Raw genomic sequence first — 42,875 nt, 5'->3', positions numbered from 1 at the left:
TTCTCGCCGCCGAGGGGGGTGATGTCCGTGCCGGTCCCGCCGGTGGGCGCCCGTGCCGGTTCGTTGGCGGCGTTGCCGAGCAGGCCAGCCTCGCGGTAAAAGCGCTCCGCCCCCGGATGCAGGGGAACCGAGACGTTGGCGACCGCACGGGCGGGATCGAAGTTGCGGCCCTGCGGGTGGCCTTCGGCCAGGACGCGGCGGGTGTTCTCGTGCCACAGCGCGCGCACGATGCCATAGATCAGGTCGGGATCGCGGTCGGCGCGGGTCAGCAACTCCGCCCCCAGGCTGAGCGTCGGGGTGGGGGCGCTGCCGGGGTAGGCGTTGGCGGGGATCTCGTGCTCGATGTAGAAGCGCTGGGTCCGCAGCAGCCGGTCGGCGGGCTCGCCGTCCAGCGGCACCAGCCGGATCGGCACACGCGCCGCCACGTCGGCGACCGCCGCCACCGGATAGCCGCCGACCATGAAGAAGCCATCCAGTTCGCCCTTCGCCAGCCGGTCGGCCGCCATGCCGGGCTTCAGGTAGAGCGGCGTGATCGTGCTTTCCGACAAACCGTAGGCGTCCAGGATCAGCCGCGCCTCCACCAGCGTGCCGGAGCCCTCCTCGCCCAGCGAGATGCTGCGGCCCTTCAGGTCGGCCATGCGGTCGATGAAGCCGTCGGAGCGGACGACGACCTGGATCGCCTCCGCATAGAGCATGCCGAGCGAGCGCAGTTCGGCGAACGGGCGCTTGCCGGTGAAGCTGCCGGTGCCGCTGTAGGCCCAATAGGCGACGTCGGCCTGGGCGAATCCGGCCTCCACCGTGCCGGCGCGCAGCATCTCGACATTGTCGACCGAGCCGTTGCTGGCCTGCGCCACCACGATCAGGCCGGGAATGCCGCAGCTTCCCCCCTTGTCGCAGGGGCGGGAGCCCGGCGGGTTGGAGATGGCGTTGGCGATCAGCCCGCCGATCGGAAAATAGGTGCCGGCGGTGGTGCCGGTGCCGATGCGGAAATAGCGCAGATCCTGCGCGGCGGCAGGGTCACTCAGCAGCAGGCCGGCGGACGGCAGCAGCGGCGCCAGCGCCACCCCGCCCAGCAGGCGGCCCAGCAGACGGCGGCGGGTCAGGGTGGACGTCTGGGGGGCGGACATGTCGGGGCCGTCCCGAAGTCCCGGTGAGGGGAGCCCCGGCGGGGTAAGGCAGGCTTTGGCGACTGCGCGGGGCACCGGGGCGTTCCGTTCGTCTGGCCCGTTGGTCCCGGAAGGGAGGGGCGGGGCGGGAAGGAGGGGCGTGTCTTCAAAGATTTCCGCGCAACCCCGTCATTTCAAGGCGCAACCGGTCAAATCACGCCGACGAGGTCAAGAACGCCGGCGACTGCTACCGCACCGCCACACAGCCGCACCGCGCGCTCCGACTCGGCCTGCGTCACCGCGACCGACAGGCCTAGCCCGCCGCAGGCGACCAGCATCAGCCCGGCGGCGAAACCGGCCCAATAGAGCGGCGGTCCCTGGTGGGCATGGCCGTGGAACACGGCAGCGACCGCGGCGATCAGCACCGCCAGCACGGCGGGCGCCCGCACCCCCAGCGCCACCAGCGACCCGACCACCAGCAGCGAGGCGGCCAGTCCCGGCCCGGCATAGGGCAGCCGAACCCCCATCTGGGCGGCGAAGCCGGCCGCCAGCGCGGCGGTCACGGCGGCGGCCGGCACCTGCCACACCGCGGTGCCGCCGGTTTGCCCCGCCCACATGCCGATGCCGAGGATGCCCAGCAGATGCTGCAGCACCCACACCGGCGTGGTCAGCCCGGTGCCGAAGGCCCCCGTCAGCGTCGTCATGCGCCCGCATCCCCCATCCTGTATCGGTCCGGCAGCCGGTATGGCGGCTGAGGCGGGGCGGGGTCAAGCGGTCAGGCTCCAGGTCGGGGAGGGGAGAAGGCTACCGCGCCAGCGGGTCGCCCCACTGCCGCAGGTCGTTTTCGCGCTTCATCAGATCGCGCTGGCCCAGCGGGTCGAGCCGTCCCATGGCGTCGTCGGTGCGCATGCGGTCGACCTCCGGCCGGATCAGGTCGCGCTTGAAGGCGTCGGTGGCGCTCTGGGACGAGGGCGGCGGCGGCACCGGGATCGGACGCGGCGGCTGGGGCAGGACGGCCGGGTCGGGCGGGGGCGACGAACTGCCGCGGCGGCGCTTGGGTGGCGGCCGGTCGGTGTCTCCCGAGTCGCGGCGTGCCTGCGGCTCTTCGGCCTGCCGGGCCTGGGGAGCGGGCTTCGAGTCGGCGCGCGACTGCTCCGCCTGGATCTGGCTCCAGGTCCGCCGCTCCCCGCCGCCGGGAATCACCGTCTGCTCGTGGATCGGCGGAAAGGCCTGGGCACGGCCGGGCATGTCGTCGCGCAGGTCCGGCGGCGCGCAGGCGCCGGCCGCAAGCAGGAGAACGAGCGGAGCCAGACGATTGGCGAGGGACGGGAGAAGTGGGGTCATCGATTGAATGTCGGCATTGCTGATCGTTTCGGCAAGATGACCCCAAAGGAGGGACTCGCCTTGCAGCCAAGCCAGCGCTAGAGTGTTCTTTGTTTGTTCTGGATTGTTGGTTCTCGTATGACGCACTTGTCCTCACACCCCGGCGTTTCCCCCTCTCCCCCCCGGGGAGAGGGTCGGGGTGAGGGGGATGCATCTCAGGATTTCCCCAAAAGTCCCGCCACGCCACCCCCTCACCCTAACCCTCTCCCCGGGGGGGAGAGGGGAACGTGGAATGGTGGAGAGAGAAGCCGCCGCCGCATCCTCGCCCTGTGGCTGCCACGCCTATCTACCGACGCGCGGGAACGGCTCATGCCGCCGGAATTGCGCGCCCGTCCCCTTGCCCTGCTGCGGACGGAGCGTCAGCGGCGGATGGTGGTGGCGGTCAACCGGGCGGCGGCGGTGCTGGGCATCGCTCCCGGTCACACGCTCAGCGATGCCCGCGCGCTGGAACCGGCGCTGGAGGTGGCGGAGGCGACGCCGGAGGCTGATGCGGCTCTGCTCGGTCGCATCGCCGACTGGGCGCGTCGCTACAGCCCCTGGACCGCGGCGGACGAGCCGGACGGGGTGGTGATCGACATCACCGGCTGTGCCCACCTTTTCGGCGGCGAAGCGGCGCTGGCCGCGGATTTGACCGGGCGGCTGCGCACCGCCGGCTTCGCCGCCCGCGCCGCCATCGCCGACACCCCCGCCGCCGCTTGGGGGCTGGTGCGGTTCGGCAGCCCGGAAGAGCGGAAGCGCGAGGCGCTGGACGGTCTCCCGCTCGCCGCCCTGCGGCTGCCGGCGGAAACGGTGGAGGGGCTGCATGCGCTGGGCCTGCGCCGGATCGGCGACCTGCATGCCATGCCGCGGGCGGGGCTGGCCGCAAGGTTCGGGGGCAGGTTGCTGCAACGCTACGATCAGGCCTTCGGCCGGCTGGACGAGCCGATCTCGCCGCGACGGCCGGTGCCGGACCACCGCGAGCGCCTGACCTTCGCCGAACCGATTTCCACGCCCGAGTCGATCGCCGGGGCGCTGCGCCATCTGCTGGGCCGGCTGTGCAAGGGGCTGGAGGCGGCGGGGCAGGGGGCGCGCCGGCTGCGGCTGGACGCCCACCGCACCGACCAGCGGGTGGATGACGAGCCGCAGAGCCTGTCGCTCGGCACCAGCCGCCCGACCCGCGACCCGGCGGCGCTGGCCCGGCTGTTCACCCCGCTGCTGGAGCGGATCGAGCCGGGGCCGGGGCTGGAGACGCTGGTGCTGTCGGCGACGGAGACCGGGCCGCTGTCCGCCGTGCAGACCGGCATGGATGGGGAGGAGGTTGACGGTGGATTGGCAGAACTGGTGGACCGGCTGACTCTGCGGCTGGGGGAGCGGGCGGTGCTGCGGCTGGTGCCGCGGGAAAGCTGGCTGCCGGAACGCTGCGTGGCGCCGCATCCGCCGCTGGAGAGTTTGCCGCCGCCGAAGCCCTGGCCGGCGGGACAGCCGCGCCCGTTGCGCCTGCTGACCCCGCCCGAACCGGTGGAGGCCACCGCCCCGCTGCCCGACGATCCGCCGCTGCAATTCGTCTGGCGCGGCGTACGCCACCGCGTCAGCCGGGCCGAGGGGCCGGAGCGGATCGAATGCGAATGGTGGCGTGGGGAAGGATCGCTGGGGCTGGCCGTGCGCGATTACTACCGCGTGGAGGATGGCGACGGCCGCCGTTTCTGGCTGTTCAGGGCCGGGCTGTACCGGCCGGGGGAGACCCCGCGCTGGTTTCTGCACGGGTTTTTGGGGTGAGGGTGGTGGGGAATGGAGAAGTTAGACCCCCACCCTAACCTCCCCCGCTCTCAGCGGACCTTCGGTCCGCCTGCCGCGTCAGCACAAAGCGTAGCTTTGTGCGAGAGCTGGGCGGGGGAGGGGATAAGTGCTTAAGCGGGAAAGCAGCGGCAGTCCCTCCCCCGCCCAGCGGGGGAGGCTAGGTGGGGGCAACACGGACCAGGAACTTATCCCAGCCCCTTCTGCCCCATTTCCAGGAACTTCTCGCGGCGCTTGGCGCGCAGGGTGGCGCCGTCCAGGCCGTCCAGTTCGCCCAGCGACTCCTCGATGCAGTCGCCCAGCTTCTTGATCGTCTCGGCCGGGTCGCGGTGGGCGCCGCCGATCGGCTCGCTCACCACATGGTCGATGACGCCCAGTTCCTTCAGGTCCTGGCTGATCAGGCGCAGCGCGATGGCCGCCTCGCCCGCCATGTCGGAACTGCGCCACAGGATCGACGCGCAGCCTTCCGGCGAGATCACCGAGTAGATGGCGTGTTCCAGCATCAGCACGCGGTCGGCGGTGGCGATCGCGATGGCGCCGCCCGAGCCGCCCTCGCCGATCACCGAGGCGACCATCGGCACGTTCAGCCGCAGGCAGCGCTCGATGCTCTTGGCGATGGCCTCGGCCTGGCCGCGCTCCTCCGCCTGGACGCCGGGGAAGGCGCCGGCGGTGTCGACCAGCGAGACGACCGGCAGCTTGAAGCGGTCGGCCAGATCCATCAGGCGCTGGGCCTTGCGGTAGCCTTCCGGCTTCGCCATGCCGAAATTGTGGCGGACGCGCGATTCGGTGTCGTTGCCCTTTTCCTGGCCGATCACCACCACGGACCGGCCGCGGAAGCGACCCAGCCCGCCGATGACCGCGCGGTCCTCGGCGAAATGGCGGTCGCCGGCCAGCGGCGTGAAGTCCTCGATCAGGCCGTTCACATAGTCCAGGCAGTGCGGCCGATTGGGGTGGCGGGCCACCTGAACCTTCTGCGCGGGCGTGAGCTTGGCGTAGGTCTGCCGCAGGAGCTTGTCGACCTTGGCCTGCAGCTTGGCGACCTCGTCGGCGATGTTGATGTCGCCGGCGTTGGTCAGGTGCCGCAACTCCTCGATCTTGCCTTCAAGCTCGGCGATCGGCTTTTCGAATTCCAGGAAGGTCTGCATGCCGGACACGGGTGGTTGGCGAGGCGCACAAAAAAGCGCGCGCTTGGTAGCACGCCCGGCGCGCCTGCGCCACAGCGGAAAGATGCGGGACAGCCTGGGAAGGGTTCCGCGACGAACCCACAGGGTTTATCCTTAACCGCCGGGAAATTCCAAGCCTAATCGTTGCCCGGATCGTGCAAGGCGGATCGCTGCATGCCCTCATTCCCCCAATCCTTCCCCCAATCCTTCAAGGACCATTTTTCCGACCATGCCGGCGATTATCGCGCCTTTCGACCCACATATCCGCCCGGTCTGGCCGCCGCCCTGGCCGATGCGGCGCCGGCCCGCGAGCTGGCCTGGGATGTCGGTTGCGGCAACGGGCAGTTCTCCGTTTCGCTGGCCGACCACTTCGCGGCGGTCCACGCCACCGACGCCAGCGTGGAACAGATCGGGCAGGCGGAAGCGCATCCGCGGGTTCGCTATGCCGTCGCCCCGGCGGAGGACAGTGGATTGCCCGACGGCTGCTGCGACCTGATCGTCGCGGCGCAGGCGGCGCACTGGTTCGACTTGCCACGCTTCTATGCCGAGGTGCGGCGGGTGGCGAAGCCGGGGGCGGCGGTGGCGCTGGTCTGTTATGGCCGGCAATGGCTCGACCATCCCATGCTGGATCCGGTGGTGGAGCGGTTCCACAACGGCACGCTGGGACGGTATTGGCCGGCCGACCGCTGGAAGGTGATCGGGGGCTATCGCGGCATGGAGTTCCCGTTTCCGGAACTGCCGGTGCCGCCGCTGGCGATGGAGGCGGTTTGGACGCTGCCGCGGCTGCTCGGCTACATGAACACCTGGTCGGGGGTGAAGGCGGCGACCAAGGCGCTGGGGCGCAACCCGCTGGAGGACTTCGCGGAGCAGATCGCGCCGCTGTGGGGCGATGCGGAGACGGAGCGGCGGATCCGCTGGCCGCTGACGGTTCGGCTGGGAAGGGTGGAGTAGGCGTCGGCTTCGAATGCCCCCACCCTGACCCTCCCCCGCTGGGCGGGGGAGGGGACTGCCGCCGCTCTGCAAATCCTCCCTCCCCTGCCCAGCGGGGGAGGGAGGGGACCCATGCGCAGCATGGGGAGGGTGGGGGCAAACGGGCGAGGACCCTTACGCCCCCTCCGCCACCACGCGCTCGTAGGCCGGCAGGGTCAGGAAGTCGGTGAAGTCCTCGCGCGCGACCAGATCGCGGAACAGCGACGCGGCGTCGGCGTAGCGGCCCTTGGCGTAGGTGTCGGCGCCGACGCGGGCCTTCCAGGCCGACAGCTCCTCGGCAATCACGCGGTCGACGAGGTCCAGCGTCACGGCCTGCCCGTCGTCCAGCGCCGTGCCGGTGTGGAGCCACTGCCAGACCTGGGTGCGGCTGATCTCCGCCGTCGCGGCATCCTCCATCAGGTTGAACAGCGGGACGCAGCCCTGGCCGCGCAGCCACGCCTCGATATAGCCGATGCCGACCGCCACGTTGTTGCGCAAGCCCCCCTCCGTCTTCGGCCCGGCGGGGACCGCCAGCAGGTCGGCGGCGGTGACGGTCACGTCGGTGCGCTTGCGGGCGATCTGGTTCGGCGTCGGCATGTAGGCGTCGAACACCTCGCGCGCCACCGGCACCAGGGCGGGATGGGCGACCCAGGTGCCGTCATGGCCGTTGGACGCCTCGCGCTCCTTGTCGGCGCGCACGCGGGAGAAGGCGGCCTCGTTGGCTTCCGGGTTGTCCTTCACCGGGATGAAGGCGGCCATGCCACCGATGGCCGGCGCGCCGCGGCGGTGGCAGGTCTTGACCGCCAGCTGGCTGTAGGCCGATAGGAAGGGGGTGGCCATCGTCACCTCCGCCCGGTCGGGCATGACGGCGGCGGGGTCCTTCCGGAACTTCTTGATGAAGCTGAAGATATAGTCCCAGCGCCCGCAGTTCAGCCCGGCGGAATGCTCGCGCAGCTCATAGAGGATCTCGTCCATCTCGAAGGCGGCAAGGATGGTTTCGATCAGCACCGTCGCCTTGATCGAGCCCTGCGGCAGGTGGAGATACTCCTCCGCCACCAGGAAGACCTCGCGCCACAGCCGCGCCTCGAAATGGCTTTCCAGCTTGGGCAGGTAGAAGTAGGGACCGCTGCCGCGCGCCAGCAGCTCCTTGGCGTTGTGGAAGACATGCAGGCCGAAGTCGAACAGCGCACCGGAGATCGGCTCGCCATCCATCAGCACATGACGCTCCTCCAGATGCCAGCCGCGCGGCCGGACCTTCAGCACCGCCGGCTGGTCGTTGAGGCGGTATTTCTTTCCGCTGGCCGGGTCCTCGTACGAAATGGTCCGGCGCACGGCGTCGCGGATGTTGATCTGCCCCTCGACCAGATTGGTCCAGGTTGGGCAGGTCGCATCCTCGTAATCGGCCATGAACACCTTGGCGCCGCTGTTCAGCGCGTTGATGACCATCTTGCGGTCGACCGGGCCGGTGATCTCCACCCGGCGGTCGAGCAGGTCGACCGGCAGCGGGCTGATGGTCCACTCGGCCTCGCGGATCGCACGGGTTTCCGGCAGGAAATCGGGCTTGTGGCCCTGGTCGAGCAGCGCCTGCCGCTTGGTCCGCACGTCCAGCAGCCGCAGCCGTTCGCTGCCGAAGCGCCCCTCCAGCTCCGCCAGGAAGGCCATCGCCTCCGGCGTCAGGATTTCCTCGAAACCGGGCTTGATCGGACCGCGAATCTCGAGACCGGACATGCTGGTGGCCATCGTGCTGCTCCCCTTCCCGAATCGTAATGAACCGCTCTGCGACGGTTGAGGACCCGGTATAGCACGGGACACCCGCAATCCGGGGACGGCCTAAGGTCGCAGAGGGGCGGGCGGGATCAGCCCGTGCTTCTTCAGCATGCCGCGCAGCTGGTGGTAGCCCAACCCCAGCGCCTCGGCGGTCTGGCGCTGGTTGAAGCGGTTGCGCTCCAGCGCCTCGCGCAGTCTGGCGGCCTCGAAGGCGCGGACCTGATCGAGAATGCCGCCGTCGAAGGTGGGGGCGGGAGCCTGCGCCGGGACAGGTGCCGCCTCCTGCCGCGCCGCCGGCGCCGTGGCCCAAGCGGCTATGGGGCGCCAGGGCGATTCGAAAGGGTCGAGGATGATGTGGTCGAGCGGCTCGTCGGGATCGGCGGCGGCGACGGAGCGCTCCACCGCGTTGCGCAGCTCGCGCACGTTGCCGGGCCAGTCATGGCCGCGCAGCCGGTCGAGTGCGGCGGCGGTGAAGCCGGGGAACAGCGGGCGCTGCAGCTCGCGCACCATGCCCAGCGCGAAATGCTCGGCCAGCGGCGGGATGTCGTCGGGACGGGCGCGCAGCGGCGGCAGGGTCACCACGTCGAAGGCCAGCCGGTCCAGCAGGTCGGCGCGGAAGCGGCCGGCGGCGGCCAGCGCCGGCAGGTCGGCGTTGGTGGCGCCGACCACCCGGACATCGACGGTGGCGGTGCGGCCGCCGACCCGCTCGATCTCGCCATACTCGACGGCGCGTAGCAGCTTCTCCTGAACGGCGGGGGAGGCGGTGGCGATCTCGTCCAGGAATAGGGTGCCGCCGTCGGCCTGCTCGATCCGGCCGATCTGCCGGCGGGTGGCGCCGGTGAAGGCTCCGGCCTCATGGCCGAACAGCTCCGAATCGAGCAGCGACTCCGGCAGGGCCGCGCAGTTCACCTTGACGAAGGGGCGGTCCCACCGCTGTGACAGGTAGTGCAGGCGGGCGGCGATCAGCTCCTTGCCGGTGCCGCGCTCGCCGATCACCAGCACCGGCCGCTCCAGCGGCGCCACCCTTGACACATGCGCCAGCGCCGCCAGGAAGGCCGGCGATTCGCCGAGCAGGGAGGGGGGAGTGATGGTCATTGTGATTTTCACCACTGTTTCGCCGGATTGGCGATTGTATCGTCCTATAAACGAAGCGGCAATCCGGGGCATGCAGGGACGTAAGCTTGGCAAGTCCAGGCTTTCCAACGCTTTGGCGCCGATCCGCCGGAATTGGCACGACGGTTGCGATACCGGTGGCATGGCAAGGAGGTCATCCATGAGCGACTTCAGCGATTTCCGCCGCCGCTATGGCGGTGACCGCTTCAACACCACGCAGGGCCGCCCGCTGGCGCGCCGCGTGCGCAACTATCTCGCCACCCGGCCGGCGGAAAGCTGGCTGTTCTTCTTCGCCGGCATCGTCGCCGGCGCCATCCTCGGCTGATTCACGGGACACCGACCATGAGCATCTTTTCGCGCCTGACCGACATCGTGCAGTCGAACCTGAACTCCCTGCTCGACCGCGCCGAGGAGCCGGAGAAGCTGATCCGCCTGATCATCCAGGAGATGGAGGACACGCTGGTCGAGGTGCGCTCCTCCACCGTCAAGATCATCGCGGAGAAGAAGGAGATCGAACGCCGCGTCGCCGACCTCCACCGCGAGCGCGACGAGTGGGACCGCAAGGCCGAGGTGGCGCTGACCCGCGACCGCGAGGATCTGGCCAAGGGTGCGCTGATGGCGAAGTCCAAGGTCGCCGAGCAGGCCGACGCGCTGGCCGAACAGCTGGTGCAGGTCGAGGCCGCGCTGTCCAAGGCCAACGAGGACATCAGCCGCCTGCAGGCCAAGCTGACCGACGCCAAGACCCGCGAGAAGGCGCTGGTCGCCCGCACCCAGACGGCCAGCAACCGGGTCAAGGTCCGCACCGTCCTGCACGACGAGCGCATCAACGACGCCCTGTCGCGCTTCGAGCAGGTCGAGCGTAACCTTGACGAGATGGAGGGCCGGGTCGAGGCCTATGACGTCGGCCGCAGCAAGAGCCTGACCGAGGAGATCGCCGAGCTTGAGGCGACCCACAAGGTCGAGGAGGATCTGGCCGCGCTGAAGGCCCGCATCGCCGCCCGCCGCAACGGCTGACGGCGGATCGGACCCGGCTGCCGGGGTGGGGCGGTGACGCCCCGCCCGCTCTTCTCACGACAATAAGAAGGCCCGACGACCATGGGGTTCCTGGGTTTCGTCCTCGCGGTGCTGTTCATGGTGGTGGTGGCGCCGGTCTGGATCGTCTTCCACTACATCACCAAATGGCGCTCCCAGCGCGGGCTCACCGCGCAGGACGAACGGCTTCTGGCCGAATTGTGGGAGATCTCCAACCGGCTGGAGGCCCGCGTCCACTCGCTGGAGCGCGTGCTCGACACCGAGGCGCCGAACTGGCGCGACAAGGTGTGATGGCCGTCATTCAATATCAGGGAGGAGTCATGGACCGCGCGTCCCCCTACGACTCGCCGAATCCGCACCGGCTCTATCGCGATCCGCAACGCGGGGTGCTGGGCGGGGTGTGCACGGGTGTTGCCGATTATTTCGGCGTGCAGCCGGCCGTCGTCCGGCTGGCGATGCTGTTCGCCCTGTTCTTCTTTTCGGTGCCGCTGGTGATCGCCTATGTCATCGCGCTGTTGGTGCTGCCGGTGCGTCCGGCGCAGCTGTATCGCGATGCCGAGGAAGAGGCCTTCTGGCGGACGGTGTCGACCAAGCCCGACCGGACGCTCGCCGGCCTGACCCAGCGCTTCCGCGACATGGAGAAGCGGATCGTCGGAATGGAGGCCTATGTCGCCTCGAAGGAATTCGAACTGAACCGCGCAATCCGCGATCTGGATCGCTGATCCCCGACCGTAAAGGCCGGGGGCCGGTGTCGTCAGCGCCGCTGGCGGCGCCGGTCGCGGACGCGGATCGGGATCGGTTTCGGTGTGGGCATCGTGGCGATCAGACCGGCCAACGCCGCAGCCGTCGCCACCGCACCACCGAGCAGAACGAGATCCATCATAGGCCCTCCACCATCGAGATCCCCGTGTTCACCCACATGGTGAAGCACTTGGTTAGAACATGGTAGCGAAAAGAGAGACTGACAACATCTCTCCCATCGGGGCAGCCCCCCAGTAGACGCCGTCGAACATGGCGTCATGGGACACCCTCCGCGTCGCCCGGGCCTTGATCCAAATCACGAGCCGGGCCGTTATTGGTCGAAGGAACAGGGTGCGGTTTTTTCCAGATGGGAAGGGGCCGGCCCTTTGTCGAATCCCCGGCCTTTGACGGAGCACCGCCCCGATGTCCGATACCAGTCTTCGCCAAAGCGCTCCCCGAAGGCGCAAATCCCTGGTGCTCCGTGCCCTGATGCTGAACGGGGCGTCGGCGGTGGTGACGGTGCTGCTGTTCGTCCTGCTGCTGTCGCTGGTGGCGCCGCCGATGGGCGTCAATGCGCCGGGCGCGCGGATGGCGCTGTGGGCGCGGCTGATGGTCTGGCCGGCGCTGGTGCTGTTCGGCATGGTCGTCGGCGTGATGGCGATGCGCGGCCGCACCCAGGCCTTCAACCCCATCGAGGATCCCGAATCGCGTGGTCAACGCGTCGCCCAGCGGGTGCTCGCCAACAGCGTGGAGCAGACCGCCATCTTCGTCCCGGCGATGGCCGCCCTGGTCGCCACCCTGCCGCAGCCCTCGCTGGGGGCGGCGGTGGCGGCGACCGGGCTGTTCGTGCTGGGCCGGCTGCTGTTCTGGGCGGGCTATCTGGTGCATCCCTTCGCCCGTGCACCGGGCATGGCGATGACGCTGACCGTCAATCTGATCGTGCTGGGCTGGGCCGTTCTGCTGCAATTGGGCGGGATGCAGCCCGGCTGACGGGCTTTTCGGCAGGTGGGGCACTGGCGGGGGCCGCCGTCTTCGCCAGATGCATCCAGCGGCGGTAGGCCTCGGCGCTCACCGGCGCGCGGTGCTTCAGGCCGATGCGCAGGATCTGCGGCAGGGCCAGCAGCACCTTCAGGTCGGTCATCCGCGGGCCGTGGCGCAGGTTCTTCCAACTGTTGCCGGCCCAGGATCGCGCCAGCCGCCACGCCATCAGCGAGGACGGGCAGCGCGCCACCTCGCGGATCAGGTCGTTGCGGTGGTTGTAGAAGCGCTCCATCCCCGGCTTGCGGCCCTTCTCGCTCTTGTCGTGGTAGACCATGACGTCGGGCAAGGCGACGACGCGATAGCCGGCGCCGACCAGCCGCAGGCAGCGGTCCTTCTCCTCCCCCTGGCGGTAGAGTTCGGGCATGTAGAGGCCGACCTGTTCGACGGCGCTGCGCCGCAGCAGATGGCCGCAGCCGACATACCAGGGCACATCGAAGGGGGCGGCACCCTTGGGGAAATAGACCAGCCCGTCGCGCGTCTCGATGTTGCAGGCGACGGCGGCGACCTCCGGGTTCTCTTCCAGATAGGCGACACAGCGGGCCAGCCCGTCCGGATCCTCGAACCAGCTGTCGTCGTCCACCGACAGGATGCAGTCGCCGGTGGTGTTCACGAAGCCGAAATTGCGGGCCAGGATCAGACCGCCGTTGTGCGGCTGGCGGACATAGCGGACGGTCGGGAACTCCGCCCGCATCATCGCGCCGGTGCCATCGCTGGAGCCGTCGTCGATGACGATGATCTCCATCGGCGGGGTGGTCTGGTTCATCAGCCGGGTCAGCGCGATGCGCAGTTCCGGCCCGCGGTTGTAGGTGGCGATGACGGCGCTGACGGTCAGCGTCATGACGGCTCCCTTCTGGCGAGATTGGGCCGGACAAGATTGGGTGGCGCCACCACCGGGCGCAGCGGGTCGTCGTCCAGGATTCCCCAGGCGCGGAGCGCGCGGGTGAGCCCGATCCACAGCAGGATCGGCAGCAGCGAGAAGAAGCCGAACTTCACGATGGTGATGTTGCCGTCGCGGAACCACTGCAGGCACAGCGGCAGGAAGGCGCAATAGAACAGCACGGCGTAGCGGTTGCGGAATCCGCTGGTCCAGAACCAGCGGTGCATGCGGCCCAGGATCAGGCCGACCACCACCATGGTGACGATCATGCCGATCCAGCCGGCGCTCATCCAGCCGTCGCCGGGCAGCGAGGTGGTCAGGTTGTAGAAGACGCCGTAGTCGTTCAGGTCCACCCACTTCACCGGCGCGCCGACCGGCTTGCCCGGCCACAGCAGGCGGGGGATCGGTTCGGTGAACAGTTGCAGATACTGGGTGAACCAGGTGTAGGTCGCCGACTGCTTCGGCACCACCCATAGGATGTAGGCGAGGAAATCGAAGTTCGCCAAATCCTGGCCGGCCAGAGCGTCGAGCGCCCGGCCGCTGCCGCTGCCGCCGTTGAAGCGCAGCAGGACGGAGAACGGGGCGTCGCCGGCCATCACGTCGCGGAAGGCGTCGCGGTTGTTGCCCAGCACGGTGAACAGGCCCATCACCGGGATCGCGGCCAGCACATGCCACAGCCGGAACCAGCGCGTGCGGGTGCGGTACAGCATCAGCAGCACCAGCCCCAGGATGCCCATGATGATCGCCCAGCGTCCCCAGCCGAGATAGGCGCGGTAGGCGACGAAGCCGGCGAAGGGGATGAAGGACAGCGGGTGGAAGCGGCAGACCCAGATCAGCCCCAGCGTCAACGGCAGACCCATCGAATGGGCCTCCGCGATGTAGCCGGTGGTGTTGGTGTAGATCGGCTGGCCGGTCAGCGGATCGCGCTCCATCTGCACGTCGCCGGTGCCGTCGAAGCTGGCGCCGCCCTGACGCTGGATCGCCGAATAGATGGCGAGCGGACCCAGCAGCAGGGCGGTGGTCAGGAAGGCCACGATGTCGACGCGGTCGAAGGAGAAGGCCGGTGCCGGCTCGCCGTTCGGGGTCCAGTCCGGCTTGATCAGACCGGCCCACATGCAGGCGGCGGCGAAGGCGATCAGCCCCACCGAACTGACGACCAGGGTCATGACGAACTGCTGCTCGTTCGGCCAGAAGCCCATGAACAGCCAGACATCGTCGAAATTCTGGGTGTGGACCAGGATCGGCCGCATGACGAAGACCAGGGCGTGGAAGATCAGGTACAGCGTCAGCGGATGGAACATCGATGCGCTGCCGGAGCTGAGGAACACCACGGTTACCAGCACCAGCACCAGGACCTGCGCGATCAGCGCCATTTCGATCATCGGCAAACAGTCCCCGGTAATTAGGCTCCGCCTGATGACGGGCGCGACCCGCGGGCAAGCGGGTACGACCGGCCGGTCAGGCTAGGATGAAAAGCCAGCCTATACGCCCCGTCCCGGTCGGGCAGGTGTGCAGAGGGCGTGGCCCCTTCGCACCCGCACACCCCCTTCGCGCTTTTGCCGGTTGCTGTGGGGTTGGGTCAGTCTCCCCCCTTCGGCGGCCTCGCCGCTGTCTTGGAGGAGGTTCTCCCATGTTCCGTTCCCAACCTCGCCTTCGGAGTGGAGCGGCCCAAATCCTGCCTCGGATTTTGCTGACATCTGCGTTTCTGCTGACCGCTGCCGGATGGGGGCCGGCGGTGGCAGCCCAGACCACATCCACCGAGACGACCTTCTATGTGTCGCCGACCGGCAACGACCGCTGGTCGGGACGCCTGTCCCAGCCGTCGGCGGACGGGCGCGACGGCCCCTTCGCCACCCCGGCCCGTGCGCTGGCCGCCGCCAAGGGAAGCGGCCCGGCCACCGTGCGGCTGCATGGCGGGACCTATCGGCTGACGGCGCCGCTGGTGGTGGATGCCTCGCTGCCGGGGCTGCGGCTGACCGCGGTGGAGGGGGAGCAGCCGGTGCTGTCGGGGGGCGAGGTGGTGGGCGGCGCCCAACTGGCGAACGGCCTGCTGTCGGCACCGCTGGCGCGCGATCCGGGCCTGGATGTCTCGATCGGCGGCACCGGTGAAAGGTTGCGCCTGGACGCCGCGCGCAGCGGCGACGTCACGCCCGGCGACCCGCGCAGCGGCTGGTTCCCGGTCAAGGCGGTGCAGTCCGATCCCAAAAGTCCGGGGAGCAAGCGGCAGATGCGGCTGCCCCCCGGCGTGCTGAAGGCCGGCTGGGCCGGGCCGGGGGTGCGGGCGCAGGCGCTCGACCGCGAACGGCTGTCCGATGACCTGCTGGGCGTGGCGTCCGCCGATCCGAACGGTCTGCTGACCCTTGGCGGCGATGGGCAGTATCCTTACCGCGACGGCTCGACCGTACGGCTGCTCGGCCATCCCGATTTCCTGACGCGGCCGGGCGAATTCGCCTGGGACGCCAAGGCAAAGCGTCTGCTGGTCAAGCCGCCGACCGGGCTGAACAGCGCCGGGGCGGAGCTGGTGGTGGCGCGGCAGCCGGTGCTGCTGCGGCTGGACAATGCGCGCAACGTGGCGGTGGAGGGGCTGACCTTCACCGATGTGCCGTGGGACGGCAACGCCGTGCTGGTGAAGGGCGGCAGCGGCGCGCGGATCGCCGGCAACCGCTTCGTGCTGGTCGGCACCGCGGTGATGCTCGATGGCGCCAGCCGCAGCGAGGTATCGGGCAACCGGATGGAGCATCTTGGCCGCTCCGGCGTGGTGCTGGCGCCGGGCAGCAGTGACAACCGCATCCTCGCCAACCGCATCAGCGACATCGGCGAGGTCCGCTTCTTCAGCGGCGGCGTGATGGGAGCCGGCATCCGCAACACGCTGATCGCCCACAACGACATCCGCCGGTCGGCCCGTTACGGCATCTCGATCAAGAACTGGAACCCGCAGACGGTGAACAGCGACAACACCATCGAGTTCAACCGCATCCGCGACACCTCGCGCCAGACCGCCGACGCCGGCGCCATCGAAATGCTGGGCCGCAGCGGCAACGACACCCGCAGCATCATCCGCTTCAACGACATCCGCGACACCGGCGGCCTCGCCACCGATGCGCAGGGGCGCTGGCTGGCTCGCTACAAGGGGTTCGGCATCTATCTGGACGACATGACCAGCGGCGTGACGGTGCAGGGCAACCTGCTGGAGAACACCGGCATGGCGGCGATCTTCCTGCATGGCGGCGACAACAACCGGGTGTCGGACAACATCACGGTGATGAACGACGGCAAGGACCGCTTCCTGCGGCTGGAATGGGTGCCCAGCGCCGGCCCGGCCGGCCGGATGCACGGCAATGTCGCCGACGGCAACGTGGTGGCCGGCCCGTCGGCGAAGGAGCAGGTCGTCAACAGCCTGTCCGGCGGCGAGTACCGGGTCGAGAACACGCAGCTGGAAAACGCGGCGCCCACGGCGGAGGCCGCCGGTGTGGCCAGCGCCGCCAGGGCCGCGAATGCACCGGCCGGGGGGCGCCTGCTCGACCGCCTGCTGGCGAAGAAGGAACTGCCTCTCGACCGCGTCGGACCGGAGGGGATGCGGTAATAAAAAACCCTCTCCCGCCCCGGGAGAGGGGAGGGACCCAAGCGAAGCTTGGGAGGGGTGAGGGGTGGGACAAGGATCGAGAATCCATGTCCACATCGCCCCTCACCCTCCCGCCTGCGGCGGGCCCCTCCCTCTCCCGGGTCGGGAGAGGGGGATTTTCAGCGCGTCATCCTCACGCCGTGGCCGGACGGGCCAGCGCCGTGGGGATGTCGGTCGGTTCCATCAGCGGGACGGCGACCGTCGGGGCCTTCCAGGTCAGCGTGTCGAAGGCGCCGCAATGGCCGCACAGGCCGCCCCAGTTGTGGCTGACCGCCCCGCAGGAGCTGCAGGTCCACACCGGATCCTCCGGCGCGTTGGCGGCCTTGGCCAGCCAGTCCTTCGCCGCATCCTCGTCGTGGCGCTCGCCGCGGTCCAGCTCGGCCATCAGGCGGTAGGTGCGGCGGGTCGGGCCGATCTCCATGGCGCGGTTCAGGTGCTGGCGCGCCTCGCCCCACAGCTGGGCGTCGATGGCGGCGCGGGCGACGGCGAGGTGCGATTCGGCCGAGTCCGGGGACTGACGCACCAGCTTCTGGAACAGCCGGACGCGGGTCAGCGGGTCGTAGCTGGAGACGATCGACCGGTAGATGTCGGCCAGCTCCGGATGCGGCGAGTGGCGCCATGCCCGCTCCACCACCTTGGCGGCCGGCTTCAGCCGGTCGGCGGCGAGCTGCAGGCGGGCCAGACGGACGGCGGCGGGGACGAAGCCCGGCATCATGTCGTGCGCCGCCTGGGCGTGCGACAGGGCGGCGTCGGACCGGCCGCGGCGCTCCGCCTCGAAGCTGCGCTCCAGCAGCAGGACGGCGCGGTGGCGGCGGCCCTCGTCGGTCGGGATGGCCCCGGCCTGGATCGCCTGCTGCAAGGTGCCTTCGGCGGCAGCCCAGTCGCCGGCCTGCGCCTCCAGGTCATAGAGCGTGCCGAGCAGCCAGGGCGTGTTGGGCTGCAGTCCGCGCGCCTTGCGGGCGAGGTTCAGCGCCTCCACCCGGTCGCCCGACTTGATCGCCTGGGTCAGCAGCCCGCGCATGCCGAGGAAGGCCGTCTCCGGCCGCTCCAGCATGGCGGTGAAATACTCCCTGGCGGCGCGCTCGTCGCCCTGCAGCTGGGCGGCCTGGGCCGACAGCAGCATGGTCAGCGGCGGCTCGTTCAGCAGCCCGTCGGCCTTGCGCGCCATCTTGCGCGCGGTCTGCGCATCGCCGGCGGCGATGGCGACCATGCCCTGGGTCAGGGCGCGGTAACCGCGCTCGCGGCGGCGGACCCGGCTGTGGCGGCGGATGCGGTACGGCGTGCGGATCAGGGCGCGGATCAGGCGATAGCCCAGCGCCGCGATGCCCAGCGCCACGATCGTAACCAGCAGGGCGACCCAGAAGGGCGCCTCGACGGCGTAGCCCAGCCAATGGACGCTGACGGTGCCGGGACGGTCGGCGAGCCAGATCGCGGCGGCGATGACCACCGCGACCTTCAGAAGGAACCAGAGGGCGCGGATCATTGGGCCGTCCCCTTCCCGCCGGCGGCGGTGGTCATCAGGGCGATGGCGCGGTCGTTCAACTGACGCGCGGCCTGATCGGCGGCCAGACGCGCCTTGGCGTCGGCCAGCCACGGGGCGGCGGTCTGCGCGGCCGGACCCTGCAGGGCCGACAGCTCCTCGACCACCTTGGCGAGGTTGCCCTCGTTCAGAGCGGCTTCGGCGCGGGCGACGATGGCGTTGGCGGTGGTGCCGACCACCCCGCCGCCCTCCTGGCGGACGGTGACCAGGGTGGACAGCTTGCCGACCGCCGTGTCGATCCAGCTCTTGCCCTCGCCGCGGATGTCGGCGCGGACGATCTCGCCGGCCAGCGGCTGGAAGCGGTCGGTCAGCTGGGCGCGGGTCGGGATGCCCTTGGCGGCATAGGGCGCCACGGCGTCCAGCGGCTGGGTTACCCCGGCATCGGAGATGTTGAGGGCGCGGACCGCCTGCAGGTCCTGCTGGAACGGCTGCCCGCCCGACAGGGAGGCGCGCAGCTGCCCGGCGGCCAGCACCAGCGCCTGGGCGGTGGTGGCGGCGTCCTGGCGCTCGCTGACGGCCTGGTTGACGCTGGTGACCTGCTGCTTCAGCTGGTCGACCTCGCTGCGCAGCTCCTGCGCCGCTTGGCTGTTGCCCGAGACGGCGGAAACCTTCTGCTCAAGCGCGGCGATGCGGTCGGCCAGCGCCTTCTGGGCGTCGGCGGCGCCGGTGTCGGGCGTGGCGGCCGGACGCTTCTCCAGCGCGTCGATCCGCTGGGTCAGGGCGGAAAGGTCGGCACCGTTGCCCCCGTTGGCGGCGGCCGGACGCTGCTCCAGCTTGCCGATGCGGTCGGTGAGCTGCTGGATCTGCGCCTTCAGCGCCGGGTCGGCCGGAGCGGAGGCGGTGGAGGAGGCGGACGGCGACGGCCAGCCGGGCAGGGCGGGACCCCACCAGGGCGCCGACAGGGCGGCGGCGCCGACCAGCAATGCTACCACCGACAGGGCGGTGGCGAACCCACTGCCGGAGCGCGGCTCGTCGAGGTAGGACGGGGTCGGGGCGATATTGGGGGCGATGGTCGGACGCGCCGGCTCGGCATCGGCGCTGCGGCTGTAGCCCGCGCTGCCGCTGGTGCCGGACGGCGTCCAGCTGCCGGTGGTGGACTTCGACGTATCGGATTTGGTGGCGTCGGACTTGATACCGTCGTCCTTGGCTTCCTCGGCCTTCTCCGCGTCGCCCTTCGGCGTGTCGGCGAGGCTGTCGGTCGCGCCGATCGGCGTGGCCGGCGGGATCAGGGCGTCGGACGATTGCAGTTCCGTCGCCGCACCGGTGGTCGCGCCGGCCGCCGGGGTGTCGGCGCCGGGGATGGTGTCGGCCGGGGAAGCTGTCGGAACCGGCTCCACCACCGGAGCGGCGTCGACAGTCGTGGCGGTCGTGGCGGCCGGGGTGATGACGGACGCGGCGGAGGCGTCGGTCGGCCGATCCTCGCTGGGGGTGGCCGCGTCCAGGTCGGCGTCGTCCAGCTTGATGCGGTGCTTGGCGGCGGCGGTGCGCAGGTCGGCATGGCGGGCCAGCGGGATCGCGCCGCGCTTCTTCCAACCCTGGACCGTCGTCACCGGGGTGTCCAGCTTGTGGGCCATCGGGCGGATGCCGCCGAAACGTTCGACGATGCGGTCGACCGCCGCATTGCCGGTGCTGGCGCCGTCGCCGTCACGGTCGGTGCCGGGGCGTTCGGGGCCTGGACGAGAGGTCATGGGCTGTACCTTCGGTTCGCTGTTGTTCGTCTTAACGTCACAGCCCCCTGACCGGTCCCCCTCGTCCCCCGTACGGCTGACCCACCCACCCGGACGCACCAGGGGTGTAAGCCGTACGGCCGGACCGCGCCGGGTTTATCCGGCGACCGGCAACAGATCGAGCAGGGCGTCCTGCTCCGGCCGCGCCGCCACCCGTACGCTTCGCCACGGCGTCACTCCCTGGTCGCCGTACGCACGGGCAGCCTCCGCGACCGCGGGGCTGAGGCAGAACGCATCGACCGTACGACAACAATCGACCAGCCCCGCCTCGGCGAGCAGCCTAACAAAGGATGCGGCGGTACGGGGAGAGAAAAACAACACGCCGTCGAGCCCGGACGTACGCAAAAATGTCGCGGTCTCGTCCGACAGGGTTAGCGCGGGTACGGCATCGTACATCACGCTGCGCCGCAGCGTGAACCCGGCCGCCCCCAGCAGGCCGGCGAGGTCGCCCGCCACCTTGCTGCCGGCCACATGAAGAAGCGTACCGGCGTATGGATCTCGCAGGGAGCGGACACGTTCCGCCAGCGCGTACACGTCGCCGGACGCGCTGTCGACCTGTTCGAAGCCGGCGGCCCGCGCCGCCCGCGCCGTGGCGTCGCCGACGGCGTGCACCGGACGGTCGCGCCGGCTCGTACGTTTGGAGTAGGCGCGTACGCCGTTCGCACTGGTGAACAGCAGGGCTTGTACGTCGGACAGGTCGGGTTCCGGCCCGTCGAGCCAGACCATCGACAGCATCGGCTCCACCGCCGTGGCGAAGCCGAGCGCCTCCAGCCGCCGGACCAGCGGTTCGGCATCTTCCGCCGGACGCGTCACCAGAAGGCGCGTACGGCGGTCGGCGGAAGAGGATTGAGGCTGCTTTCCCGTCATGCGGAAAACCCGGCCGGGATGGCGGTCAGTGCGGTGCCGCGGCGAAGAAATCGGGCGGCAGTTGCGCCCGGATCTCGGCCCCGGCATCGGCGCCCAGCGACTCGGCCTCGGCGGCCTTGCCGTGGCGTTCCGCCCGGAAGATGATGCGTCCGTCGGTCGACAGCACCTTGGCGCGCAAATGCAGGTCGTCGCCGTCCAGCATCGCCAGCGCCGCGATGGGCGTGCGGCAGGAGCCGTCGAGCGCGGCCAGCAGCGCACGCTCCGCCGTGACGCGGACCATGGTCTCCGCACAATTCAGCGGGGCCAGCAGGGCGCGGGTGGCGTCGTCGGCGCTGCGGATCTCGATGCCGATGGCGCCCTGGGCCACCGCCGGCAGCATGGTTTCCGGTTCCAGCACCGCGCTGATGCGCTCGGTCAGGCCGAGGCGGCGCAGGCCGGCCAGCGCCAGCAGGGTGGCGTCCACCTCGCCCGCGTCCAGCTTGGACAGGCGGGTCTGCACGTTGCCGCGCAGCGGGAAGATCTTCAGGTCGGGGCGCAGCTCCAGCACCTGGGCCTGACGGCGCAGGCCGGCGGTGCCGACCACGGCGCCGGCCGGCAGGTCGGCCAGACCGCCGCCGGAGCGGGAGAAGAAGGCGTCGCGCGGGTCCTCGCGCGGCAGCAGGGTGGCGATCTCCAGCCCGTCGGGAAGCTGGGTCGGCACGTCCTTCATCGAATGGACGGCCAGATCGGCGCGGCCGTCGAACAGCGCCTCCTCCAGCTCCTTGGTGAACAGGCCCTTGCCGCCCGCTTCCGCCAGGGTGCGGTCAAGGATGCGGTCGCCGGTGGTCTTGAAGACGACGATCTCGATGGCGCCGGGCGCAGCGAGACGCGGATGGGCGGCGATCAGGCGGTCGCGGGTTTCGTGGGCCTGCGCCAGCGCCAGCGGGCTGCCGCGCGTCCCGATACGGAGCGGGTGGGTCGTCATAGGGCGTGTTCTAGGGGATCCGCGCAGCTTTGCAAGGATTCGTCGCCCGGTCATACGGAAGATTGAGGCGGATCAAATTTCATGCGCGCACTTGTCCGCAACTCCATCCTGTACCCGGACGGCCAAGGCGGCTAGGTTGGCGCCATGATCGTTCTTGGAATCGAAACGAGCTGCGACGAGACGGCCGCCGCCGTCGTCACCGACGCGCGCGAGATCCGCGCCGACGTCGTGCTGTCGCAGCTGGACGACCACACGCCTTATGGCGGCGTCGTCCCGGAAATCGCCGCCCGCGCCCATCTTGAACATCTGGACGGGCTGATCCGCCGCGCCATGGACGAGGCCGGGATCGGCTTCGGCGACCTCGACGCGGTGGCGGCCACCGGCGGGCCGGGGCTGATCGGCGGCGTCATCGTCGGCGTGATGACCGCCAAGGCCATCGCCGCCGCGCGCGGGCTGCCCTTCGTCGCCGTCAACCATCTGGAAGGCCATGCGCTGACGGCGCGGCTGACCGACGACGTCGCCTTTCCCTACCTGCTGCTGCTGGTGTCGGGCGGCCATTGCCAGCTTCTGGCGGTGGAGGGGGTCGGGCGCTATCGCCGGCTCGGCACCACCATCGACGACGCGGTGGGCGAGGCGTTCGACAAGACCGCCAAGCTGCTGGGGCTGGGCTATCCCGGCGGGCCGCTGGTGGAGAAGGCGGCGGCGCGCGCCACCAACCCGGCGCGGTTCGAGCTGCCGCGGCCGATGCTGGGCCGTCCGGGCTGCGATTTCTCCTTCTCCGGGCTGAAGACCGCGGTTCGGCGGCATGTCGAGGAGTTGGGTGGCGTGCTGTCCGATGCGGATCGCGACGACCTCGCCGCCGCCTTCCAGGCGACGGTGGCGGAGGTGCTGGCCGACCGCTGCGCCCGCGCCATCCGCCGCTTCAAGGAGGACCATCCGCAGGGCGGCGCCCTGGTGGTCGCCGGCGGCGTCGCCGCCAACAAGGCGATCCGCAGCCGGCTGTCGACGCTGGCGGAAAAGCAGCGCATGCAGTTCGTGGCGCCGCCGCTGCGCCTGTGCACCGACAACGCGGCGATGATCGCCTGGGCCGGGATCGAGCGGTTCCGGCTGGGCGAGAGCGACCCGTTGAACTTCGCCCCCCGTCCGCGCTGGCCGCTGGACCCCACCGCCGCGCCGGTGATCGGGCGCGCAGGGGTCGGTGCGGGGGTGAAGGCGTGAAACCTCCCTCTCCCGCCCCGGGAGAGGGAAGGGGCCCGCGAAGCGGGAAGGGTGAGGGGTGAGGCACGAAGCCATGCGGTTCGGGATTCTTGGATTCCCCCTCACCCTCCCCACCGCTTTGCGGCGGGTCCCCTCCCTCTCCCGGGGCGGGAGAGGGCTTTGACCGGAACGGATACGTGGTGAGATGAAGACGATGCCCCCCTCCCCCCTCAACCGCATCGGGGTCGTCGGCGGCGGCGCCTGGGGAACGGCGCTGGCTTTGGCGGCGTTGCGGGCCGGGCGCGAGACGCTGCTGTGGGCGCGCGAGCCGGCGGTGGTGGAGGCGATGAGCCTCCGTCGCGAGAACCGCGATTACCTGCCCGGCGTGCCGTTGCCCGACGCGCTGCGGGTCACCGGCGATCTGGCCGATCTCGGCGATTGCGACGCGGTGCTGCTGGTCTCGCCGGCCCAGCATGCGCGCAGCGTCACGGCGCGGATGGCGCCGCTGCTGAAGCCGGGGGCGCCGGTCGTCGTCTGCGCCAAGGGGATCGAGCTGGACAGCCACGCGCTGATGAGCGAGGCGGTCGGCGCCGCGCTGCCGGCCGGCAATCCGGTGGCGATCCTGTCCGGCCCGACCTTCGCGGCGGAGGTGGCGCGCGGGCTGCCGACGGCGGTGACGCTGGCCTGTGCGGACGAGGCGCTGGGCAGGGCGCTGGTCACGGCGCTGGGCAGCCACACCTTCCGGCCCTACCGCTCGGACGACGTCATCGGGTCGCAGGTCGGCGGGGCGGTGAAGAATGTGCTGGCCATCGCCTGCGGCGTGGTCGAGGGGCGGCGGCTGGGCGACAACGCGCGGGCGGCGCTGATCACGCGCGGACTGGCGGAGATCACCCGGCTGGCGCTGGCGCTCGGCGGCCGGGTGGAGACGCTGATGGGACTGTCGGGGCTGGGCGACCTGACGCTGACCTGCTCCAGCCTGCAGTCGCGCAACATGTCGCTGGGGGCGGCACTGGGCGCCGGCAAGGCGCTGTCCGAGATCCTGGCCGCGCGGCGGTCGGTGGCGGAGGGCGTCTATACCACCGCCGCGGTGGTCGGGCTGGCGGCGAAGCTGGGCGTCGACATGCCGATCTGCACGGCGGTCGATGCCATCCTGAACCGCGGCGCCGGGCTGGACGAAACCATCGAGGGGCTGCTGTCCCGTCCCTTCCGCGGTGAGGGCGTTTAAGGGCGTTTAGGAGACGGCTTTCTCGGTCCAGCCGGCGGCGCGGACCGAGGGCGCGTGGGTCCGGCTGACCGGAACCAGCAGGCCGTTGGTCAGGCGCAGCGACAGCTTGCCGTCCGGCTTGCGCTCCACCGCCGCGACTGCCGATGCTGCGACCCAATAGGAGCGGTGGACCTGCCGGCCGTCGATGCCTGCCAGCTCCGCCACCGCGTCGCGCATCCGCATCAGGATCAGGTCGCTGCCAAGGGCGGTGTGGACGCGGACGTAATGGTCCTCCATCTCAAGCGCCAGCAGGTCGCGCCCCAGCTTCGCCGGAATGCGGTCTAGGAAGGGGGCGGGCCGATCGGTGGCCGGCTCCCCGCTGGGGACGGAAGCTTGCGGCGGGGCGGGGGGCTGGTGGCCGACGACGCCATGGTCGCGCAGTTCCAGCCACACCGGCAGGGCCGACACCAGCGTGGTGATGACCAGCACATAGCCGTACATCTCGGCCAGCCCGGCGGGGGTGAGGAAATCCTGGCCGCGCAGCCGGCTTTCCAGCAGGGCGACCACCAGGGTCTGCAGGATGCTGACGGTCAGATAGGCCGCAGCCAGCATCAGCGGCCATGTGCGTTCCAGGTTCGGCAGCACGCGGCGGGCGACCAGAATGACCAGTTCGAACATCGACCAGCCGCTGACGATCTGCCCGCCCCAGTAGGCAAGCCGGACGGCGAAACCCATTTCACGGAAGGTGCCGAACGGTCCCAGCAGAGCCAATGCTAGGATGGAGGCCGCCAGCAACGGCAGGCGGCGGCGCAGCACGCGCCGGCCATAGGGAACGGGTGGCGACTGCCAGGGGAGGGCGGGGGATGAGGTTTCGGCGTTGGGTTGCGCGTTGGTCTGCAAGGATGGTCGCCCCAGGAACGGTGACAGTGACGCTGCTGGCGCTGGTCGCCGCTGGTCCGGCCGCCGCGGGGGAGCTTCGCGCAACCGTCCGCAACGTCAAGCCCAATCAGGGCAAGGTGATGGTCGCGCTGTTCGACAGCGCCGAGGCGCAGGCGGCGAAGGCGCCGCGCGCCGGCTATTTCGTCGCGGCGCTGGGGCCGGAGCTGCAGGTGGTCTTCCCCGACCTGCCGGCCGGCCGCTATGGGTTGATCGCCTTCCAGGATTTGGACAACAACGGCGAGCTTGCCACCGGCCTGTTCGGCATCCCCGCCGAACCGCACGGCTTCAGCCGCTCCGCCCGCGGCAGCTTCGGCCCGCCGGGCTTCGACGATTACGCGGTGGCGGTCGGGGCGTCGGGCGTGGCGACGACGGAGATCAGGCTGGTGGAGTGATGTGCGGCCTCACCCGCGCGGACAGCCCTCCTGGCGCCAGCGGGCGAGATAGTCGTCCAGGCCGCGGCCGGGGATCTCGTCGAACCGGCGGTCGAGCGCCAGCAGGGTTTCCATACGGTCGATGCGGAAGCTGCGGAACTCCTCGCGCAGCTCGCACCATGCGCCCAGCGTCCAGACGCGGCCCCAGAAGAACAGGCCCAGCGGCTGGACCGCGCGGGCGGAATGGGTGCCGTCCTGCCGCCGGTAATCGAACAGCACGACGCGCTTGGCGTTGATGGCGCAGCGCAGAACGTCCATCCGCTCGCGCAAGGGGGCGGGGAAGGAGAAGTCGGGGACGAAGACGCGGCTGTCGGCCAACTCGCGCCGCCGCGCCTCCGGCACCACCGCCTCGACCTTGTCGAGCGCGCGGGCGGCGGCATCGGCCAGACCGCCGCCGACCCAGGCGCGGGCGAGGCGGGCGCCGACCACCAGCGCCTCCACCTCGTCCTGGGTGAACATCAGCGGCGGCAGGTCGTAGCCGTCGCGCAGCAGGTAGCCGACGCCGGCCTCGCCCTCCACCGGCACGCCGGAGGAGGCGAGGTCGCGCATGTCGCGGTAGACGGTGCGCTCCGACACCTCCAGGCAGCGCGCCAACTCGGCAGCCGTCACCAGCCGCCCCTTGCGGAGATGCTGGACGATCTGGAACAGGCGGTCGGCGCGGCGCATGGCGGCGGCTCCGGTGGGGGGATCAGTGCATCGAATAGAGGCCGACGCGGTTGCCCTCGCTGTCGATGAACTGGGCGAAATAGCCGATTTCCGGGGTGATGAGCGTCTTCGGCACGATGATCCGGGCACCGGCCTGCTCGGCACGGGCCAGCGGGGCGGAGAGGTCTTCGCCGCCGTTCAGGTAGACGGTGGTGCCGTCGGCGCTGGGCTTGCAGGCTTCGTGCTTGATCAGGCAGCCCTTGACGGCGGTGCCCTCGGCCGGGAAGACGGCCATGGTCATGCCGCTGGGGCAGGGTTCCTGGACCATCTTGGCGGCGAAGACGGTCTCGTAGAAGCCGACGGCGCGGGCGAGGTCGGTGACCGGGATCTCGAACCAGGTGACGACGTGCGGGATGTTCATCGGATTGGCTCCTGACAGAAGGGAGTGGGATGTTCGTGGTTCGTGCCGGCACGTCCCCTTGATAGCACACCCCCTCCTGACAGCGTGATGTCAGGAGCAATCAGCTCCTTCAATGAAAATTGCGGCCCTTGGGAAATGGTCTTTCGGCATGGCGGTCCTCGCCGGTCAGTTCGGCCAGCCGGTGGGTCAGGTCGATCAGCGATTCCACCCGCAGATGGACGACGCCCTCCTGGTTCTGCACCCGGCCGGTGGCGGCCATCAGCCGGGCGGTCATGATCGGGCGGCGGAAGGTTTCGAAGGCATCCGGCATGACGACGAGGTTGGCGACCCCGGTCTCGTCCTCCAGCGTGATGAAGACGACGCCCTCGGCGCTGCCCGGCCGCTGGCGGACCAGGACGAGGCCGGCGGTGGTCAGGCGCCGGCCGTCGCGAGCCTGGGCAAGCCGCGCCGCCGGGGTGATGCCGGGCAGGCCGTCGCGCAACAGCGACAGAGGGTGGGCCTTCAGCGACAGGGACAGGCTGGTGTAATCCATCACCACATGTTCGCCGAGCGCCATGGCGGGCAGGGGGGCTTCGGGTTCCTCGGCCATTGGATTGTACGGGGGGCCGTCGAGGCGGGCGAAGAGCGGCAGCGGCTGGTCGCCCAGCGCCCGCACCGCCCACAGCGCCGCCCGGCGGTCGAGCCCGACGGAGCGGAAGGCGTCTGCCTTTGCCAGCTTTTCCAGGGCCGCAACCGGCAGGCGGGCGCGCCGCCAAAGGTCGTAGGGGTCGCGGTAGCCGCCGGCGCGGGAGAGGACGATGGCGTCGGCGTGCGACTCGGTGAAGCCCTTGATGAGGCGGAGGCCGAGGCGGAGGTGGGAAGTGCCCTCTCCGAGATTCCCCCTCTCCCCCCCGGGGAGAGGGTCGGGGTGAGGGGGATGCGTGGTGTGGATCTCTTCGGCTGCGCCGAACCCCCTCATCCTAACCTTCTCCCCGGGGGGGAGAAGGGACTGGTGTAGGGCGGGAGAGGGCGCATATTCCACCGCGCAATCCCAGCCCGACAGGTTCACATCGGGCGGCAGCACCGTCACGCCGTGCTCCCTTGCATCGCGGACGATCTGCGCCGGGGCGTAGAAGCCCATGGGCTGGCTGTTCAGCAGGGCGGCGGCGAAGATGGCGGGGTGGTGGCGCTTGATCCAGGCGGAGACATAGACCAGCAGGGCGAAGCTGGCGGCGTGGCTTTCCGGGAAGCCGTACTCGCCGAACCCCTCGATCTGCTGGAAACAGCGCTCGGCAAAGGTGGGGTCACAGCCGTTGGCGATCATGCCGGCGATGAACTTGTCGTGGAACAGCTGGACCTTTCCGGTCTTGCGGAAGGCGGCCATGGCGCGGCGCAGCTGGTCGGCCTCCTCCGCGGTGAAGCCGGCACCGACCATGGCGACCTTCATCGCCTGCTCCTGGAACAGCGGCACGCCCAACGTCTTGTAGAGGACCGGCTCCAGCTTCGGCATCGGGTAGGTGATGTCCTCTGCCCCGCTGCGGCGGCGCAGGTAGGGATGGACCATCCCGCCCTGGATCGGGCCGGGGCGGACGATGGCGACCTCGATCACCAGATCGTAAAATTTCTTGGGCTTCAGCCGGGGCAGCATGCTCATCTGCGCGCGGCTTTCGACCTGGAAGACGCCCAGGCTGTCGGCCCGCCCCAGCATCTCGTAGACCGCCGGGTCCTCCTTGGGCAGGCTGTCGAGCGTCCAGCGCTGCCCGTGCACCTGCTCGATCAGGTCGAAGGCGCGATGGATGCAGGTCAGCATGCCCAGCGCCAGCACGTCGACCTTCAGGATGCCCAACGCGTCGATGTCGTCCTTGTCCCATTCGATGGTGCTGCGATCCTCCATCGCCGCATTGGCGACGGGGCAGAGATCCGACAGCGGGCCACGGGTGATGACGAAGCCGCCGACATGCTGCGACAGATGGCGGGGAAAGCCGATCAGCTCCTGAGCGAGTTCCAGCGTGCGCTTGAGCCTTGGATCATCGGGATCGACGCCGAGCGAGCGGGCACGCTCCTCGTCGACGCCGTCGCGGCTCCAGCCCCAGATGGAGCCGGTCAGCCGCGCCACCAGATCGGCCGACAACCCCATCGCCTTGCCGACCTCGCGCAGGGCGCTGCGGGCGCGGTAGCGGATGACGGTGGCGGTCAGGCCGGCGCGGGCGCGGCCGTACTTCCTGTAGATGTACTGGATCACCTCCTCGCGCCGCTCATGTTCGAAATCGACGTCGATGTCGGGGGGCTCGCCGCGGGCGGTGGAGATGAAGCGCTCGAACAGCAGATCGACCTCGGTCGGATCGACCGACGTGATGCCCAGGCAGTAGCAGACGGCGGAATTGGCCGCACTGCCGCGCCCCTGGCAGAGGATGCCCTGGCTCCGCGCGAATCGGACGATGTCGTGGACGGTCAGGAAATAAGGGGCGTAATGCAGCTCCCCGATCAAGGCCAACTCATGCTTGACGGCGGCGCGGACCTTGTCGGGGATGCCGCCGGGATACAGTCTTGCGCCCCCCTCCCAGGTCAGCGTCACCAGCGTGTCCTGCGGATCGCGGCCCTCCGCCACTTCGTCGGGATATTCATAGCGCAACTCGTCCAGCGAGAAGCGGCAGGCCTCGGCGATCTCCAGAGTGCGGGCGACGGCGTCGGGGTGGTCGCGGAACAGGCGCACCATCTCGACGGCCGGTTTCAGGTGGCGCTCGGCATTGGCGGACAGCCGCCAGCCGGCCTCGTCGATGGTGGTGTGGTGGCGGATGCAGGTCATCACGTCGGCCAGCGCCCGCCGGCCGGCGCCATGATAGAGCACGTCGTTGGTGGCGACCAGCGGCACTCCCTCCGCCTCCGCCAGCCCGGCCAGCCAGCGCAGCCGCCGGGAATCGTCGCCCTGGTAGCGGTGGCTCGCCGCCAGATAGAGCTGCCCGCGCGCCAGCCCGCCGCGCCAGGCGCGCAGTTCGCGCAGGAACGACTCGGCAGACTGGCCGGCGCGCTGGTGGGGGCCGAGCAGCAGGAACAGCATGCCCTCGGCATGGGCCAGCACGTCGGCGCGGGCGATGAAGCACTCGCCCTTCGGCGCCCGCATCTTGCCCAGGGTCAGCAGCCGCGACAGCCGGGCATAGGCGGCGCGGTCGGTCGGGTAGGCCAGCAGGCTGTCGGCGTCGGTCAGGTCGAGCCGGCAGCCGATCAGCGCCCGGATGCCCGCCTTCTTCGCCGCCGCATGCATCTGCACCACGCCGGCCAGCGAATTGCGGTCCGTCACCCCCACCGCCGCCAGCCCGAGCGCCGCCGCGGTCATCGCCAGCTCGTCAGCGTGCGAAGCCCCCTCCAGAAAGCTGAAGTTGGTGGCGACCTGCAACTCTGCGTAACGGATCATGGCAAGGCTCCCCGGCGCGCGTGGATGGGTGCGCGCGGGGATGATAGTCCGAAAATGGGATTGGTGTCATTATTGTGGCGGGGAAGTGTTGGCTTCGATTGCCCCCACCTAACCTCCCCCGCTGGGCGGGGGAGGGACTGCCGCTGCCTTTTCAAACAAGCGCTTAATCCCCTCCCCCGCCCAGCTCTCGCACAAAGCTTCGCTTTGTGCTGACGCGACAGGCGGACCGTAGGTCCGCTGAGAGCGGGGGAGGGTCAGGGTGGGGGCGATCGAAGCCGAAACTCACCCCAAGTAGGACTCCACGCCCATGACCGCGAAGCCCTTGTTCTCCGGGAAGCGGGCGTTGACCTTTTCGCGGGCCTTCTTCTCGTCCAGCGCCCAGACCAGAAAGCGCCGGCCGCGCTTCCAGCTGTCCAGCGCGGTGGGGGTGAGGCTGGCGTTGACGCGGGAGGCGTATTCGATGTTGACCACCCGCAGAAGCCAGCCCTGGTCCTTCTGGGTGCGGCGGTCGTCCAGCACATAGATGCGGCGGTCGGCGGCGCCGGCGGCCTTCAGGCGCTGTTCGAGATCCTCGCAGCCCAGCTCGGCCATCGCCTTGCGGCGGCGGGCGTCGCGCAGGTCGCGGGCCTGCTGCAGCGTGACTCGGGCGATCTTCTTGATCCGCTCCACCTGCGCCTGCTTGCGCGAGACGGCGGTGGCGATCCGCTCCTCCGACGTCTTCAGGCGGCGCAGAGCCAGCAGCAGCGACACCGCCAGCGAGGCGAGGCCGACCAGGCCGGCGAAGATGTAGGGCATGCTGTCCATGGCGCGTCCTCTATCTCAGCTCGCTTTGGCGACCGGCGTGTCGGCGGACAGGAACTCCTGCATCCGCGTCACCGCATAGCCGAAGGCGGGCGGATAGCGCCGCTCGATCTCGGTCCGCGCTTCCGCCATCGAGCGCGCCCACACCTCGATCATCTGCGGCTGCGCCCAGCTCGGGTCGACCAATGCGTGCTGGCTCTGCTGGACGGCGCCGGTGCCGACATATTTGTTCACGACCATGGCGACGTAGCAGGGACTGCCCTGGACCTCCTCGCCGACCAGGCGGACCAGCCGTTCGCCGGATTGGCGCGCATCCTCGATCTGGCGTTCCATCACCTTGCGGCGGCGCAGCACATCCTCGACTGCGCCGTCCAGTTCCTTCAGCTCGCGGATGCGGTCGCCGCGGCGGGCTTCGAACTTCGTCTCCATCTTGGCGCGGCGGGCGATGACGTCGCGCACCCCCTCCGACCCGTGGCGGCGTTCGATCGCGCGTTCGCCGAGCACGATGACGAGCTTGCCGATGCCGAACCCCAGCCCCGACAACCCGAAGGCGGTGATCAGCGCGTTGGTATAGTCCTGCCACATGTGCGAGTCCCCGATCGGGAATGCAATCCGGGTGGATGCTTCCGACCCTAAGGAGTACCCCCTCGCTTGCCGTGGTTCAATCGCGGCGCTGTAACGATATTTCACATGAAACATGCCGGTAGGGGACGAATGTCTTATCCCTCCGCCCGTTCCACCCGGTTGCGACCAGCCTGTTTGGCGGCGTGCAGCGCATGTTCGGCACGGTGCAGGGTCTGTTCGACGCCGGGTTCACTGGGCAGCCAGTCGGCCACGCCGATGCTGGCGGTGACGGGGATCGCCCGCTCCTCCAGCAGGATGGGGCTGTCGGCCAGGGCTGCGCGCACCCGTTCCGCCACCACGGCGGTGCCGGCCCCGTCGGTTTCCGGCAGAAGCACCACGAACTCCGCCCCGCCGGAGCGGGCGATGTGGTCGGAGATGCGCAGCGCCGCCCGCACCCGCTTCACCACCGCGCGCAGGACCGCATCGCCGGCGGCGTCGCCATGGGTGTCGTTGACCGCCTTGAAGCCGTCGAGGTCGAGCAGGAAGACGCCGAGATGCCGGCCATAGCGGCGCGCCCGCGCCAGCTCCGCCGCCGCCAGCTCCAGGAAGCGGCGGCGATTCCACACGCCGGTCAGCGGGTCCAGCGTCGCCATGCGGTTCAGGCGGACGGTCGCCTCCTCCAGCGCGCGGCTGCGCTCGGCGAGGCGGCGTTCGAGATCCGCCAGCTCGGCATAGGCGCGGAGTGCCGTGACCACGCTGGTGAACAGGCGGCGCGCCGTCAGCTCCGTCTTCGCGGTATAGCCGTCGATCTCATAGGCGAGGACCAGATCCTCCTCCGGCACGCGGGCCGGCTGGCCGGTGCGCAGGACGATGCGGACGGCGCGGTTGCCCAGATTCTGGCGGATTCGGCGGACCAGCTGCAGGCCGGCATCCTCGGTCTCCATCACCACGTCGAGCAGGATGACGGCGATGTCCGGGGTGTTGCGCAGGATGCGCTCCGCCTCCGCCGCGCTGGCGCAGTCGAGCAGGCGGACGGGACGGTCGCGGAAGCGCAGCCGGGCGAGCGCCAGCCGGGTTACGGCATGCACCTCCGGCTCGTCGTCGGCGACCAGCACCAGCCAGGGAGGAGCGCCGGGATCGGTGGCCTCCGCCGCGGCGGAGGCATTCCGCGGGTCGGGAGACTCGTCCGAGGCGAACAGGAGATCATGGGACATGGCTGCCGGCTCGGAACTGTACACGGTACACGTAAGGATAGAACCACGCGGCCGCCGCCGATGCAACGGTGCCGAGTGCCGCGCCCGCCCCATATCATTTTGGATGGGGTGCGGCAAAATTGACGGCGGATCGGTCGGGCCGGTGGCGCGTTTCGCCATTCGGGGCTTGCGCGGCGACGCCAAGCCACCTTAGGCATGGCCGTGTGTACGAAACGATCGGAGCGGACCGGGTATGGAAGCAAGCATGGACGGGCGGGAGCATGCGGCGAAGCTGCGCGCGCTCGCGCTGGGGGCGCTGGGTGTCGTCTATGGCGACATCGGCACCAGCCCGCTCTACACGCTGCGCGAATGCCTGACCGAGGGCGGCGGCTTCCCGCTGACGCCCGAGGTCATCCTGGGTGTGCTGTCTCTGATCTTCTGGGCGCTGATCATCACGGTGACGGTGAAATACGTCGTCTTCATCATGCGCGCCGACAACCAGGGCGAGGGCGGCATCCTGGCGCTGACCGCGCTGGCTCTGCGCGGCATGCGGCCGGGCCACCGGCGGACCGGGATGGTCATGGCGATCGGCGTGATGGGCGCCTCGCTGTTCTACGGCGACAGCCTCATCACCCCCGCCATCTCGGTGCTGAGCGCGGTGGAGGGGCTGCATGTCGTCGCCCCCGCCCTGGACAGCTACGTCATCCCGATCACGCTGACCATCCTGGTCGGCCTGTTCGTCCTGCAGCGGTTCGGGACGGAGAAGGTCGGCAAGCTGTTCGGCCCGGTGATGATGGTCTGGTTCCTGACGCTGGCGGCGCTGGGCATCGGGCAGATCATCCGCTATCCCGGTGTGCTGGGTGCGGTGTGGCCCGGCCATGCGGTGGAGATGCTGTTCAACCACGGCTGGCACGGCTTCCTGCTGCTGGGTGCGGTGGTGCTGGCGGTGACCGGGGCGGAGGCGCTCTATGCCGACATGGGCCATTTCGGCCGCAAGCCGATCCGCGGCGCCTGGTACGTCATCGTGCTGCCGTCGCTGCTGCTGTGCTATTTCGGCCAGGGCGCCCTGCTGCTGCACGAACCGGAGGCGATCGAGAACCCCTTCTTCCATCTGGCGCCGGACTGGGCGCAGGTGCCGCTTCTGCTGCTGGCGACCGCCGCCACCATCATCGCCGGGCAGGCGGTGATCTCCGGCGCCTATTCGGTGACGCTGCAGGCGATGCATCTGCGCTACCTGCCGCGGATGGAGGTGATGCATACCTCGGAGCATGAGAAGGGGCAGATCTACATGCCGCAGCTGACCTGGCTGCTGCTGGCCGGGGTCATCGTGCTGGTGCTGAGCTTCCAGACCTCCAGCAACCTCGCCGCCGCCTATGGCATCGCGGTGACCGGCACGATGGTGGCGACCACGCTGCTGGCCTACAAGGTGGCGCGCTCGCTCGGCCGCTGGAAGCTGTGGCAGGCGGTGCTGGCGCTGGTGGTGTTCCTGTCGGTCGATCTCGCCTTCTTCCTGTCCAATCTGATCAAGGTGGAGGAGGGCGGCTGGTTCCCGCTTGTGGTCGGCGCGATGGTCTTCCTGCTGATGGCGACGTGGCGGCGCGGGCGCGAGGTGGTGCGCAAGCGGCTGGCCGAGGACGCGCTGCCCTTCGACATGCTGCTGGAGCGGCTGAAGGGCGGGTCGGTGCAGCGGGTGCCGGGCACCGCCGTCTTCCTGACCGGCAACCCGCGCGGCCTGCCGCCGGGGCTGCTGCACAGCCTGAAGCACTACAAGGTGCTCCATCAACGGGTCGTGCTGTTGACCGTCGACATCGAGGACGTGCCCCATGTGCCGGACGACCAGCGCTTCGAGTTGAAGGCGCTGTCCGCCGGCTTCTTCCGGCTGATCGTCCATTTCGGCTTCAAGGACGAGCCCGACATTCCGCAGGCGCTGGAGATCCGGCGCATCCCGGGACTGCCGTTCGAGCCGATGGAAACGACCTATTTCGTCAGCCGCGAGACGCTGATCCGCACCCACGGCAAATCCGGCCTGCCGCGCTGGCAGGAACCGCTGTTCATCTTCCTGTCGAAGCTGTCGTCCAGCGCGTCGGAATATTTCTGCATCCCGCCCAACCGGGTGGTCGAGCTGGGCATGCAGCTGGAGATCTGAGGTCGTTTCTGCCGGCCAGAAGTTCCCTTGTGGGGCGGCGGGCGGGGGCAGTTTCTGCCGCCCCCGCCCGAAGGCCGCCCACCTCATGCCGCTACCGGCCGGTGCTCACCAGACGGCCTTCACCAGACTATAGAGACCGGCGGCTTGTAGGCGGAGGCGGCGAACATCTGCCGCACCGCCAGTTCCAGCTTGATCTGCGCCTCCGACTTCTTGACGAAGGACAGATCGATGTCGCCCAAGGACTTCACCACGCAGCCGGAGCGGCTGAGGTTGCGGAGCGCCGCCTGGGACGCCTGCTGTTTTTCCTCGGGGATGGCGGTGATTGTGGCCGATCCCTCCGGCGGCCTGACGACGTAGAGGTCGAATTTCGGCATGGGCACTCTCCGTTCTGACGAAAGGTCGAGTGCCCATCGCAAGGGCCGGGCCAACTGCCGCAATGGGCTCAGCGCCGGACCATCGGCGCCAGATCCTTGCGGATGCCGGCGTCGAGGCGGGCGTTCAGGTCCTCCATCATCCGGCGGGTGATGTCGAGGAAAGTCGCCTCGCGATCGGCCAGCGAGATGTTCTCCGCCACGGTGGTGGAGTGGGTGACGGTGGAGCGGGTCACGCCGCGGAAGCCGCCGCTGCCGGTGTCCGGCACCTCGCCGGCGATCTCCACCTCGATGCGCCCGTCATAGCGCTGGGCCTGGTCGTTGGTGAAATAGCCGGTGAGACCCTTCTTGGTGGGCAGGGGCACCTCGACGATGCTGGCGTCGCGGATGGTGACGCGCACGCGCCCCGGTCCGCCGGCCGCCTGCAGCCGCTCCGCCGCCCAGCGCCGCACCGCCTCGACCGGCGGAACGGCGGAGCGGTTCTCCACATGCTTGCCGCCAACCGGGCGGTAGGCGTCGACCACGTCGATGGTGCCGGCATTCAGCACGATCGGCCCGAAATTGGAGAAATCGACCGGCCGCGGCGCCGGCCGCGGCGGCGCGCTCTGGCAGGCGGCAAGCAGGAGGGTGGCCATTCCGGCGGCGAGGGCAAAGCGGCGCGACAGCATGGGGGCTCCGGTTCTTGGGCTGCGTTCGGCAACCTGGGTTACTGGAAAAGGAAAGGGGCGCGGCGCGGACGCCGCGCCCCCATGAACGCGCTGGTATCGGACCCTATTCCCCGTTACGAGGCAGGTCCATACACGCGGTCGAGATCCGCGTCGGTGAAGTGGTAGTCGGTCGAGCAGAACTGGCAGGTCACCTCGACCCGGCCGTCGTCGATCTTCAGCTCCTGCACCTCTGCGCGGGGCAGGCTGCGCAGCATGTTTTCCACCCGCTCGCGCGAGCAGCGGCAGCCGAAGCGGAGCGCATGGCCCTCGTAGACGCGCACGCCGTCCTCGTGGAACAGGCGGTAGAGCAGGTCGGAGGCGGCAAGATCGGTCGACAGCAGCTCGTCGCCGGTGACGCTGGCCATCAGCACCATAGCGCGGCGCCAGTCGTCCTCGTTGTCCGACGCGACCAGACCCTGCTCCTGCGGCAGGCGCTGGACCATGATGCCGCCGGTGCGCCACTGGCCGGGGGTGCCGTCCGGCTTGACCTCGCGGTCGACCGAGACGGTCAGGCCGGTGTCGATCTGTTCCGACTGGCGGAAGTAATGCTGGACGCAGTCGGTCAGCGTCTTGCCGTACAGCTCGACGATGCCCTGGTAGCGGTCGGTGTCCTGACCCTGGTCCACCGTGAAGGCGATGTAGCCCTTGCCGAGCAGCGCCGCGGCCGGGGCGATGTCGACGTCCCGCTCGGCCTTGGCCAGGGCTTCCGGATCGAACTGGGCATAGGCGCGCACGTCGCCGACCGAGGTGACGTCGGCCACCATCAGGCGGATCGGCCCGTCGCCCTTGGTCTGCAGCGTGAAGATGCCCTCGTACTTCAGCATGCTGGCGAGCAGCACGGCCAGCGTCGCCGTCTCCGCCAGGAAGCGGGCGACGGTGGGCGGATAGTCGTGGCGGGTCAGGATCTCGTCGATCGCCGGCCCCAGCTTGACGACGCGGCCGCGCAGGCGCGACGCCTCGATCTGGAACGGCAGGACGAAATCATCGGTGAGCGGGCGGACGGACGGATCGTCCATAGGGCGGATTCCTTAAGACAGAGACCGGTTATGCAGGCGTAGGGCCGAAGATCGGGGCGGAGAGCGGCCGAATCAAGATCGGCAGGGCACCCATGCATGGGGGTGGCCTGTGGTGTGGGGAAGTTAGGCCCCCACCCTGACCCTCCCCCGCTGGGCGGGGGAGGGGATTGGACCTTTGTTGGCATTCGGCGGCAGTCCCTCCCCCGCCCAGCGGGGGAGGTTAGGTGGGGGTCTAACCTACGCTCAATCCAGAACGCCTATGCACCAGCCGAGGATGGCCTTCTGGGCGTGCAGGCGGTTTTCCGCCTCGTCCCAGACCACCGAATGGCGGCCGTCGATCACGCCGTCGGTCACTTCCTCGTTCCGGTGGGCCGGCAGGCAGTGCATGAACAGCGCATCCGGATGGGCGTGCGCCATCAGCGCCTCGTTCACCTGATAGGGGGTGAGGATCGCCGCGCGCTCGTCCACGTCGGTGTTGTGCATCGAGGCCCAGGCGTCGGTGATGACGCATTCGACCCCGCGCACCGCCTCTTCCGGCGATTCGGTGACGACCAGACGGCCGGTGCCCTCGCGCTCCGCCCAGGCCAGCAGCTCCGGCGACGGGCCGTAGACGGTCGGGCAGGCCAGACGCAGCTCGAAGCCGAAGCGGACGGCGGCGTGCGCCCAGCTGACCGCGACGTTGTTGCAGTCGCCGATCCAGGCGACCGTCCGGCCGTTGATCGGACCGCGATGCTCCTCGAAGGTCATCAGGTCGGCCATGATCTGGCAGGGGTGGGTCTGGTCGGTCAGGCCGTTGATGATCGGGATGCTGGCATGGGCCGCCAACTCATGCACCCGCTCCTCGCCGGTGGTGCGGACCATCACGGCGTCGACGAATCGGGACAGCACGCGGGCGGTGTCGCCGATGGTCTCGCCGCGGCCCAGCTGCATGTCGTCGGGCTTCAGCACCACGACGCTGCCGCCGAACTGCTGCATGCCGACCTCGAACGAGACGCGGGTGCGGGTCGAGGGCTTCTCGAAGATCAGGGCCAGCGAACGGCCGGCCAGCAGGGTGGAATGGGCCAGCCGGTCCTTCTTCAGGTCGGCCTTGATGCGGACGGCATGGTCGAGCAGACGGCGCAGGGTGGCGCCGTCCAGCCGGTCGATGTCGAGAAAATGCCGGACCGTGTTGTTGTTATTGTCGCCGCTCATCCCACGCACTCCTGCGCCGTCCGGTCGAGAATCGCGACGGCTTCGTTCACTTCGGCTTCGCCGATGTTCAGGGGCGGCAGCAGCCGCACCACATTGTCGCCGGCCGGGACCGACAGCAGGCCGTTGGCGCGCAGCTTCGTCACCACCTCGCCGACCGGCTGGCCCAGCTTCAGGCCCAGCATCAGGCCCTGGCCACGCAGTTCCAGGAACAGCGACGGATACTTGGCGACCAGCTCTTCCAGACGGCCGCGCAGAGAGGCCGAGGTCTGCTGTACGGTGTCCAGGAAGCCCGGCGCCAGCATGACGTCCAGCACGGCGTTGCCGACGGCGGTCGCCAGCGGGTTGCCGCCATAGGTCGAGCCGTGGGTGCCGGCGGTCATGCCCGACGCCGCGCGCTCGGTGGCAAGGCAGGCGCCGAGCGGAAAGCCGCCGCCGATGCCCTTGGCGACGCACATGACGTCCGGGGTGATGCCGGCCCATTCATGGGCGAACAGCTTGCCGGTGCGGCCCATGCCGCACTGGATCTCGTCCAGGAACAGCAGCAGGCCATGCTCGTCGCACAGCGCGCGCAGGCCACGCAGGAACTCCACCGAGCCGGCGCGGATGCCGCCCTCGCCCTGGATCGGCTCGACGCAGATTCCGCCGGTCTGCGGCGTGATCGCGGCGCGCACGGCGTCGAGGTCGCCGAACGGCACCTGATCGAAGCCGTCCAGCAGCGGGTCGAAGCCGTGCACCAGCTTCTCCTGCTTGGCGGCCGAGATGGCGCCAAGCGTGCGGCCGTGGAAGGCCTGCTCGAAGGTGATGATGCGGTTCTTCTGCGGGTTGCCGGAGTCATAGTGGTACTTGCGGACGGCCTTGGCGCCGCATTCCCACGCTTCCGCACCGGAGTTCGTGAAGAACACCGTGTCGGCGAAGGTCACCTCGGTCAGGCGCTTGCCAAGGCTCTCCTGTCCGGCGACCCGGAACAGGTTGGAGGTGTGCCACAGCTTCTTCGCCTGCTCGGTCAGCTTTTCGACCAGATAGGGGTGCGCGTGACCCAGCGCGTTCACCGCGACGCCGGCGGCGAAGTCGAGGAATCGTCGCCCGTCGGTCGCGTAGAGATACGGACCTTCACCGCGCTCGAACACGACGTCGGCGCGGGCGTATGTGGGCATAACGACGGGGATCACGGCTTTGGACTCCAAAAATGGAAAATCCGGCGGCCATGCCTGACCGCCGGGAACGGCAAATATCCGGGGATTGATGGGTTCTGTCAACGGATAGGGGTGGGAAAGCGCGGCGATTGCCGCGTCTTTACGCCTTGAGCTTGTATCCGGTCTTGAACATGCGCCAGGCGAGCCACCAAAGGCCGGCATTCACGCCCAGCATCACCGCGACGCCAAGCCAGCGCGCCCCGTCGGACACCCCGATGAAGCCGTAGCGGAAGCCGTCGATCATGTAGAAGAACGGGTCGAAATGGGCGACCCACCAGAAGACCGGCGGCAGCGTGTCGACCGAATAGAAGGTGCCGGACAGGAAGGACAGCGGCGTCACCACGAAGTTGGTGACCGCGGCGATGTTGTCGAACTTCTCCGACCAGACACCGCCGACCAGACCCAGCAGCGACAGCAGCATCGACGCCATCACCGCGTGGAACAGCACGAAGCCGGGATGCGGCATGTGCATCGGGATCACCGCCCAGATGGCGAGCCCCGTCACCAGACCGACCACGACGCCCCGGGTGATGCCGCCGAAGACGAAGCCGCTGACCAGTTCCATCGGCGACAGCGGCGGCATCAGGATGTCGACGATGTTGCCCTGGACCTTGGCGATGACGACGGAGGAGGAGGTGTTGGCGAAGGCGTTCTGCACCATCGCCATCATGATCAGGCCGGGCGCCAGGAATTGCAGATAGGGCGTCTCGCCCACCATCCGCACCGCCGACCCGAGCGACAGGGCGAACACCGCGTAATAGAGCAGCGTCGTCACCACCGGCGCCCAGACGGTCTGCTGGTGCACCTTGATGAAGCGCCGTACCTCGCGTGCGTAGAGCGTCCACAGGCCGATCCAGTTGACGGTACCGACATTGCGCGGCATGGGAGGAAGGGGAAGGGTCATCGCGTCACGATCTGCCTTTTGGGAACCGGCCGGTGTAAGGCCACGGACTGTACGTGCCCCCCGTCCATCCGGCAACCGCCGCCTCCGAAGGGACTGCCATGAGCACTGACGACAAGCGTTCCGCTTCCCCGGCCAGAAAGCCGCCGAAGCGGGTCACGCCGCAATATCTGGAGAATGCGGCGCTGCATTACCTGGAGCGCTTCGCCAGTTCGACGGCCAACCTGCGCCGGGTGCTGATGCGCAAGGTGGACCTGTCGGCCAAGGCGCACGGCACCGACCGCGAGGAGGGTGCCCGCTGGATCGACGAACTGCTGGCCCGCTATGTCCGCAGCGGCCTGCTGAACGACGAGACCTATGCCCGCATGCGGACGGAGAGCCTCCATCGCCGCGGCGCCTCCACCCGGCTGATCGCCCAGAAGCTGGCCGGCAAGGGCATCGGCCGCGACGAGGCCGACAAGGCGCTGGACAGCCTGCGCGAGGATGTCGGGCCCGATCTGGACCTGACGGCGGCGCTGGCTTTGGCGAAGCGGCGGCGGCTGGGGCCGTACCGCCGGCCGGAGCAGCGCGAGGCGCTCCGCGACAAGGACATGGCGGCGCTGGGGCGGGCAGGCTTCGGGTACGAGATCGCCCGGCGGGTGGTGGATGCGGAGGACCCGGAGGAGTTGTTGGGGGAGTGAAAGTTGGACCCCCACCCTAACCCTCCCCCGCTCTCAGCGGACCTCCGGTCCGCCTGCCGCGTCAGCACAAAGCAAAGCTTTGTGCGAGAGCTGGGCGGGGGAGGGGATTGGTGCTGATGCGGGAGAGCGGCGGCAGTCCCTCCCCCGCCCAGCGGGGGAGGTTAGGTGGGGGTCTAACGCCGCGAAGCCGAAGCACCCCCCAGAAACGACGAAACGCGCGGCACCCTTTCGGATGTCGCGCGCCGCTCTCTTACCGGGAGTCGGAATCGTCCTGTACGCGTCCTAATTCTTGTCGGCGGAGCGGCAAGCGCCCCGCCTCAGCACACCAAACGCGTCCCGGATGCCGGGGAAGCTATCAGGCCGCGACCTGCTGCTTCTCCTGGGCCTTGGCGATCCGGCGCTTGATGCGACGGGCGTCGAGGCTCAGGACGGCGTCCTTCGCATCGAGCAGGAAGGCGTCGAGGCCGCCCTTGTGCTCGATCGAGCGGATCGCGTTCACCGAGAGGCGCAGACGCACCAGCTGCCCCAGGCTGTCGCTGAGCAGCGACGTTTCCTGGAGGTTCGGCTGGAAGCGGCGGCGATTCTTGTTGTTGGCGTGGCTGACGTTGTTGCCAAACTGCGTGCCCTTGCCGGTCACGGAGCACCGACGTGCCATCGGACTGATCCTTTACTTTAGCAAATGAAACCCGGTAACGGACGGCCTGCCGCCCGAAGGAGGCCGCTATATAGTCGAACAAAAGCGCCGTCGTCAAGCCGGGATCCGCGATGAAACCGTCAAAAGCCGAGTCGTCGCGGAAAGGTGGAGAGTCGAAGCGCGGCGGCCTCTTCGATCAGGCGAAGAGACGCGCCGCGCCAATCTTGCCGTGACCGGTGTCAGTTCACGGTGGGGGAGGTCTTCGACGCCGGCTTGGCGGCAACCGGCTTGGCCTGGCGGCGCGGCGCCGGCTTGGCCACCGCCTTCACCTCCTCGGCGAAGGCGGCGGCCGGAGCGGCCTGCTCGGCCTTCACCGTCTCGACCAGTTCCTGCACTGGAACCTCGACCGGCTTGGCGGCGGCGACCGGAGCGGTCTCGGCAGCCTTGACCGGAACCGGGGCCGGCGCCGGAGCGGCTTTCGGTGCCTCGACGGCCGGGGCCGGCGCGGGGGCTTCGACCTTTGCCTCGATCTTCGGCGCCTCGGCCTTCGGGGCGGCGACCGTCACCAGCGTCGGCTTCGGAGCCTCGGCCTTCGGGGATGCGACCGGAGCGGGCGCGGCAACCGGAGCGGCATCGGCGGCCGGAGTCGGCAGGGTGGTGATCTCGGCGGCGATCTTGGTGGAGACGTCCAGGAAGCCCTGCACGCTCTCGGTCACGCGGGCCTGGGCGGTGGACAGCCAATCGCGCTGCAGCGCCGCCAGATCGGCGGGGGTGCGGGCCTTGCCCAGCCCGGCGGCCAGACGGCTGGCGTCGTTCACCGAGGCGGTCACGCCGTCGAACCAGCGGCGGTAGCCGTCCTGGACCAGGGTGGCGACGCGGGCGGACTTGGCCGCGGTGGTTTGGGCGTTGGTCTTGAACAGGTTCAGGACGTTGGCGGGGGTCGGCTGAGCGGTCATGGCGTTGTCTCCCGTGGAAAAGGCACATTGGCGGAAACGGAAAGGCCGCTCCGGCGTAACCCCAGGAGACCGCGGGCACCCCGGCCCAAGCGATGTTCATCGAATCGACAAAGGCCGAATCGACACACGTCGCCCCTTTCCCGCCCGGCGCAGAATAGCCCTACGGTTGGTGCGGTGCAACGGATTTGTTGCGGTGCAGCATAAGCTGAACGGATTATGCCGGGCCCACTTATGATTCGCTCGGTTGGTCGAGGAAGCGCCCCAGCAGGATATGGGCGGCGGCGGCCGGAATGGTGGTTCCGGCGGTCACCTCCGCCTCGAGTCGCGCCAGATCGGCCCGCACGGCGGGATGAGCACGGAAGCGGTCGATCAGCGTCTCGCGGATCTCGCTCCACAGCCAGGCGCGGGCCTGTTCGGCCCTGCGGGTGGCGCGGGCGCCGTTGGCCTCCGTCAGCGCCTTGTGCTCGCCGATGGTCTGCCACACCGTGTCGATGCCGATCTTCTGGAAGGCGGAGCAGCTGAGCACCGGCACCCGCCAGTCGCCGTGGCGCAGCAGGGCCAGCGCGTGGCGATAGTCGGCGACGGTGTGGCGGGCGGGGGGGGGGGGGG

41 protein-coding genes and 1 pseudogene are annotated in these 42,875 nt (G+C 69.6%); 13 read left to right on the top strand and 29 right to left on the bottom strand.

All coding sequences use genetic code 11. The annotated features are described in order from the left end of the window. The 3 genes from TSH20_RS05180 to TSH20_RS05170 form a co-directional block, all read right to left on the bottom strand. Positions 1–1,127 (bottom strand): TAXI family TRAP transporter solute-binding subunit (locus TSH20_RS05180; RefSeq protein WP_247874435.1); only part of this gene is annotated, 1,127 nt, incomplete at its 3' end. A gap of 188 nt (positions 1,128–1,315) precedes the next feature. Beyond that, complete coding sequence (locus TSH20_RS05175; RefSeq protein ID WP_109073735.1) at positions 1,316–1,810, bottom strand: HupE/UreJ family protein; 495 nt, start codon at positions 1,808–1,810, stop codon at positions 1,316–1,318. A gap of 100 nt (positions 1,811–1,910) precedes the next feature. Further along, the gene (locus TSH20_RS05170) at positions 1,911–2,450 is read right to left on the bottom strand and encodes a hypothetical protein (RefSeq protein ID WP_109073734.1); all 540 of its coding nucleotides are present in this window, start codon (positions 2,448–2,450) and stop codon (positions 1,911–1,913) included. Positions 2,451–2,798: 348 nt separating this feature from the next. Here TSH20_RS05170 and TSH20_RS05165 point away from each other — a divergent pair, with 348 nt between their 5' ends. Further along, positions 2,799–4,244, top strand: coding sequence for a DNA polymerase Y family protein (locus TSH20_RS05165; RefSeq protein WP_247871077.1), 1,446 nt, complete (start codon positions 2,799–2,801; stop codon positions 4,242–4,244). 206 nt (positions 4,245–4,450) lie between these two features. Here TSH20_RS05165 and TSH20_RS05160 read toward each other — a convergent pair whose 3' ends face one another. After that, on the bottom strand, positions 4,451–5,407 hold the full coding sequence (locus TSH20_RS05160; protein WP_085087729.1) for an acetyl-CoA carboxylase carboxyltransferase subunit alpha: 957 nt from the start codon (positions 5,405–5,407) through the stop codon (positions 4,451–4,453). Between the two features lie 192 nt (positions 5,408–5,599). Here TSH20_RS05160 and TSH20_RS05155 point away from each other — a divergent pair, with 192 nt between their 5' ends. Next, a complete protein-coding gene (locus TSH20_RS05155; RefSeq protein ID WP_109073733.1) occupies positions 5,600–6,376 on the top strand; it encodes a class I SAM-dependent methyltransferase in 777 nt (258 codons plus the stop codon). 153 nt (positions 6,377–6,529) lie between these two features. Here TSH20_RS05155 and aceB read toward each other — a convergent pair whose 3' ends face one another. Beyond that, a complete protein-coding gene (aceB, locus tag TSH20_RS05150) occupies positions 6,530–8,134 on the bottom strand; it encodes a malate synthase A (RefSeq protein ID WP_109073732.1) in 1,605 nt (534 codons plus the stop codon). A gap of 90 nt (positions 8,135–8,224) precedes the next feature. Beyond that, a complete protein-coding gene (gene pspF / locus TSH20_RS05145) occupies positions 8,225–9,256 on the bottom strand; it encodes a phage shock protein operon transcriptional activator (protein WP_109073731.1) in 1,032 nt (343 codons plus the stop codon). 178 nt (positions 9,257–9,434) lie between these two features. On the opposite strand from pspF, the gene TSH20_RS35245 reads away from it, so the two are divergent. From TSH20_RS35245 to pspC, 4 genes are all read left to right on the top strand, one after another. Continuing rightward, complete coding sequence (locus TSH20_RS35245) at positions 9,435–9,599, top strand: hypothetical protein (protein ID WP_169055040.1); 165 nt, start codon at positions 9,435–9,437, stop codon at positions 9,597–9,599. Between the two features lie 17 nt (positions 9,600–9,616). Then, positions 9,617–10,288, top strand: coding sequence for a phage shock protein PspA (pspA, locus tag TSH20_RS05140; protein WP_109073730.1), 672 nt, complete (start codon positions 9,617–9,619; stop codon positions 10,286–10,288). Positions 10,289–10,369: 81 nt separating this feature from the next. Next, positions 10,370–10,597, top strand: a complete 228-nt coding sequence (gene pspB, locus TSH20_RS05135; protein ID WP_109073729.1) for an envelope stress response membrane protein PspB — start codon at positions 10,370–10,372, stop codon at positions 10,595–10,597. 29 nt (positions 10,598–10,626) lie between these two features. Continuing rightward, positions 10,627–11,028, top strand: coding sequence for an envelope stress response membrane protein PspC (gene pspC, locus TSH20_RS05130; RefSeq protein WP_109073728.1), 402 nt, complete (start codon positions 10,627–10,629; stop codon positions 11,026–11,028). A 32-nt stretch (positions 11,029–11,060) separates the two neighbouring features. Here the strand turns inward: pspC and TSH20_RS36100 are convergent, their stop codons facing one another. Further along, on the bottom strand, positions 11,061–11,189 hold the full coding sequence (locus tag TSH20_RS36100) for a hypothetical protein (RefSeq protein ID WP_256379242.1): 129 nt from the start codon (positions 11,187–11,189) through the stop codon (positions 11,061–11,063). A 332-nt stretch (positions 11,190–11,521) separates the two neighbouring features. On the opposite strand from TSH20_RS36100, the gene TSH20_RS05125 reads away from it, so the two are divergent. Next, positions 11,522–12,037, top strand: coding sequence for an MAPEG family protein (locus tag TSH20_RS05125; protein ID WP_247871078.1), 516 nt, complete (start codon positions 11,522–11,524; stop codon positions 12,035–12,037). Here the strand turns inward: TSH20_RS05125 and TSH20_RS05120 are convergent. Both TSH20_RS05120 and TSH20_RS05115 read right to left on the bottom strand, forming a co-directional pair. Then, positions 11,976–12,926: a glycosyltransferase family A protein gene (locus TSH20_RS05120; RefSeq protein ID WP_109073726.1), complete on the bottom strand. Its 951-nt coding sequence runs from the start codon at positions 12,924–12,926 to the stop codon at positions 11,976–11,978. The genes TSH20_RS05125 and TSH20_RS05120 overlap by 62 nt on opposite strands. Then, positions 12,923–14,347 (bottom strand): O-antigen polymerase, encoded by a 1,425-nt coding sequence (locus TSH20_RS05115; RefSeq protein ID WP_109073725.1) that lies wholly within the window; start codon positions 14,345–14,347, stop codon positions 12,923–12,925. Before TSH20_RS05115 ends, TSH20_RS05120 begins: the two co-directional genes overlap by 4 nt. A gap of 353 nt (positions 14,348–14,700) precedes the next feature. Here TSH20_RS05115 and TSH20_RS05110 point away from each other — a divergent pair, with 353 nt between their 5' ends. After that, entirely contained in the window at positions 14,701–16,548 is a 1,848-nt protein-coding gene (locus tag TSH20_RS05110) for a right-handed parallel beta-helix repeat-containing protein (protein ID WP_247871079.1), read from the top strand. A gap of 172 nt (positions 16,549–16,720) precedes the next feature. Here TSH20_RS05110 and TSH20_RS05105 read toward each other — a convergent pair whose 3' ends face one another. The 4 genes from TSH20_RS05105 to hemC form a co-directional block, all read right to left on the bottom strand. After that, the gene (locus tag TSH20_RS05105; protein WP_109073723.1) at positions 16,721–18,070 is read right to left on the bottom strand and encodes a heme biosynthesis HemY N-terminal domain-containing protein; all 1,350 of its coding nucleotides are present in this window, start codon (positions 18,068–18,070) and stop codon (positions 16,721–16,723) included. Continuing rightward, positions 18,067–19,815, bottom strand: coding sequence for a mitofilin family membrane protein (locus TSH20_RS05100; RefSeq protein WP_109073722.1), 1,749 nt, complete (start codon positions 19,813–19,815; stop codon positions 18,067–18,069). The genes TSH20_RS05105 and TSH20_RS05100 overlap by 4 nt, the downstream gene beginning before the upstream one ends. A 135-nt stretch (positions 19,816–19,950) precedes the next feature. After that, on the bottom strand, positions 19,951–20,721 hold the full coding sequence (locus tag TSH20_RS05095; protein WP_109073721.1) for a uroporphyrinogen-III synthase: 771 nt from the start codon (positions 20,719–20,721) through the stop codon (positions 19,951–19,953). A gap of 25 nt (positions 20,722–20,746) precedes the next feature. After that, positions 20,747–21,685, bottom strand: a complete 939-nt coding sequence (hemC, locus tag TSH20_RS05090; RefSeq protein ID WP_109073720.1) for a hydroxymethylbilane synthase — start codon at positions 21,683–21,685, stop codon at positions 20,747–20,749. Between the two features lie 144 nt (positions 21,686–21,829). Between hemC and tsaD the strand changes: the two genes are divergently transcribed. Together tsaD and TSH20_RS05080 are read left to right on the top strand one after the other, a co-directional pair. Further along, positions 21,830–22,903, top strand: a complete 1,074-nt coding sequence (gene tsaD, locus TSH20_RS05085; RefSeq protein WP_109073719.1) for a tRNA (adenosine(37)-N6)-threonylcarbamoyltransferase complex transferase subunit TsaD — start codon at positions 21,830–21,832, stop codon at positions 22,901–22,903. A 184-nt stretch (positions 22,904–23,087) separates the two neighbouring features. Beyond that, on the top strand, positions 23,088–24,107 hold the full coding sequence (locus TSH20_RS05080) for an NAD(P)H-dependent glycerol-3-phosphate dehydrogenase (RefSeq protein ID WP_109073718.1): 1,020 nt from the start codon (positions 23,088–23,090) through the stop codon (positions 24,105–24,107). A gap of 6 nt (positions 24,108–24,113) precedes the next feature. Here the strand turns inward: TSH20_RS05080 and TSH20_RS05075 are convergent, their stop codons facing one another. Next, complete coding sequence (locus TSH20_RS05075; protein ID WP_247871080.1) at positions 24,114–24,986, bottom strand: LytTR family DNA-binding domain-containing protein; 873 nt, start codon at positions 24,984–24,986, stop codon at positions 24,114–24,116. 26 nt (positions 24,987–25,012) lie between these two features. Between TSH20_RS05075 and TSH20_RS05070 the strand changes: the two genes are divergently transcribed. Continuing rightward, positions 25,013–25,417, top strand: a complete 405-nt coding sequence (locus TSH20_RS05070; protein ID WP_199232431.1) for a DUF2141 domain-containing protein — start codon at positions 25,013–25,015, stop codon at positions 25,415–25,417. A gap of 9 nt (positions 25,418–25,426) precedes the next feature. Here the strand turns inward: TSH20_RS05070 and TSH20_RS05065 are convergent, their stop codons facing one another. From TSH20_RS05065 to TSH20_RS05040, 6 genes are all read right to left on the bottom strand, one after another. Then, complete coding sequence (locus tag TSH20_RS05065; protein WP_109073716.1) at positions 25,427–26,122, bottom strand: YafY family protein; 696 nt, start codon at positions 26,120–26,122, stop codon at positions 25,427–25,429. Between the two features lie 22 nt (positions 26,123–26,144). Then, positions 26,145–26,522 (bottom strand): VOC family protein, encoded by a 378-nt coding sequence (locus tag TSH20_RS05060; protein WP_109073715.1) that lies wholly within the window; start codon positions 26,520–26,522, stop codon positions 26,145–26,147. A 109-nt stretch (positions 26,523–26,631) separates the two neighbouring features. Then, entirely contained in the window at positions 26,632–29,913 is a 3,282-nt protein-coding gene (locus TSH20_RS05055) for an error-prone DNA polymerase (RefSeq protein WP_109073714.1), read from the bottom strand. Between the two features lie 282 nt (positions 29,914–30,195). Then, entirely contained in the window at positions 30,196–30,717 is a 522-nt protein-coding gene (locus TSH20_RS05050; RefSeq protein WP_109073713.1) for a hypothetical protein, read from the bottom strand. Positions 30,718–30,732: 15 nt separating this feature from the next. Beyond that, complete coding sequence (locus tag TSH20_RS05045; RefSeq protein ID WP_109073712.1) at positions 30,733–31,299, bottom strand: hypothetical protein; 567 nt, start codon at positions 31,297–31,299, stop codon at positions 30,733–30,735. A 134-nt stretch (positions 31,300–31,433) separates the two neighbouring features. Further along, positions 31,434–32,492 (bottom strand): diguanylate cyclase, encoded by a 1,059-nt coding sequence (locus TSH20_RS05040; protein ID WP_109073711.1) that lies wholly within the window; start codon positions 32,490–32,492, stop codon positions 31,434–31,436. A 232-nt stretch (positions 32,493–32,724) separates the two neighbouring features. Here TSH20_RS05040 and TSH20_RS05035 point away from each other — a divergent pair, with 232 nt between their 5' ends. Beyond that, the gene (locus TSH20_RS05035) at positions 32,725–34,617 is read left to right on the top strand and encodes a potassium transporter Kup (protein WP_109073710.1); all 1,893 of its coding nucleotides are present in this window, start codon (positions 32,725–32,727) and stop codon (positions 34,615–34,617) included. 119 nt (positions 34,618–34,736) lie between these two features. Here TSH20_RS05035 and TSH20_RS05030 read toward each other — a convergent pair whose 3' ends face one another. The 6 genes from TSH20_RS05030 to TSH20_RS05005 form a co-directional block, all read right to left on the bottom strand. Further along, complete coding sequence (locus TSH20_RS05030; protein WP_109073709.1) at positions 34,737–34,991, bottom strand: hypothetical protein; 255 nt, start codon at positions 34,989–34,991, stop codon at positions 34,737–34,739. A gap of 68 nt (positions 34,992–35,059) precedes the next feature. After that, on the bottom strand, positions 35,060–35,656 hold the full coding sequence (locus TSH20_RS05025; protein WP_109073708.1) for a hypothetical protein: 597 nt from the start codon (positions 35,654–35,656) through the stop codon (positions 35,060–35,062). Between the two features lie 113 nt (positions 35,657–35,769). Further along, positions 35,770–36,711 carry an Hsp33 family molecular chaperone gene (locus tag TSH20_RS05020; protein WP_109073707.1) on the bottom strand — a complete coding sequence of 314 codons (942 nt, stop codon included), beginning with the start codon at positions 36,709–36,711 and terminating at the stop codon, positions 35,770–35,772. Positions 36,712–36,954: 243 nt separating this feature from the next. Then, the gene (gene argF / locus TSH20_RS05015) at positions 36,955–37,902 is read right to left on the bottom strand and encodes an ornithine carbamoyltransferase (RefSeq protein WP_109073706.1); all 948 of its coding nucleotides are present in this window, start codon (positions 37,900–37,902) and stop codon (positions 36,955–36,957) included. Then, on the bottom strand, positions 37,899–39,071 hold the full coding sequence (locus TSH20_RS05010) for an aspartate aminotransferase family protein (protein WP_247871081.1): 1,173 nt from the start codon (positions 39,069–39,071) through the stop codon (positions 37,899–37,901). The genes argF and TSH20_RS05010 overlap by 4 nt, the downstream gene beginning before the upstream one ends. 124 nt (positions 39,072–39,195) lie before the next feature. Beyond that, the gene (locus tag TSH20_RS05005) at positions 39,196–39,999 is read right to left on the bottom strand and encodes an ABC transporter permease (protein WP_109073704.1); all 804 of its coding nucleotides are present in this window, start codon (positions 39,997–39,999) and stop codon (positions 39,196–39,198) included. A gap of 98 nt (positions 40,000–40,097) precedes the next feature. Between TSH20_RS05005 and TSH20_RS05000 the strand changes: the two genes are divergently transcribed. Further along, positions 40,098–40,676: a RecX family transcriptional regulator gene (locus tag TSH20_RS05000; protein WP_109073703.1), complete on the top strand. Its 579-nt coding sequence runs from the start codon at positions 40,098–40,100 to the stop codon at positions 40,674–40,676. 355 nt (positions 40,677–41,031) lie between these two features. Here the strand turns inward: TSH20_RS05000 and rpmB are convergent, their stop codons facing one another. The 3 genes and pseudogenes from rpmB to TSH20_RS04985 all read right to left on the bottom strand — a co-directional run. Further along, a complete protein-coding gene (gene rpmB / locus TSH20_RS04995) occupies positions 41,032–41,331 on the bottom strand; it encodes a 50S ribosomal protein L28 (protein WP_042696295.1) in 300 nt (99 codons plus the stop codon). A gap of 218 nt (positions 41,332–41,549) precedes the next feature. Continuing rightward, a complete protein-coding gene (locus TSH20_RS04990) occupies positions 41,550–42,266 on the bottom strand; it encodes a phasin family protein (protein ID WP_109073702.1) in 717 nt (238 codons plus the stop codon). A gap of 229 nt (positions 42,267–42,495) precedes the next feature. Next, positions 42,496–42,875, bottom strand: a pseudogene (locus tag TSH20_RS04985) (methylmalonyl Co-A mutase-associated GTPase MeaB); the annotation flags it as partial.

The sequence above is a fragment of the Azospirillum sp. TSH20 genome (genome assembly GCF_003115935.1).
GTDB lineage: Bacteria > Pseudomonadota > Alphaproteobacteria > Azospirillales > Azospirillaceae > Azospirillum.
This window is presented reverse-complemented; position numbering and strand designations above follow the sequence as displayed.

Bases quoted from the DNA above. Each gene is read 5' to 3' on its own strand.
- pspA (WP_109073730.1), top strand. From the start codon at position 9,617: ATGAGCATCTTTTCGCGCCTGACCGACATCGTGCAGTCGAACCTGAAC.
- TSH20_RS05095 (WP_109073721.1), bottom strand. From the start codon at position 20,721: ATGACGGGAAAGCAGCCTCAATCCTCTTCCGCCGACCGCCGTACGCGC.
- TSH20_RS05160 (WP_085087729.1), bottom strand. From the start codon at position 5,407: ATGCAGACCTTCCTGGAATTCGAAAAGCCGATCGCCGAGCTTGAAGGC.
- TSH20_RS05050 (WP_109073713.1), bottom strand. From the start codon at position 30,717: ATGGACAGCATGCCCTACATCTTCGCCGGCCTGGTCGGCCTCGCCTCG.
- pspC (WP_109073728.1), top strand. From the start codon at position 10,627: ATGGACCGCGCGTCCCCCTACGACTCGCCGAATCCGCACCGGCTCTAT.
- pspF (WP_109073731.1), bottom strand. From the start codon at position 9,256: ATGACCATCACTCCCCCCTCCCTGCTCGGCGAATCGCCGGCCTTCCTG.
- hemC (WP_109073720.1), bottom strand. From the start codon at position 21,685: ATGACGACCCACCCGCTCCGTATCGGGACGCGCGGCAGCCCGCTGGCG.
- TSH20_RS05000 (WP_109073703.1), top strand. From the start codon at position 40,098: ATGAGCACTGACGACAAGCGTTCCGCTTCCCCGGCCAGAAAGCCGCCG.
- TSH20_RS05060 (WP_109073715.1), bottom strand. From the start codon at position 26,522: ATGAACATCCCGCACGTCGTCACCTGGTTCGAGATCCCGGTCACCGAC.
- TSH20_RS05175 (WP_109073735.1), bottom strand. From the start codon at position 1,810: ATGACGACGCTGACGGGGGCCTTCGGCACCGGGCTGACCACGCCGGTG.
- argF (WP_109073706.1), bottom strand. From the start codon at position 37,902: ATGAGCGGCGACAATAACAACAACACGGTCCGGCATTTTCTCGACATC.
- TSH20_RS05120 (WP_109073726.1), bottom strand. From the start codon at position 12,926: ATGACGCTGACCGTCAGCGCCGTCATCGCCACCTACAACCGCGGGCCG.
- pspB (WP_109073729.1), top strand. From the start codon at position 10,370: ATGGGGTTCCTGGGTTTCGTCCTCGCGGTGCTGTTCATGGTGGTGGTG.
- TSH20_RS05165 (WP_247871077.1), top strand. From the start codon at position 2,799: ATGCCGCCGGAATTGCGCGCCCGTCCCCTTGCCCTGCTGCGGACGGAG.
- TSH20_RS05155 (WP_109073733.1), top strand. From the start codon at position 5,600: ATGCCCTCATTCCCCCAATCCTTCCCCCAATCCTTCAAGGACCATTTT.
- TSH20_RS05055 (WP_109073714.1), bottom strand. From the start codon at position 29,913: ATGATCCGTTACGCAGAGTTGCAGGTCGCCACCAACTTCAGCTTTCTG.
- TSH20_RS05080 (WP_109073718.1), top strand. From the start codon at position 23,088: ATGAAGACGATGCCCCCCTCCCCCCTCAACCGCATCGGGGTCGTCGGC.
- TSH20_RS04990 (WP_109073702.1), bottom strand. From the start codon at position 42,266: ATGACCGCTCAGCCGACCCCCGCCAACGTCCTGAACCTGTTCAAGACC.
- TSH20_RS05030 (WP_109073709.1), bottom strand. From the start codon at position 34,991: ATGCCGAAATTCGACCTCTACGTCGTCAGGCCGCCGGAGGGATCGGCC.
- rpmB (WP_042696295.1), bottom strand. From the start codon at position 41,331: ATGGCACGTCGGTGCTCCGTGACCGGCAAGGGCACGCAGTTTGGCAAC.
- TSH20_RS05045 (WP_109073712.1), bottom strand. From the start codon at position 31,299: ATGTGGCAGGACTATACCAACGCGCTGATCACCGCCTTCGGGTTGTCG.
- TSH20_RS05040 (WP_109073711.1), bottom strand. From the start codon at position 32,492: ATGTCCCATGATCTCCTGTTCGCCTCGGACGAGTCTCCCGACCCGCGG.
- TSH20_RS05065 (WP_109073716.1), bottom strand. From the start codon at position 26,122: ATGCGCCGCGCCGACCGCCTGTTCCAGATCGTCCAGCATCTCCGCAAG.
- TSH20_RS05005 (WP_109073704.1), bottom strand. From the start codon at position 39,999: ATGACCCTTCCCCTTCCTCCCATGCCGCGCAATGTCGGTACCGTCAAC.
- TSH20_RS05035 (WP_109073710.1), top strand. From the start codon at position 32,725: ATGGAAGCAAGCATGGACGGGCGGGAGCATGCGGCGAAGCTGCGCGCG.
- tsaD (WP_109073719.1), top strand. From the start codon at position 21,830: ATGATCGTTCTTGGAATCGAAACGAGCTGCGACGAGACGGCCGCCGCC.
- aceB (WP_109073732.1), bottom strand. From the start codon at position 8,134: ATGGCCACCAGCATGTCCGGTCTCGAGATTCGCGGTCCGATCAAGCCC.
- TSH20_RS05100 (WP_109073722.1), bottom strand. From the start codon at position 19,815: ATGACCTCTCGTCCAGGCCCCGAACGCCCCGGCACCGACCGTGACGGC.
- TSH20_RS05105 (WP_109073723.1), bottom strand. From the start codon at position 18,070: ATGATCCGCGCCCTCTGGTTCCTTCTGAAGGTCGCGGTGGTCATCGCC.
- TSH20_RS05170 (WP_109073734.1), bottom strand. From the start codon at position 2,450: ATGACCCCACTTCTCCCGTCCCTCGCCAATCGTCTGGCTCCGCTCGTT.
- TSH20_RS05115 (WP_109073725.1), bottom strand. From the start codon at position 14,347: ATGATCGAAATGGCGCTGATCGCGCAGGTCCTGGTGCTGGTGCTGGTA.
- TSH20_RS36100 (WP_256379242.1), bottom strand. From the start codon at position 11,189: ATGATGGATCTCGTTCTGCTCGGTGGTGCGGTGGCGACGGCTGCGGCG.
- TSH20_RS05025 (WP_109073708.1), bottom strand. From the start codon at position 35,656: ATGCTGTCGCGCCGCTTTGCCCTCGCCGCCGGAATGGCCACCCTCCTG.
- TSH20_RS05020 (WP_109073707.1), bottom strand. From the start codon at position 36,711: ATGGACGATCCGTCCGTCCGCCCGCTCACCGATGATTTCGTCCTGCCG.
- TSH20_RS35245 (WP_169055040.1), top strand. From the start codon at position 9,435: ATGAGCGACTTCAGCGATTTCCGCCGCCGCTATGGCGGTGACCGCTTC.